This window comes from Streptomyces sp. NPDC007983 (assembly GCF_042958345.1).
In the GTDB taxonomy this organism is placed as follows: domain Bacteria; phylum Actinomycetota; class Actinomycetes; order Streptomycetales; family Streptomycetaceae; genus Streptomyces.
Genome location: NZ_JBIBJI010000010.1, coordinates 227,632 through 284,795, shown reverse-complemented (window position 1 = coordinate 284,795; position 57,164 = coordinate 227,632). Strand labels below are relative to the sequence as shown.

Sequence of the window (57,164 nt, the reverse complement as noted above, 5' to 3'; positions counted from 1 at the left end):
CGGCCTGGACCGCATGGCCGACGCCTGCCAGGACCTCTGGCGCGCGGGCGCCCTGGGCGAAACGCTGAGCTTCCGCCGGGCCTGACGCCATCCCCCGCCGGGGCTCCGCCCCGGCGGGGGCGCGGGGCGGAGCCCCCGCATCACACCACCGGCGCCGGCACCGCCTCCGCGACCCCGGCCCCGTACAACGCGTGCGCCACCCGCAGAACCACCGGATCCGCGTGCCGCGCCCCCACCACCTGCACCCCGATCGGCAACCCGGCCGCCGACATCCCGCACGGCACCGACGCCGCCGGCTGCTGCGTCATGTTGAACGGGTACGTGAACGGCGTCCACCCCGTCCACCGCGTGTGCCCCGACCCGTCGGGCACCTCCACCCCCGCCTCGAAGGCGGTGATCGGCAGGGTCGGCGTGACCAGCAGGTCGTACGCGGAGTGGAAGCGCCCCATGGCGTGCCCCAGGGCCATCCGTACGTCCACCGCCGCCAGATAGTCCAGCGCGCTGTACGCGGCCCCCTGGGCGCAGATCTCCCGCAGCCCCGGGTCGAGCAGTTCCCACTGCTCCTGGCCGAGCGGCTGCACCACCCGCGCCGCGCCGCTGAACCACAGCGTGTGGAAGGCCTCCACGGGGTCCTCGATGCCCGGGTCGATCTCTTCCACCACCGCGCCCAGCCCGGCCAGCAGATCCACGGCCCGCCGCACCGCCGCGGCCACCTCGGGGTCGACGGTGGCCGAGCCGCCGAGCGTCGGGCTGTAGGCGATCCGCAGCCCGTCGACCGAGCCGCCATCCGCGGTGATCGCCTCCCGGAAGCTGCTCCCGGCGGGGCCGAGCTGCGACCAGTCGCGCCAGTCCGGCCCGGTGATGACGTCCATCAGCAGGGCGGCGTCGGCCGCGTCCCGGGTCATGGGCCCCACATGGGCGAGGGTTCCGAAGGCGCTGGCCGGGTAGATCGGCACCCTCCCGTAGGTGGGTTTGAGCGCGAAGACGCCGCAGAAGGACGCGGGGATGCGGACGGACCCGCCGCCGTCCGTCCCGAGGCTGAGCGGACCGGCGCCCAGCGCGACGGCGGCCGCGCTGCCGCCGCTGGAGCCGCCAGCGGTGCGCCCGGGGTCGTACGGGTTGCCCGTCACCCCGTACACGGGGCTGTCCGTGACACCTTTCCAGCCAAATTCCGGGGTGGTCGTCTTGCCGAGAAACACCGCACCGTGGTCCCGCATCCGCGCCACCGCGGGCGCGTCCTCGTCCCACGGCCCGTCCGTGCGCACCGTGCGCGACCCGCGCAGCGTGGGGCCGCCGCGCATCAGCAGGATGTCCTTCACCGACACCGGGACGCCGTCCAGGAGCCCGGCGGGCTCGCCGCGCCGCCACCGTTCGGCGGATTCCTCCGCCTGGCGCAGCGCTTCCTCGCCGTCCACCCGGCTGTAGGCGTTGACCTTCGGCTGGATCTGCTCGATCCGGTCGAGGGCTGCTCGGGTGGCCTCGACGGGGGAGAGGTCGCCGGAGCCGTACCGCTCGAGGAGTTGAACCGCTGTCAGGTCGTGCAGGTCGGTCATCCAGCTCTCCGTTCAGATCGTTCAGATCATTCAGGCCGTGCGATCAGTCCACCGGTACGTAGCCGAGGCGCTTGTCGACGATGTTGAGCAGGGGCTCGCCGGCGCTCCAGCGGTCGTAGTTGTCCTGGAACTGTTCGGCGAGGTGGTCGCGCCAGCCGACCGTGTCGCCGCTCATGTGGGGCGAGACGAAGAGTCCGGGCACGTCCCACAGGGGGTCCTCGGGGGACAGCGGCTCGTTCTCGAAGACGTCCAGCGCGGCGCCCGCGATGTGCCGTCCGAGGAGGGCGGCCTTGAGGTCGTCCTCGACGACGAGGGGGCCGCGCCCGACGTTGATGAACCGGGCGGTGGGCTTCATACGGGCGAACGCGGTCCGGTCGAACATGCCGCGTGTGGCGTCGGTGAGCGGGGCGACGGAGATCACCCAGTCGGCCTGCCGCAGCAGCTCGGGCAGCTCGTCGTTGCCGCGTACGCCCGGGCGGGCCGTGCGTCCGACCAGGTCGACCTTGATGCCGAGCGCGGACAGGGTGGTGCCGATGGCCCGGCCGATGGGCCCGGCGCCGATGACGGCCGCGCGCGTCCCGGCCAGGCGCATCGTCTCGCGGTGCTGCCAGCGCCGCTGCCGCTGCAGCTCCCAACTCCCGAAGAAGTCCTTGCCCATGGCGATGACCAGGCCCGCGACATACTCGGCGATCGGCTGTTCGAAGACGCCGCGGGCGTTGGTCAACACGGTGTCGGAGGCGGTCAGTTCGGGGCTGAGCAGCCGGTCAACGCCCGCGCTGGCGGTGTGGACCCACGCCGGACGGGGGCCGTCGCCGGGCCAGGCGTCACGGACCGCGTCGGAGGTGAAATCCCAGACCAGGAGGACGTCGGCGGAGGGCAGGGCGTCGGGCAGGGTCTTCTCGTCGCACACCACGACCTGGGCCCGGCCGGCCAGCCGGTCCAGCCGGACCGGGGGCTGCTCGCCGAAGACGACAACAGTGCTTTCGGACATAGGCGGGAAACCGTTTCGAAACGTGGGTTTGTTTGGCTGACGATAGTTGGGGCAGGCGCCAAGGTTTGCGGGGATTGACCACGCTAGGCAGCGGAAACTACCGTCGTCAACAACGGCATCTGTCCCGACGTCCCGGCATCAGGCCGGTGCTCTCTCTTATATCTCTGGCCAATGGTCCAGCCCTCTCCTTTCTGTATTGGGGCTCGATATATGGACGTCTCCTTTCTGGGTGGCCCGCAGCCGCAGCGTGGTGTGGGCGTCGTAGCACCGTTCGACTTCGCGCTTGATCGCGAACTGTGGCGCTGGGTGCCGGACGAGGTCTCCTTGCACCTCACCCGCACCCCCTTCGTCCCGGTCGAGGTCAGCCTCGACCTGGCACGGCTCGTGAGCGAGCACGAAACCCTGCAGGACGCGGTGCGGGCGCTGAGCGCGGTCGCACCGGAAGTGGCGGCGTACGCCTGCACGTCGGGCAGCTTCGTCGGCGGTGTGGCCGGTGAGCGGGCGATGTGCGCGGCGATGACGCAGGCGGGCGAGCTGCCCTCGCTCACCACCTCGGGCGCCCTGCTGGAGGCGCTGCGGGAGATCGGCGCCCGGCGGGTCGCCGTGGTGACCCCGTACACCCGGTCGGTGACCGACTCGCTGGAGGACTACCTGGGCGAGGCCGGTATCACCGTGACGGGCCGGGCCTATCTCGGACTGACCCGGCACATCTGGAAGGTGCCCTACCGCGATGTGGTCGACATGGCGCGGCAGGCGGTGGTCGGGTCGCCCGACGCGCTCTTCATCAGCTGCACCAACTTGCCGACGTACGACGTGATTCCGCAGCTGGAGGCGGAGCTGCGGATGCCCGTGCTGTCGGCCAACCAGGTGACGGTCTGGGCGGCGCTGCGGGAGATCGGTGCCCAGGCGGTCGGCCCGTATCAGGCGCTGCTGGACCCGGCCGCGCGGCGGGGCCCGGCGGGGATGGCGTCGTCGTCGCAGCTGAGCGGCCCGATGGCGGCGATGGCCGGACCGGTGGCGGGCTCCGAGCCGGAGCCGGAGGCGGCACTGGCCGGGGCCGCGTCGCCCGGGTCGGACATCGATCCGGCGGACGGGCTCGACCCGGGGTTCGGGCCGGGGATCGGCGAGGGCCCGTTCCTCGATGACTCGGGAGGTCCGTCCGTGATGTGAGGGAACCCGCCGGGCGGCTGCGGTGTATCACAAGTGACAGTGCAGGGGCGGCGCTCACGGGGGCCGCAGGTAAGGAGGCAGTCATGACGGACGCGACGCGAGCGACGCCGGACACGGTGGGCTTTCTCTACCCGGGCTATTCCGCCGAGGACGACTATCCGCGTCTGGAAGGGCTGCTCGGTGACAGCGTGCGGCTTCCGCTCGTCCACACCGACATCGGTGAGGACGCGCACCGGGTGGACGCCCTGCTGGAAATGGGGTCGGGGGCCCGTCTCGCGGCCGGGGTCGCCGAGCTGAAGGAGCGCGGCGCCCAGGCGGTGATCTGGGCCTGTACCAGCGCGAGCTTCGTCTTCGGCTGGGAGGGCGCCCGGGAGCAGGTGCGCGAGCTGGAGGAGACGGCCCAGCTGCCCGCCTCCAGCACCTCCTTCGCCTTCGCTCACGCGGTGCAGGAGCTGGGCGTCGAGAGGCTGGCCATCGCCGCGACCTATCCGGAGGATGTCGCGGAGTATTTCAGGACGTTCCTGAAGGCGGCGGGCGCCGAGGTGGTCTCCACCCAGGGCAGCGGCATCATCACCGCCGCCGAGGTCGGCACCTGGGGGCGGGACGAGGTGCTGCGGATGGCCCGCGCCGGTGACCACCCGGACGCCCAGGCGGTGCTGCTGCCGGACACCGCCCTGCACACCGCCGCCTGGCTGTCCGATCTGGAGGCGGACCTCGGCAAGCCCGTGCTCACGGCGAACCAGGTCACGGTCTGGGAGGGGCTGCGGCTGCTGGGCCGCAGGCCGGTCCATGACCGGCTGGGCAGGCTGTTCGCCGCGAGCGGCTGAGCGGGGCGGAGGAGCAGGGCAGCGGGCAGCGGGCGGCGACGGCGACGGGGGAGCGGGCGGTGACGGACCGGTGAACCGGGCGGGAATTCCCTCTCTCCGGGCATACCCGGCACGGTTCCGCTTCCCGGAATCCGCTTAGCATGCAGCCGTGCGCCGCCTTCCTCCCTTCCTGCCCGGGTCGCAACGCCCGCTGCTGATCGCCGGTGCGGTGGCAGTGGCCGCCGCGGTGGCCGCCGGCACGCTGGCCACGGCCGGAGGGTCGTCGGGTGGCCGGGCGCCGCGGGGCCCGGCCACCGCGGCCGATGGGCTGCGGCACACCTCGGTCGAGGTGTCGGAGGGCGGCTGCGGCAAGGGCTGGACCCATCCGCACCGCGGTAAGCAGGTCTTCGACCTCACGAACACCTCCAGCCGGGCGGCCGAGGTCTATCTGACCAACCCGGTGAACGGCTCGGTGTACGGGGAGGTCGAGGGGCTGGGCCCGGGCACCACCCGCCCGCTGCGGGTCATCCTCGGCGGAGGCTCCTATGCCTTCCGGTGCCTGCCCGACGACACGGACGCGGTCACCGGACCCACGGTGACCGTGGCCGGACCGGCGCGCGGCGGCGGCCCGGCCGCCGTTCCGGTCACCCAGCAGGACCTGATCCCGCCGGCCATCGCCTACCAGAGTTACGTCCAGGACCGGATGGACGAGCTGGTGCGGCGCACCGACGCGCTGCGCTCGGCCGTCCGCGAGGGCGACCTGGCAGCCGCCCGCGCGGCCTGGCTTCCGGCCCACCTGGTGTACGAGCGGATGGGCGCCGCCTACGGCGCCTTCGGCGACGCGGACGGTGCGATCAACGGCACCACGGCGGGGCTGTCCGGCGGTGTCCGCGATCCGGGCTTCACCGGCTTCCACCGCATCGAGTACGGGCTGTGGCACGACGCGTCCGCGAGCGGTCTGCGCGGCGCCGCCGACCGGCTCGACAAGGACGTCCGCGCGCTGCGGGACGGCTGGCCGCAGCAGCGGATGGATCCCGCGGACCTGGGCCTGCGGGCGCACGAGATCATGGAGAACACCGTGCAGTTCGAGCTGACCGGCCGCACCGACTACGGCAGCGGCACCAACCTGGCCACCGCGCGGGCCAACCTCGACGGTACCCGGGCCGTGCTGGACCGGCTGCGCCCGCTGCTGACGTCCCGTGACCCCGGGCTGCCGGAGGTCGACTCCTGGCTCGACCGCACCCGGAAGGCCCTGGACGCCGCCCGTCAGGGGGACCACTGGACCCCGGTGGACCGGCTCGACCGCGGGCGCCGGGAGAAGATCAACGCCACCGCGGGGGCGCTGGTGGAGCGGCTGGCCGATGTGGCGGCACTGACGGATGTGCGGAGGGCCCGGTGAGCGAGGTGCGGCGGCGGGGTTTTCTGTGGAGCGCCGCGGCGGGCACGGTCGGCGCGGTGGCGGGCGCCTCGGCCGCCCCGGCCGCCGCGCGGGCGGGCGACGCGGGGGCGGACGGCGGGTCGGCGGGCGGCGCGCTGCCGGACGGGGCCTTGGCGGATGGCGCGCATCCGGGCGGCGCGTATCCGGGCGGCGTGGGAGGGGCGCCCGCGCGGGTTCCGTTTCACGGCGGGCATCAGGCCGGGATCCTCACCCCGCCGCAGCGCGCCACCGCGTTCGTCGCCTTCGACGCCACCGCCGAGGGGCGCACCGAGCTGACCGAGGTGTTCCGTACCCTCACCGCGCGCTGCCGCTTCCTCACCACCGGCGGCACCCCGGATCCGGTGGGGATCACCGCCCCGCCCGCCGACTCCGGCACCCTGGGCCCCCTGGTCACCGCCGACCGGCTGACCGCGACGGTCGGCGTGGGCGCCTCGCTCTTCGACGGGCGCTATGGGCTGAAGGACCGTAAGCCCCGGCGGCTGCGCGCCATGCCGTCCTTTCCCGACGACGACCTCGACCCCGACTGGTGTCACGGCGATCTGAGCCTCCAGCTCTGCGCGGAGAACACGGACACCGTGCTGCACGCGCTGCGCGACATAGCCCGGCACACCCGGGGCGCGCTCCAGGTGCGCTGGCGCATGGACGGCTTCATCAGCCCGCCCCGCCCCTCCGGCACCCCGCGCAACCACCTGGGCTTCAAGGACGGCACCGCCAACCCCGACACCGGTGACGCCCGGCTGATGGACCGCCTGGTGTGGGCGGGTGAGCGCTCCGGGGAGCCGGGCTGGGCGGCCGGCGGCAGCTATCAGGTGGTCCGGCTGATCCGGATGCTGGTGGAGTTCTGGGACCGGGTGTCGATCACCGAGCAGGAGCGGATGTTCGGCCGCAGCCGCGAGTCCGGCGCACCGCTGGACGGGCGGCACGAGTTCGACACCCCGCGCTTCGCCCAGGACCCCAAGGGTGACGTCATCCCGCTGGACAGCCATATCAGGATGGCCAATCCCCGTACGGCGCGGACCGACGACCAGCGCATCCTGCGCCGTGCCTACAACTACGACCGGGGCATGGACGGGAACGGGAACCTGGACATGGGCCTGCTGTTCTGCTGCTATCAGCAAGATCTGGACCGGCAGTTCGAGACGGTGCAAAAGCGTCTCGCGGGCGAGCCGCTGGTCGACTACGTCACCCCGTTCGGCGGCGGTTATTTCTACGCGCTGCCCGGGGTGCGGGACCACGCGGATTGGCTGGGCCGGGCCTTGCTGTCCTGAGCGTCCGGTGCTGTCCGGCCACCCGCCGGTCAAGAACACCTCAAGAATCCCTTGTGTTTTCCTGACTCTCTATTCATTCACCCTCTTCCATGGATTCCATCGGAATGTCCTGCCCGCGGCCCAGGATTCTGGCGCAGGCGTGAAACACGAACATGTGGAGGCACGGCATGGGCGGTAGAGGACGAGCGAAGCGCTGGAGTGCCCTGGTGGGCGCCGCGGTGCTGGCGACCGCGGGCGGGGCGGGGTCGGCATGGGCAGCGCCGGCCGAGGGGGCGGCGCAGCGGACCGCGACGCCCGTGAAGCATGTGGTGGTGATCTTCGACGAGAACATTTCGTTCGACCACTACTTCGGCACCTATCCCCAGGCCGCCAACACCGACGGCACGAAGTTCACCCCCGCCAAGGACACCCCGAAGGACATCGACACCCTCGCACACGCGGGGCTGCTGGAGAAGAACCCCAATCTCTACAAGCCCAAGCGGCTCGCGTCCTCGCAGGCGATGACCTGCGACCAGAACCATTCCTACGGACCCGAGCAGTACGCGGCCAATGGCGGCAAGGCCGATAAGTTCGTCGAGAACACCGAGGTCAGCAAGTGCACCGGGCTGTTCGGCGAGCCCGGTCTGGTGATGGACTACTACGACGGCAACACGGTCACCGGGCTGTGGAACTACGCCCAGCACTACGCGCTGAGCGACCGTTCCTTCAGCTCCGGCTACGGCCCGTCCAGCCCGGGCGCCATCGAGCTGGTCTCCGGCCAGACCCATGGCATCGTCTCCACCGACCCGAAGTCCTCCACCGAGGACCCGAAGCAGACCGACAAGCCGGACCCGGCCACCGTGGCGTCGCCGGACGCCCAGGGCGTCGGCACGATGATCAACGACCCGGACCCGGCCTTCGACGACTGCTCGGACAAGGACCACACCAGCAGCAGCGCCCTGGGCATGCTCAAGGGCAAGAACATCGGTGATCTGCTCAACGCCAAGGACGTCAGCTGGGGCTGGTTCCAGGGCGGCTTCCGGCCCAGCACGGCCTGGGACGGCAAGCAGGGCAGCTACGCGAAATGCTCGGGCACCACGCACGCCAACGTCGGCGGCGCGTCCTCGGTGGACTACAGCCCGCACCATGCCCCGTTCCAGTACTACAAGTCCACGGCCAACCCCCACCATCTGCCGCCCAAGAACGTGGGGGAGATCGGCCACAGCGGTCAGGCCAACCACAACTACGACCTGACGGACTTCGACGCCGCCCTCAAGACGGGCCATCTGCCCGCGGTCAGCTTCCTGAAGGCCGCCGAGTACCAGGACGGCCACGCGGGCTACTCGGACCCGATCGACGAGCAGCACTTCCTCGTCAAGCAGATCAACGCGATCCAGAAGTCGCCGCAGTGGAAGGACACCGCGGTCGTCGTCGCCTACGACGACAGCGACGGCTGGTACGACCACGCGTACGCCAAGCCCACCAACGGCTCCCGTGACACCACGACCGGCTCGAACGGCAAGGCGACCGACAGCCCCGCCTGCCAGTCCGCGCCCCGGCCCGCGGGCGGCTACCAGGACCGATGCGGCCCCGGCCCGCGCCAGCCGCTGCTGGTGATCTCCCCGTACAGCAAGTCCAACAAGGTCGACCACACCCCCACCGAGCAGACGTCGATCACCCGCTTCATCGAGGACAACTGGCACACCGGCCGGATCGGTGACGCCTCCTTCGACGCCCGGGCGACGTCGCTGTCCGGCATGTTCGACTTCCGGCACCCGAACAACACCCAGGTGCTGCTGAAGCAGGACGGTTCGGTGGACTCGGTGCACCGGTCCGGGCACTACACGACCAGCGCCCTGGCCGCCGGCGCCCCGATCGCCGACGCCCTCACCCCGCACCGCCTCGCCGGGACCGCCGGGACGGCGGGGGCGGGCGGCTCGGCCGTCCTGCCGATCGGCCTCGCCGCCGGTGCGCTGGTATTCGGCACCGCGGCCACCGTCCTGGTGCTCCGCCGCCGCCGTACCGCCTGACGCCACCCGGCCCCGGGACTCACGGGACTCACAGGACTCACGGGACCCAGGATTCCCCCAGGTCCCGGGGCCGGGAATAAGCGGAGCCTTCATCCGGTTGACTGTGCGCGGTGGACGAATGTGCACCGCAGTGCGATCAGGGAGGCGGGCCACCGTGGCCGATGAGCGGGACCGGCGGGACGAAGAGCGAGACGCAGAGCGCGACACCATCCGGGCCAGGCCCCGGGGCAGTGCGCCCGTACCGCTGTCGGTGCTGGACCTGGCGACCGTCGGCAGCGGGCTGACCGCCACCCGGGCGCTGCGCACCACCACCGAGCTGGCCGAGCTCGCCGAGCGCCGCGGCTTCCACCGCTTCTGGGTGGCCGAGCACCACTCCATGCCGGGCGTCGCCAGCTCCTCCCCGGCCGTCATCCTCGCCCATGTGGCCGCGCACACCGAGCGCATCCGGCTCGGCTCCGGCGGGGTGATGCTGCCCAACCACGCCCCGCTCGTCATCGCCGAGCAGTTCGGCACGCTGGAGGCGCTCGCCCCCGGCCGGGTGGACCTCGGCCTCGGCCGCGCCCCCGGCACGGACGGGGCGACCGCGGCGGCGCTGCGCCGCACCGACCGGCTGCGCGAGGGCGCCGACGAGTTCCCGCAGCAGCTCGCCGAGCTGGTCCGGTTCCTGGACGACGACTTCCCCGACGGCCACCGGTACGCCCGTATCCACGCGGTGCCCGGGCCCGTCCAGGGGACGGTCCCCGGCGGGGTGCAGTCCGCCGACCGGCCCTCGGTGTGGCTGCTGGGGTCCAGCGGCTTCAGCGCCCGGCTCGCGGGCCAGCTGGGCCTGCCGTTCTCCTTCGCACACCACTTCTCCGCGGCCAACACGATCCCCGCGCTCGACCTCTACCGCGAGTCGTTCCGCCCGTCCGCGGTGCTGGACCGGCCGTACGCGTCGATCGGCGTCTCGGCGTTCGCGGCCGAGGACGAGAAGCAGGCCCACCGGCAGGTGCTCACCGGCGCCCTCTCCATGATCCGTCTGCGCACCGGCCGCCCGGGCCTGGTGCCCTCGCCGGAGGAGGCCGAGGCACACGAATTCAGCGAGATGGAGCGCGACTTCGTGAACAGCTGGCTGGCCAACGTGGTGTACGGGACACCCGACGAGGTACGCGAGGGGCTGGACGACCTGGTCAAGCGCACCGGGGCGGACGAACTCAAGATCACGACGACGGCGCACGGGCCGGAGGCCAAGCTCCGTTCGTACGGCCTGATCGCGGACGCGTACGGCCTGCCGGACGCGCCCGCGTAACCCCCTATGTGACGGCCGGGCAGGCGGGAAGCATGGGAGGGATGCGGTCCGGCGGGACCGGGCGGGAGTAGAACCAGCCCTGACCCGTATCGCAGCCGATCCGCCCCAGCCGCTCCGCCTGCTCCGCGCTCTCCACGCACTCCGCCACCACGGTGAGCCCCAGCCGGTGCGCCAGCTCCACCAGCGCCCGGACGATCGTCTCGTCCGCCGGATTGGGGTGCTCCTCGGCCCGGAAGCCCTGGACGAAGGAGCCGTCCAGCTTGAGCGTGGAGACCGGCAGCCGGCTCAGATAGGCGAGGTTGGAGTAGCCGGTGCCGAAGTCGTCGATCGCGATGGCCACCCCCATGTCGCTCAGCTGCTGGAGCGCCTGCAGCGGACGGCCCGCCGAGCCCATGACCGCCGACTCGGTCAGCTCCAGCTGGAGCAGCCGCGGCGGCAGCCCCGTCTCGGCGAGGATCGTGCCCACGTCGGCGACCAGGTCGGAGTCCCACACCTGACGCACGGCCACATTGACGCTGACCACCAGCGGATGCCGCGGATGGGCCTGCTGCCAGGCGCGGGCCTGGCGGCAGGCGGTACGCAGCACCCAGCGCCCGAGCGGCACGATCGCGCCGTTCTCCTCGGCCAGCGAGACGAACCGATTCGGCGAGAGCCGGCCGAACTGCGGATGGTCCCAGCGCACCAGCGCCTCCACACCCCGTACGACCCCGTCGACCAGGCCGACCAGCGGCTGGTAGTCCAGCACGAACTCCTCCCGCTCGACCGCCGGTCGCAGCGTGCTGGACAGCGCCTGGCGGGTCATGCGGTGGGCGTTGCGCTCGGGGTCGAAGAGGGTCCAGCGTGCCTTGCCGTCCTCCTTGGCCCAGTAGAGCGTGGTGTCCGCCGCCTGCATCAGCCAGGTGGTGTGGGTGCCCGCAGCGGGCCGCTCCACGACGCCGATGCTCGCCGACACCGACAGCCGCTGCCCGCCCACGTCGAACGGCCGCTGGAGCGCGGCCAGCACCGAGCGGGCCAGCTCGCACACCTGCTCGGTGCCGCTGGACTCCCGCACCAGCAGGGCGAACTCGTCACCGCCGAGCCGCGCCACCAGATGGTCGCCGGGCGCCGCGCATTCGCTCAGCCGCTGGGCGACCGCGCGCAGCAGCCGGTCGCCGACCCGGTGGCCGAGGGTGTCGTTGATCGCCTTGAAGCCGTCCAGGTCGAGGTAGCACAGCCCGATCCGGCCGGTGCCCGCGCGGTCGTACGCTCCCGCCTCCAGCGCGGCGGCCAGCCGCTCGAAGAACAGGTTCCGGTTGGGCAGCCGGGTCACCGGGTCGTGCATCTGCAGATGACGCAGCCTGCCCTGGAGGTCCCGGCGGTCGCTGATGTCGGCCATCGACAGCAGCAGGCTGCAGCTGTCCGGCGCCGGTTCGACCGTGATCTCGGCCCAGAGGGCATGGCCGTCGGAGTGATGGAGCCGACGGGTGCACGTCATCCGCTCGCGGCGGCCGAGCAGCACATCCCGGTAGTCGCTCCAGGCGCGCGCGTCCTCCCGCAGCTCCGCCAGCTCGGCGGCGCCGCGCGTGGCCAGCTGGGCGGGGTCGGCGCCCAGCAGGGTGCCCAGCGCGGGGTTGGCGTCCAGGACGTTGCCCTCGCGGTCGATGACCGCCATGGCGAGCCGCGCGGCGTTGAAGGCGGCGCGGTAGTCGCTGGGCGCGGCGCCCGGCGGGGTGCCCGGTGGGGTGCCCGGTGGCGCACCCAGCGGGGCGCCCGGCGGCGCGCCCAACGGGGTGCCGGGTGCGCCCCGTGGTGCGCCCGGGGGCGCGCACGCGGGGGCAGCCGGGGTGGGGGGTGCGCCGGCGCTCACCTCGATGGGTGGAGCGCTGGGGTGCGTACTACGCTCAGTGATCGTCGGCAGCGTCGCGCCGGGCGCGCGGCCCTGCCCGTCGGGGGTTCCGCTCACCGCTCGCTCCCGCGTGGCGTTTGTCTTGTCCAGGTATGTCATCTGTGTTGTACACGTCTCGTGCATCTCTCACACCGGGTGCCGGGCAGACGTCGAGAGCCTGCCTGAATAGGTAATCCCCGCTGGAAATGTGCCGATCATAGAGGCTCGTACTCCGCGCGTTCCATCCACGCCATCGCGATCACCGCCGCCTTGACAAGGTGTTTGGTCGTATCTGTTCGACTCTGCGCGGGCGCACTGCCCGCTTGACCGGATGTGACCGTCTGTTACGTACCCGGATCCCGGCCGGTTCACTCGACCGGTCCAGCTGAACAGGGCGTACCGCGCCAATCCGACCCAGGGTGGAGTGGGTGTTCCGTCTACGCCCGGGAGGTCGGCATGGCGCGTCCTCAAGCGTTCGCGGGGGCGTCGCGGCCGACCCGGTTGCGCCGGGCCCAGGCCGTGCTGACCTCGCTGAGCGCCGTGGTCGCCACCACCGTGGTGGCGGGCCCCGCCACGGCCGTGGGCGCGGGCGGCCCGTGCACCCTGGAGCGCACCGGCGCCCACCACTCCGAGGGCCTGGACACCTGGAACGGCGACTACCCCCGCCCGGTCCGCTCGCTCCGCGCGGCCATGGTCTTCCTGTCCTTCCCGGACGCCGCGCCCAGGGTCACCCCCGCCCGGCTGGCCGCCGACCACACCCCCACGACCGGCGACTTCTTCCGGCGCGCCTCCTACGGACGCTTCTCGCTGCGCGTCCACCCGCTGCGGCGCTGGATCGCCATGCCGAAGGCGTCCACCGCGTACGCCATACAGCGCGACTGGAACTCCTCGCGCCGCGCCGCGTATCTGCGCGACGCCATTCGCGCCGCCGATCCGCACCTGGACTTCGGCCGCTACGACATCGTCTATCTCGTCGCCGACCCCGACGCCCCGGGCGTCGACGCCGACGCGACCAAAGTGGTCAACTTCGAACGGCCACTGCGCGCCGACGGTAAGGATCTGCGCCGCCTGGTGACCGTCTTCGAGCACCATCCGCCCGATCGCAACGTCCTCGCCCATGAGACCGGGCACGTCTTCGACCTGCCCGACCTCTACCACCGGCCCAGCACCGCCGACAACAGCGGCGACTGGGACACCTACGTCGGCGACTGGGACCTGATGGGCAGCCAGTTCGGGCTTTCCCCGGACCCCTTCGGCTGGCACAAGTGGAAACTCGGCTGGCTCACCGGCCGCCAGGTGGCCTGCGTCCGGTCCCTCGGCCCGAAGATGTACACCCTCCAGCCCCTCAGCGCCCCCATGGAAGGCCGCCCCGGCGCCGACACCCGCACCCGGCTGGTGGTGGTCCGCACCGGCCCCACCACCGCGCTGGCCATCGAGGCGCGCGGCGCGTACGGCAACGACGCGGGCACCTGCACCGAAGGCGTCCTGGTCTACCGGGTGCGCAACGACGCCGCCTCGGGCGACGGCCCGGTCCGGGTCCTGGACGGCCACCCCGCCACCTCCGCCTGCTGGAACGAGTCCGTCTACCCCGAGCTGGCCGACGCCCCGCTCGGCGTCGGCGACTCCCTCCTGGCCAAGGAGGAAGCGGTCCGCGTGACCGTCACCGGCCGTGCCGACGGCGGCTCCTGGGCCGTGCGGGTCACCCGCGGCGCGCGCTCCTAGACCGGTCCTGCCGACGGCGCCGCGCCCGCGCTCGAATGCTGATCAAGCAGCGTTCGAGGTGACGCTCCGACACTGTGGCGCGCCGCCTGGCTGCGCGGACGCGACGCCGCCGGGCGCCGGGTGCTGGTCGTCATGGACCCCGGCCCGCACATCGCGGCCGCCCTGCTCGGCTGCCTGTACGCGGGCGCCGTCGCCGTCCCCGTACCCGCGCCCACGCCGCTACGAAGCCGCCGGGCTGCGCCCCGGAACCCTGGCCGCCGGATACGCCCCCGCCGAAGGCGCGCCCCTGCTGATCGCCGAGGGCCGCACCCCGGTGCCCGGCGCGGAGTTCGGCGTCGTCGACCCGCTGACCTGCCGCCGACTGCCCGAGGGGGCGGCCGGGGAGATCTGGGCGCGCGGCGCCGCCGTCGCCGCCGGCCACTGGGGGAGGCCCCTGGACACCGTGCCGCTCTTCGCCGCCCGGGCCGCCGACGGCCCGGGCGGCTTCCTGCGCACCGGCGACCTCGGCCTCGCGGCGGACGGCGGTATCCGCATGACCGGCCGGGTCCACGACGGGCTCCTGGTGGACGGGGTCACCGTGCACCCCCAGGACGTCGAGCGCGAACTGCTCGGCTGCGGGCGGGCCCTGGGGTCGGCCCGGGTGTTCTGCGCGGGGCCCGGCGCCGGGCCGCTGATCGTCGTCCAGGAGGTCCGTACGGCGAGCGCCGCCCGCACCGGGCTGCCCCGGCTCGCCGCCCGGATCCGCGCCCGGGTGGCGGAGGAGTTCGGCGTCACCACCGGCGCGGTGCTCCTCGTCCGCCCCGGTACGGTGCGCCGGGACGGCGCGGTGAAGGTACGCCGTGGGGTGCTGCGTGAGTGGTATCTGCGCGGTGAATTGCGCGCCCTGCACGCGGAGTACGCGCCGGGGCCCACCGAACCGTGCCGGGGCGGCGCGGCCTGAACGGCGGCCGCGGACTAATACCTCTGTTCGACAAGGGGAATCGGGCGGAAAAGGCTGCGAGGTCCGGAAACGCTTGGGAATAATCATCATGCGGGGGCCGGTGGGGAAGGGGCGGGGCGACATGGTCAGGGTGCTCATCGCCGAAGACATGCATATGCTGCGTAAAGCACTGGTCGCCCTGCTGGAATTCGAACCCGATATCGAGGTCGTGGCCGAATTCTCCAGCGGCGCCGATATTCTGCCGCGGGCCCGTCAGCTCCGCCCGGATGTCGCGATTCTCGACATCGATCTGCCCGGAATGGACGGCCTGACCGCCGCCGCCGAGTTGCACACCGCCGTTCCCGAATGCCGGACCATGATGCTCACCAGCCTCGGCCGGCCCGGAAACCTGCGGCGCGCGCTCGCGGCGCATGTCGCCGGATTTCTGCTGAAGGACAGCAGCCCGGCCACCCTGTGCGATGCCATTCGCGCGGTCGCGCGGGGCGAGCGGGTCGTCGATCCACAACTCGCCCTGGCCGCCCTGGACGACGGCCCGCAGCCGCTGACCCCGCGCGAACTGGAGGTGCTGCGGATGGCCTCCGAGGGTGAGGAGACCGCCCGTATCGCGGCCCGGCTCTTTCTGTCGGCGGGGACGGTGCGCAATTACCTGACCTCCGCCGTCACCAAGCTCAATGCGCGCAACCGGGTCGACGCCATCCGGATCGCCCGCGAGGCGGGCTGGCTGTAGCGGGGGCTACGAAAAACGGCCCGGCGTCACGCCGTCACCGCGGGGCCGAACTCCTCCTCCGTACCGCGCCCCCGCCCGTTCCGCGGCGCCTCCGCGGACACCTCCAACTCGGCTCGCAGCTCGAACCAGCCGTCGGGCCGTACGTCCGCGTGCAGCCGCCCGCCGAGCCCCGCCAGCCGCACCCGGAGGTTGCCGATCCCGCTGCCGCCCGCCGTACCGGCGGTTCCGGCGACGCCGTCGGCACGCAGGATGGTGGACGGCTTGCCCACCCCGTCGTTCACCAGGGTCAGCCGCACCGTGGGCCCGGCTCGCCGGGCCGTGATCGCGCAGTGCTCGGCCTTGCTGTGCCGCAGCACATTGGTCAGCCCCTCGCGCAACACGCTCGCCAGCACCGTGTCCACCCGCTCGGGCAGCGGCCCGCAGTCGATGTCCGCGGTGGCCCGGATGCCCGCCGCGGCCAGCATGGACCGGGCCGTCTCCGCCTCCGCGGACAGCGACATCTTGCGGTACCCCCGGGCCACCGCCCGGACGTCGGCCAGCGCCTGACGGGACGTCTGCAGGATCTCGGCCAGCTCCTGCCGCACCCGGTCGTTCTGCCGGGGCACCAGCCGGTGCACCAGCTCGCATTTGAGGGTGATGGTGGACAGGCTGAGGCCGAGCAGATCGTGTACGTCCCGGGAGAACCGCAGCCGCTCCTGCGCGACTGCCAGCCGGGCCAGCTCCGCGCGCGACCGGGAGACCTCGGCGACCAGCCCCGAGAGCCGGGAGAGCCCGAAGACCACCAGCCCGGTGATCGTGGTGGACACCGTGGTGTACGCGACCTTGTCCCAGCCGAACCCCACCTGGAACAGCAGCATATCGGTGATCACCAGGATCGCGGCGAACGTCGGCCAGGCCACCGCCGGGACCAGCACCAGCAGCGCGGATCCCGCCAGGAAGCCGGGCATGCCCAGCCACGCCTGCTCGAAGACGGCGAACGGCAGAAACGTCAGCGTCGCCTGAAGCAGCAGCGTCCAGTGCCGGGCGGCGGCCATCCGGGGCACCAGCCCGGGGAAGGAGTGCGTCAGCTGGATGCCCAGCAGCGCGGCCAGCACCGGCAGGATCTCCAGCATCCGCACCACCGCGTCCACCGCGCTCCCCGGCGGGAGCCCTTCGACCACATACGTCACGGCGACGGAGAAGTAGCCCAGGAGCACCACGACCGTGATCACCACGGCCAGGCGCGGCGCCAGGTCGTCGTGGTCGCGCGGCGGCTTTTTCCCGGCATCGTCGGGCAAGAGGCTCCCCTGCACTCGTCCTCCGGATGGTCGGGCCGGATTGGGCGGCTTGCCCGAGAGTATCCGATCTTTTGCGGGGGAGGAGGGGGTGCGGCGAAGGCTCATGGTGTACACAGAGTTACGGGTTGTCACCGGCGATCACAGGAAGAATCACAGGAAAAGGGGAACGGGATTCAGGTCGCGGTACGCGGTCGGCCGCCGCAGCCGTCCCAGGGCCACCGGGACGTCGTAGAGCCGGCCGGGCGCGAACCGGGGCCAGTGCGGGCGCAGTCCGGGCACCAGCACCTTGGCCACGGGCAGCCCCACATCCGGCCGGGTCTGGTCCAGCACCAGCAGCTCCATCCCGCGCGCGCGGACCGCCTCCCGTACGGCGGCCAGCGCGTCACCGTCCGGGGGAGCGGCCACCACGGGCGGCGGCGCGTCCCGGGCGGGCGTCAGATAGGGCCGGCCGGCGGTGGTCGCGGTACGGAACCAGCGCAGCGCCACCGGGTCGGCCGCGCCGTACCCGCCGCCGTCCGCGCGGGCCTCGACCACCGCGGGCAGCATCTGGTTCAGCTCCGCGAAGGCGTGGCATAGCGCGGTGTGCAGGTCGAAGTGGGCTCCGAAGCCCAGCGTGATGTCCTCGGCGGGCTTGTCGGTGCGGCGCGAGAGCGCGGCGACCACCGGGATGCCGAAGTCGGTGGTGAGGTCCAGCGCCCACACCTCGCGCCGCAGTCCGCCGTGGGCGCGGCGCACTTCGGCCAGCCACGGGTCGTCGAAGGCGTCCAGGGCTACCGCGGGCTGACGGGTGCGGTTGTACCACCACAGGGCGACCGCGTCCCGCTCCACCAGCTCCAGGAAGCCCCGTACGACGGCGTCGGCCAGGGTGGACCCGGCCGCCGCGCCGTTGGAGTCCGCCCGGCAGCAGCGCCGTCCCGGGGGCTGCGGGGCGCCGTAGTACAGCAGCGCGGTGGGCAGCAGCCGGTGCCGCTCGGCGGTGAGCGACCACACCGGCGTCCAGTCGAGTTCGGCGTCCTCGTCGAACGGGTCGGGAGGCCGGTGGCGCGCGGGCATGGTCCGGTCCGTGAACGGCCGCGCGAACTGCCGTGGATGCACGAGCTGCACGGTGTCCGGATGCACCGCGTCCGCCGGATCCAGCGCGCGGTAGCGGGCGCGCTGGCGCGGCTCGTCCCCCTGGAAGTGGCCGCTGTAGTGCTCGAGCGCCTCGCACAGTGCGCTCGCCCGGGCCTGTTCGGCGGTCCGCCCCTTGCCGTGGGCGGCGGCCCGCAGCCCGGCCCGCACCGCGTCCAGCCCGCTCGGCGGCACGGGGGCGGTATGCGGACCGTAGGCGGCGTACGAAGGGTGGCGGGCGTGGTAGCAGTTGAGGAAGGCCGGGCCGCGCGGATCGCGGCGGATCTCGGTGACCAGCCCGGTGACGGGGTCGACGAGATGGCCGTACCGCTCCATGACGTCGCGCGGTGAGGCGGCGTCCACGGAGTCGTCGTGTGGCTCACGTGGCTCACGTGGCTCACGTGGCTTCCACGGCGACGGCAGGGCCAGCGGCGCCCGTATCCGCTCCGCGACCAGCGCCGGATTCCCGCATCCGGCGCACTGCGGGCGGCGGGAGAGCGGATGGCGGTCCACGGTGGCGGTGAGGCTGTCCAGGGTGCACAGCGCCCGCTGCCCCGGATGCCGGTGCCCGGCCAGCCACTTGGCGGCCTCCAGCGCGGCCAGCTGGAGCGCGGCCGCGCGGCTCGCGGGCAGCGAGGCGGGGGGCCGGGGCACCGGCCCCGGGCGGCCCAGCCTGCGCTGGAGGTACGCCTCGGCCTGCCGCCCCCGCCAGAGCCGGTCGGCCAGACACGCCCAGCACGGGTCGTCGGGGGCGCCGAGGAACGGGCCGAGCCACGCCTGGGTGCCCACCGGTTTGACGGGCAGCCAGCGGCGGCCCGCGGCGCGATGGGCGGCGTCGACCGCGGCGAGCCGCGGATCGAGGTAGTCGTCGCACACCACAAGGGTGAGTTCGGCGGCGCCGTGTTGACGGGGGCCGACTTGACGTACGGCCCATCGGCACTCCCGGCCCTGCGCGGCCGGGGCCGCCGCCCGGTCGTCCGGCTCCCCGTCCGCCGAGGCCGCCGACCGCAGCCCCGCCGCCCGCAGCGCCCGGACGACCTCGGCGGGGTCGGCCGAACCCAGGATCACCGATGCCACGGAGGCCGGGGCCGGGCGGCCGGCCGGGCGTATGGAGCGGCTGTCGCCGCCGCCCAGCCCGGCCAGCTCCCAGTACGCCTCCTCGGGCCCGGGGGCGTGCGTGGGCTCCCGCTCGGACACCAGCCCGGCCGCCCGCAGCCGCGCGATGACCCGCTCGGCCTGCCCGGCGGGCACGGCGCCCGGCCGCCCGGGCGCGCGGGCTGCCTCGGTGAGGATGTGCGCGAGGTCCCGCGACCCGTCCAGCAGCGGCGCGAGCGCCGCGATCGCCCGTCCGTGCAGCGCGGTGACGCCGTGCTCGGAGACCAGGTAGACGGCCTCGCCCGGCACCGGTTCGACCCGCAGATGCGGGGTGAAGCCCAGTTCGCCCGTCATGTGTCCCCGTCCCTCATTCCCCGCTGAACGTGCAGATGCAGATGCGCGGCGCGACGGTCGGCCACGCGGCGTCGGTCAGGTCCTCGATGACCAGGTCGTCCGGGTCGGAGTCCGGAACGGCCGGGGGGCCGCCACCGGCCGCCTCCCCGCCGTCCGGGAGCGATCCGGCGGTGTCGGGCAGGGACCGCGTGGGTTGCGGGGGGATGGAGGCTTCCGTCATCACAGGCTCTCCTCGGGGTGGGAGGCGGTCGTGGACCGGGGGCCGCGGCGGGGCCGCCGCCGCGGGCCAGTGCCGCCGTCATCGCCAGGGTGTGAATTTGTCATGGGTCGAACTCCCAGGACTCATACCGACTTCGGTATTCCGGCACTGGTCGGATGCACCGCTCACCCGCGAGTCTTTTCTGTGCCTCGATGGCACGGCCGCGCGGCCAGGAGGCACCTGACGGACCGTTGACGGAGGTACAGGACCATGGACATCAAGGTGTTGGGGCCGCTGAGCGTCGAGGCGTGCGGTCAGTCGATCGTGCCCAGCGCGGGCAAGCCGCGGCAGATCCTTGCACTGCTTTCCGTCTACGCCAACCAGATGCTGCCGGTGCCCACTCTTATGGAGGAAATCTGGGGCACGCAGATGCCGCGCAGTGCGCCCACCACCTTGCAGACCTACATCCTTCAGCTCCGCCGCAGGCTGGCCGCCGCTTACGGCCCCCAGGCGCCGCAGGCTTCGAAGGACGTGCTGGCCACCCGGTACGGCGGCTACGTCCTGGAGGCGCAGCCGGGCGCGGTCGACATCCATGAGTACGACCGGCTGGTGGCCGCGGGGCGCGACGCGCTCGACGCCGGGGACGACGTCGAGGCGTCCCTGCTGCTGCGCGAGGCGCTCGCGGTCTGGCGCGGTCCGGCGCTGGTGGATGTGCGGGTCGGCCCGGTCCTGGAGATCGAGCTGGCCCGGCTGGAGGAGAGCCGCCTCGGCGTCCTGGAGCGCCGGATCGAGGCAGACCTGCGGCTCGGCCGCCATGCCGAGCTGCTGACCGAGCTGACCGAGCTGACCGCCCGCCATCCGCTGCACGAGGGGCTGCACGCCCAGTGCATGGCCGCGCTGTACCGGGCGGGCCGCCCCTGGCAGGCGCTGGAGGTCTACCAGGGGCTGCGCGCCCGGCTCGTCGAGGACCTGGGGCTTGAACCGTCGCCGCGGCTGCAGAAGCTCCAGCAGGCGGTGCTCGCCTCCGACCCGGCGCTCGACCTCGACCTGGAGGGGCACTGGCGCCGGCCGGTGCTGGACCTGTTCGCCGCCTGACCCGCCGCCCCGAGACGGTCCGTCCGACGCCCTGCCCCGCTTGACCGCTCGACCCGCCGCACAGGCCCCGTCACCTCCCCAGGGCCCGCCCGGTGCTCCTCCCCCCAACGCCCGGCGCCGCCCTTCAGCCGGGTCTGCTACGGCTCCGCTGCCCGATCCCCCCGCGCGGGCAAGCGGAGCCGTAGTGCATTTCCCCCAGGCCGGTCCGATACGCCGCCGGTCCCATGCCCCGCCTTGTCCCGTACGCCGTCCGTCCCGTGCCCCGCCTTGTCCCGTACGCCGTCCGTCCCGTGCCCCGCCTTGTCCCGTACGCCGTCCGTCCCGTGCCCCGCCTGTCCCGTACGCCGCCCGTCCCATACCCGCCCGTCCGACACCAGCCGAGGGGGCGCCTTGCGCATCGTCGACCTGTCCACACCGGTGGACGCCCCCGTGCCCTGCGGCGCCACCGGTGCGTACGGAGCGTCGCGCGTCATCGACCGGATGCCGCGCGAGTGGTTCCCGCGCCCGGCGCACGTCCTGGACATCACCGGCGCCGACCCGGACACCCGCACCGCCGGGGTCGAGGACATCGAGAAGGCGCTCGCCCGGACCGGCTGCCGCCCTCGCCCGAGGGACATCGTCCTGCTGTACACCGGCGCCGCCTGCTGGGCCGGTACGCCCCGCTACTTCACCGACTTCACCGGCCTCGACGGCCCCGCCACCGACTACCTCCTCGACCTGGGGGTCCGGGTGATCGGCACCGACGCGTTCAGCCTCGACGCCCCCTTCCACGACATGATCCGCCGCTACCACGCCACCGGCGACCGGTCGGCGCTGTGGCCCGCGCACTTCGCGGGCCGCCGCCGGGAGTACCGCCAGATCGAGCGGCTGGCGCGGCTGGACACCCTGCCGCCCACCGGGTTCCGGGTCGCCTGCTTCCCCGTGCGGACCGCGGGTGCGGGCGCGGGCTGGACCCGCGCGGTGGCCCTGCTCGACGAGGTGTGAGTCCGGTGGTGACGGCGCATCAGGAGGTCGACACCGAGGTCTGCGTGGTCGGCGGCGGCCCGGCCGGCCTCGTCCTGGCGCTGCTGATGCTGCGCTCGGGGGCGCGGGTGACGGTGCTGGAGCGCGCCCGCGCGCACGAGCGGGAGTCCCGCGGCGAGATCCTGCAGCCCGGCGCGCTGGCGCTGCTGGACGAGCTGGGGGTGCTCGCCGGGGCGCGGGCGCGCGGCGCCCAGGAGCACGACCGGTTCCGGCTGTTCGAGGGCGACCGGATGCTGCTGGAGGCCGACTACCGGCTGCTGCCCGCCCCGTACGACCATCTGCTGTCCCTGCCCCGGACGCATCTGCTGGACGAACTCCTCGCCCACTGCCGCCGCCGGCCCGGCTTCCGCTATCTGCCCGGCCGGAGGGTCGGCGGTCTGGTGTGGCGGGACGGGCGGATCGCCGGGGTCACCGCCGACGGCCCGGTGGGCCGCTGCACCGTGCGGGCCCGCGCCGTGGTCGGCGCGGACGGCCGCTACTCCCGGGTGCGGCGGCTGGCCGGAATCGGCGCGGGCCGCACCGAGGCGCTTCACCAGGTGCTGCTGTGGTGCACCCTCAGGGCGGGCGGCGCGGACGCCCCGCCGCTCCGCGAGGTGCGGGTGTTCCGCACCGGGGACGGCCCGGTGGTGGTCTACGGGTCCTGGCCGGACCGCGTCCACCTGGGCTGGACGCTGCCGCAGCACGGCCACCGCGCCCTCACCGCGCTCGGCCCGGACCGGGTCAGGGAGCGGCTCGCGCATGCCGTGCCGCCGTACGCCACGGCCATCCGCGAACAGGTCCGCGCACTCGGCGACCTCGGGCTGCTGGACGTCTTCTCGGCCCGCGCCCGGCGCTGGGTGGACGACGGGCTGGTGCTGATCGGCGACGCCGCCCACACCCACGGCCCGATCGCCGCCCAGGGCATCACCCTCGCCATCCAGGACGCGGTGGTGCTGCACCCCGTGCTGGTCGGCGCGCTGGCCGCGGGCGACCTCGGCGCGGATCGCCTCGCCGCCTTCGAGGGGCGCCGGGGGCCCGACGTCGCGGCCGTCATACGGATGCAGACCCGGCAGAGCCGGGCCCTGCTCTCGGGCGGCGCGTTCGCCACCCGTGTGCGCCCCTATCTCGCGCGGGCGCTGCGCCACACCCCACTGCACCGCGTGATGCTCCAACGCATCGCGTTCGGCGGCCCGTCGATCCGCGTCATGGACGCCAGGGTGTGCGGACGTCCATGAGCGGGCGGCGCGCGCGTCGGCCACCGGTGGCGGGTCGAGGCGGCCTCAAGTCACGGCGGCGACCATGGCGTTCTCACAAGAAACACCGCCTGGTACGACCGCGAGGAGGCGCCGATGGTGCCGAGGGTGTCAGACGCAGCCGGGCTGTCCGTCGTGGTGCTGGGCGGCACCGGCGCCCTGGGCGGCGCGGTCCGGCGCGCGTTCGAGGCCGTGGGCGCCCGGGTGCTGGTGGTCTCCCGCCGGGAGCCCGAGCCCGGTGAGGCCGTCTCCTGGGCCGGGCTGGACCTCACCCGCGCTCCGTCCGGACAGCTGGCCGCCGTCCTCGCCGGGGCCGCCGCCGACGTCGTGGTGAACGCGGCCGGGCTCACCCACGGCGGCACCGAGGAGGAGCTGGCCGCGGTCAACGCCGGGGTGGTGCGCACCCTGGTGGAGGCCGCCGCGGCGCTGCCGTACCGGCCCCGGCTGGTGCAGCTGGGCACCGTCCACGAGTACGGTCCGGTGTGCCGCGGCGTCGGCATCACCGAGGACCTGCCGCCCGCGCCGGTCAGCGCGTACGGCCGCACCAAGCTGCTCGGCGCGCAGACCCTGCTGCGTGCCACCCGGTCCGGTCCGGTGGACGGCACGGTGCTGCGGATCGCCCATGTCTTCGGCCCCGGCGCGCCCCGCGCCGGCCTCCTGGGCACCGTCGCCCGCCATCTGGCCTCCCACTGCCCCGGCCCGCTGCGACTGGAACCGCTGGAGGGGCGCTGGGACTTCGTGGACATCCGTGATGTCGCCGCCGCGGCCCTCGCGGCGGCGACGGCGCCCCGGGCGAGCGGACAGGTGGTCAACATCGGCTGCGGCCAGGCGCTGGGCGTGCGGCGGCTGGTGGAGCGGATGATCGTCCTCAGCGGGCTCGGCGTGCAGCTGGTGGAGGAGCCGGGCGCCGGTGATCATTCCGCGGGCCCCGCCTGGCAGCGGGTGGACATCTCCCGGGCCCGGCTGCTGCTGGGCTGGCGGCCGCGGTTCGGCACGGTCCGGTCGCTGCGCGACCAGCTGGCCGAGGCGGGGGCGCCGGACCGCGCGGTGGTGGCGCGCCCATGATGGACCTCGGCCTGGACGGGCGCACGGTCCTGGTCACCGGCGCCACCGGTGTCGTCGGCCGGGCCGCCGCCCGTGCCTTCGCGGCGCAGGGCGCGCGGGTGGCGCTGGCCTTCCGGAACCGCCGCGAGGCCGCCGAGGAGCTGGCCGCCGAGCTGGCGGGCCCGGACGGCAACCAGGCCTTCGCCGTGCCGTACGCACTGGAGGACTCCGCGTCGCCGCGCTGGGTCGTGGCCGCCGTCGAGGAGCGCTGGGGCGCGCTCGACGTCCTGGTGGCGAACGCCTGGCGGCGGGGCGCGCGATGCGATCCGCGCGCCCGTTTCGAGGACATCCCCGAGGGGGACTGGCTGCCGGTCGTCGCGGACAGCCTGGCCCCGGTGATCCGTACGGTGCAGTGCGCCGTCGTCGGGATGCGGGAGCGCGGCTGGGGCCGGATCGCGCTGGTGTCCTCGCGCCGGGTGCCCGACGAGTTCCACGGCGCGGCCGAGGCCGGGCTGCAGGGCTTGGCCCGCGGCCTGAGCGGGCAGGTGGCGACGGACGGCGTGCTGGTCAACGCGGTGTGCCCGGAGGGCGCGCCCTCGGTGGCCGGGGCCGCCGCCCGGACCCTGCTGTTCCTCTGCTCGGCGGCCAACACCCAGCTCACCGGCCACGCCCTCACGCTCACAGGCGGCTGACCGGGGAGGGATCGTGCGCGTCCTGTTCACGACCTGGGCCCCGGGCGGGCATCTGGTCGCGCTGGTGCCGCTCGCACGGGCCTTCCTCGCGGCGGGGCACCAGGTGCGGGTCGCGGTCCCGGGCGGCTGCGCGGCGGCGGTCGCCCGGGCCGGGCTGATGCCGGTGCCCGCCGGGGTGCTGCCCCGCGCGCTCGGCACGCCCCCGCCCGTGGCGCGCGGCGCGCGCGGCATCTGGCCCGCGGACTGGCCGGTGCGGCCCGGGGTGCTCGGCCCGGAGCAGCACGGGGCGCTGCGCGCCCTCGGGGACCGGTGGGTGGCCATCGCCGAGGCGATGGCCCAGGGTCTGGTGGCCTACGCCCGCTGCTGGCAGCCGGAGCTGGTGGTGCACGACGCGAGCACGTACGCGGGCACGGTGGCCGCGGCGGCGCTGGGCGTGCCCGCGGTCGGCCAGCTGTGGGGGAGCACGGCGCTGCTTCGCCTGGACCGGCAGCGACTGGCCGGGCCGCCGCTGCCCGGCCTGGCCCGCTTGATGCGGCGTTACGGCGCGGATCCGGCGCGCGAGCCGGAGCTGTGGCTCGATCCCTGCCCGCCGAGCCTGGCGCTGCCCTCGCCGGAGCGGCGGCTTCCGGTGCGGTTCGTCCCGTACGAGTCGCCGTACGACGCGGCGGGCGAGCCCTCGTACGGTCCGGTCCGCCCGGGGCCGGGCCCCGGGCGGATCCGGATCTGCGCCGTGTGGGAGGACGCCGCGGGCCCGCCCGAAGCCGTCCGGGTGGCGCTGCGGGCGGCCGAGGCGCGCGGGGTGGAGGTCGTCCGGCTGGGCAGCGCGGCCGAGGGGCGGCCGCCCGCCGGACCGCTGCACCGGATGCTGCCGGGCTGCCGCGCGGTGCTCCACCAGGGCGGCGGGGCCGCCGTGCTGGCCGCGGCCGTGGCCGGGGTGCCGCAGCTGATCGTCGCGCCCCGCCCCGAGCAGCGGCTCAACGGCGCGCGGGTGGCCCTCACGGGCGCCGGGGCGCACACCTCCGCCGACCTTCTCGACGGTTCGCCCCGCACCGCCCGGGCGGCCGGTGCCCAGCTGGCCCGGGACCTCTTCGCGCTGCTGGAGCAGCCCTCGTACGTGGTCGCGGCCCGTGCTCTGCGGGAGGAGGCCCGGTCGATGCCCGGCCCGGAGGCGGCGGTGGCGCGGCTGACCACCCGTCCCGAGGACATACGAAAGGCCCCTCACGCGTGGTGAGAGGCCTTCCGTATGTCGGTGCGCCGCCAGGGACTCGAACCCCGGACCCGCTGATTAAGAGTCAGCTGCTCTAACCAACTGAGCTAGCGGCGCCTGCTGACGTAGAAGACCTTAGCACCCGGGTCAGGCGAAGTGAAAATCGATATCTTTCGGCCCGCTTTCCGCCCGGATTCCGCCCGCCCTCAGCCCGGAAACAGGGCGGGTGCGCTGGTCACAGCCGTGTCGTCGGCGTCCGTACCGGCCGGGGCGGGCAGCGTGCGGGCCGCCCGCACACAGGCCCACAGCAGCACCTCGGGGCCGGGCAGCCAGGGGCTGCGGACGTCGGGGGCGACGAGCCAGCGGGGCGAGGGGGCGTCGTACGAGGCGATCTCCGCCGGGGGCTCGGGCTCCGCCGGGCCGGGGTCCAGGGGGTACAGGGGCGGCACGGTGACCGTGTCCCCCCAGCCGTAGCAGAGCAGCGGTGGTGCCGTGCCGCCCCACTCTTCCCAGCCGAGCAGCGCGGGCAGCCGCTGGGCCGCGCCCGGGGTGGCGAACAGCATGACCCGGCCGCCCTGGGCGGCCACCGGACCCGTGCCGGGGCCGTCGGTCCATAACCGGCTGACCACCCGGCGCCCGAAGAGCGCGTCCATGCTGACGACGTCGAACGCGGTGCCGCACGGCAGCGGGACCGAGATCGCCGGATGCTCCGCCCAGAGCGCGTGGACGCCGCGGGGGGACCGGCTGGCGGAGGCGAGCCAGTCGGCACCGGCCGGGGTGACGTAGGCGGCGGTGTGAAGTGAGTCCCGAGGCGTTCTGCTCATGTTTCTACAATTACCGTCAGCGGGGGAGGTGTCGGGGGATGCGGCAAAACCGGGACATGGCGCGGGGTGATGGGGTACCTTCCGCTCGCATATGCCCCCGGCGCGTGATCGCGGCAGGACGCCGCCCGTTCGTGGGGGTTTCTCGCACGGAGTACGCCCATCAGTCCGGCAGCTCGCCGCTTTGTATCAGTTCGCGACCGAACTCGATCATCTTTTTGGCGTAGTCCTCGGTCCACTCCGCCCGCTCGGCGATCACGGCGGGGGTCAGCCGGTCGAACCGTCTGGGGTCGGCGAGCTGCGCGGCCGCCATCGCCTGGAACTCCATGGCCCGGTCCGTCGCCGCGCGGAAGGCGAGCACCAGCTCGGTCGAGCGGGTGAGCAGTTCGCGGGGGTCCTCGATCGACTCCAGGTCGAAGAAGTGTGCCTCGTCCTTGACGGCGGCGGCCGGTTCGAAGAGCAGCGCGGCCGGTTTCATTCGCCGTGGCGCGGCGCTGTGCGGGCCTTGAGCCGCATCCGGCTCGGGCATGTGATCTCTCCTCCTGGGTCGTGAGACACGTTCGGTTCGCGGTGCGTCCTGCTCCCATTGTCGCGCGAGGGGCAAGACCGCCGCCCCCACCAGGGGTGTCTCCCCACCGGCCCCTCCTCCGAACCCAGCGCCGGGGCCCCGGCTCCGGCTCACGGCCAAGAGATCCCTAGGGGCGCCAGGAGACGCGGTGTTCGGCCAGGTGCGACAGGACCGCGTGGTTCGCCTCCCAGCCGTCCGGGAACTTCACCGTCACCCCCAGCTGCACCGGCTCCGTCGACGGATGCTCGTCCAGCAGCTCCGCCACCCCCGCCCGGCACACCACCACGCACGCATGCCGGTGGCGCGAGGCCAGCACGCACAGCCGGCCCGTCTCCAGGTGGAAGGCCGTCGCGTCGGGGCGGCCGGACAGCGGGTGGAGCACCACCGTCAGATCGAACTCGCGTCCCTGGAGTCGGTTCGCCGTATCCACGGTGACGCCCGACACCCCCAGCCCCGCCAGCGCCGCCCGCACGGCCGCCGCCTGGTCGCGGTGCGCGGTGCCGACGGCGATCCGGTCGGCCGTCAGCGGCACCGGCTCGTCGGCGCGCTCGCTGACCGCCGCGCCGCCCCGGTCCAGCGTCCGCCGGACCACCTGGGCCACGGCAGCCACCGCCTCCGGGTCGGTGCGCGGCGTACGGCGGGCCGGGAGCTCCAGCAGCCCCCACCCCGCGACGGCGGCCTCGTCCAGCACCCGGTCCGGCCCCGAACCGTCCGAGGGCACCCCGAAGCTCAGCCGCCGGTCGCCGTGGCCCGTGCCGCTGCGGAACGGCGTGTACGGATAGAACGCGTCCGAGACCAGCGGCGCGGCCGACGCGGGCAGCCGCCAGGACACCGGCAGCCGGTGCTGGGGAAGCCGCGGGTTGTGCGCCAGGAGCGTGGTCACCGCGCTCGCCGACGGGTCGTACGACAGCCCCGCCCACTGATCGGCGCCCACCACGCTGAACGGGTCGAGCTGCCCGGGGTCGCCGACGAACAGCGCCCGCTCGAAGAGCCCAGCGACGGCCAGCAGCGCGTCCGAGCGCATCTGGTACGCCTCATCCACGATCGCGTGGCTCCACGGCTCGACGTTCTTGACGTGCGCCCATTTCGCGGCCGTGGACACCACGATGCCGAGCCCGGCCAGATCGGCGACCTTCGAGGAGCAGCGCACCGCGGGATGGTCGTCGAGTACGGGGTCGTACGGATGCGGATCGCTGCTGTGCAACCGGCCGACCGGAAGGTCCGGGTCCGCCGTGGCGAGCCGGTCCACCAGGTCGTCCACCTGCGCGTTGGTCTGCGCGACCACCATCAGCGGCCGCCCGGCGGCGGCCAGCTCCCGGGCCGCCCGGACGACCAGCGTCGACTTGCCCGCACCGGGCGGGGAGTCCACGACGACACCGCGGTGCGTGCCGTGCAGCGTGTCGTGCAGGATCGCGTCGGTCGCGCGCGCGGCCGCGGCCGACGGGTCGAACGGCTCGCCCCTCCCCGTACGGGCCGCCCGGTCCGTGGCGATCACAGATAGTCCTCCTCGGTCACGGGGTCGGGGGCCTGATCGGGAGCGGCGGCGTCCGGCGGGCCGCCGTGGGTCCAGGGCGTGCTCTCGGGGTCGGGCAGGTCCGGGCCGCCGCGCGGGGCGTGCTCGAACAGCGTCCAGCACACCCGGTCGCCCGGCTCGGGCACCGAACCCGGCTCCGGCTCCTTGCCACGCCCCATCCCACCGGTCAGCCGGACCACCAGAACCCCCGGGGCGTCCTCCCCGGCGAACTCCCCGGTCTGCGTCCGGCCGTCGTCCATCAGCCGGTACAGCTTCATCCGCTCGGCCAGATGCGGACGGTCCTCGGTGCGCACGGTGACCAGCGGCCTCGGCCGCGGCACCTTCGCCTCCGACCAGGCCATCTCCACCTCGGTGACCTCGCCCGCGAACGCCTCCCCGGACAGCCGCCGCCCCGCCATGACCAGCGGATCGTCCAGCGCCTCCTGCGCGTCCAGCTGGGCCTGCGCCGTCTCGCGCGCCGCGAGCTTCTGCGCAGCCGTCACCGCGTCGTCCCGCTTCGGCTGGGGCGGTTCACCGGCCCGCAGCCGGTCCCGGTGGGCCGTGTACGACCAGCGGTCCCGCTTCCAGCGGTCCGCCACCCGCGCCCCCTCCGGCAGCTCCCGCAGCAGATCCACGCCCCGCCACAGCGCGTCCCAGGTGGGCCGCAGCTGGGAGGCGATCAGCTCGCGCAGCTCCGCCTCGGCCGCCCGCAGCCGCGCCTCCCCTCCGGCCACGCCGCCGGTCACCTCGGACCGCGCCGCGTCGTACCGGGACATCGCCGGGGCCAGCAGCTTGTTGTCGAACGCCGGATCGGTGGCGGGGCCCGCTGGCGGGTGGAGCAGCTGCCCGTCCTCGTCCCGCGCCGACTCGGTGTGCAGCGCCGCCTCCGCGCCCGGGATGCCCTCCGGCGGGTCGATCCAGGCCAGTAGCGACCCCAGGTGCTGATCTTCCAGGTTGCTCTGCCCGGTCGCCCAGTGGCGGCCCAGCAGCTCGGTCAGCGACAGCAGCAGCGAGGAGCCGGGCACCCGGGACCGCTCCCCGTAGTGCGTCAGCCACCGGCCGAGCAGCGGTACGCGCGAGGGCGCCGGGAACGGCGTCTCCGGGTCCTGCTCGGCGGTGCGCCGGAACCGCATCGACCGCCCCAGCAGCCGTACGAACGCCACGCCCGCACCGCTGGGCACCAGCAGCTGCGGCGCGTCCGAACACAGCTCGACCTGGACCGGCACCTTCTTCCCGGTCTCCGGATCGGTCTCCTTGCGCTCCTCCAGCTCGACGTCGTCCGCGTACCCCTCCAGGTACGGAAGCATCTCCTCCGCCAGCTCGGAGAGGAACGCGAACCGCAGATCGCGGTTGCGCGGCTGCGAGACGACCAGCAGCCGCGGCGCGTCCCGGTCGGTGCCCACCAGCGCCCCGAGCGGCGCGCCCGTCTCGCCCGCGGTGGTCAGCGGGACGAACGCCAGCGGCCGCCGCGACAGATGCCGGTGCCGCACCGTGGCGACGGGCCGCGCCCGGCCCTCCCGGACGGCCTCCATCCGGGCCAGCGTGGTGATCAGCGACATACCGCCTCCGCAGGCCGCGGGGCGAGGGCCAGGGCCTCGGCGCGCAGGGCCGCCGCGCGCCGCAGGGTGTCCACGGCCGGGTCGCCGGTCGGCGCCGGGTCGTCCCCGCCCTCCAGGGCGGCAGCGAGCACGGCCTCCACCGTGGTCAGCCCGCCCAGCTCGCCCCGGACGCCGCGACCCAGCGACTCGACGGCGCCGGTCGCCCGGGCCCGCGCCCGGCAGTGGAGGGCCAGCTCACAGGTGGACAGGCACTCGGGCGCGTACGCCGCGTCCACCGACTCGACCGCGGCGGTCAGCTCCTCGACGGGCCGGGTCGGGGTCCGGCCGTCCTCGGTGAGCCGCAGGTCGAAGGTGGTGCCCTCGGGGAGGGCGGCGGCGATCTCCTCGATCCGGGTGAGCCGGCCCAGCTGCCGCCGGGTCACGGCCAGCTGCTTGCGCACATCGACGAGTTCGGCGGTCGGCAGGTTGGAGAAGTCCTTGGGGCAGACGAGCAGCACCTCGTGCCGCACCCGGGCCGGGACACCGTCCTCCTTGCCCTCCGGGCCCTCCGTGACCTCTCCGAGGTGCGCCGCGACCCGCTCGAGGGCCAGGGCGTAGACGGCCGACTGCCGGGCCGCCGCGCCGACCTTGGCCGGGTCGGCGGCGCCGTCCACCATGGGGAAGGACTTGATCTCGATGACCGTCCAGGAGCCGTCGGGGTGCACCACGACCGCGTCCGGCTCCAGGAAGGCGGGGGAGCCCGCGACGTCCAGGCTCACCATCGGATGGTCGAGCAGCGCCCACCGCCCCGCCGCCGTGGCCTCCCGCAGCGCCAGCGCCGTACGGGCCGTGCGCCCCTGGGGACCGGCCGCGGTCAGATCGGGGGTAGCGGTGGTGTCCGGGTCGGGCGCGGCCGAACCGTCGGCCAGCCGCTCGTGCAGCAGCCGCATGAGCAGCGCGCCGCGGTCGGTCTTGACCCGTGCCTCGAAGGTGTTGCCGCGCTGGTGCGCGAACTGGGACTGGCCGAAGGGCGCGGGCGCCCCGAGCGCCCGCGCGAGCGCGCCCTTGTCGACCCCGGCGCCGTCGAGCAAAGCGCGGCGGCGGCAGCCGGGGTTGGCCGCCAGCGCGGCCAGCGCGCGGGCGTCCATCGGATGCGGAACGGCGGACGGGCCGCGCAGCTCAGCGAGCCGGTGCCGCAGCGCTGTCGGAGCCGCTGCCGCCCGCACCGGTGCCCCGGGCGCGGCCGGCAGCGGCACCGGCTTGCCGTCCGACGCCGTCGCCGCCATCCGTACGTTGCCTGTCCGCGCCCCTGCCCTGCTGTCGGGGGATCCGTTCCCGTTCACGGGCCGAAGTCTCGCACTTGTCACTGACATTCGCGGCCGCGCCGGGGTTTCCGACCGGGTTTCCGGCGGTGCCGGCATCGGTGGGGGCGTCGGCCGTACGGGCCGCGGCACCGGTCGCGGTGGCGGCGCGGGCCGGGCGGAAGCGCTCGCGGACGGTGTCCGCGAGCCGCAGCGCGGGCCGGGTCAGCAGCGCTCCGACCCCCACGGCGGCGGCACCGGCGGCCGCGTCGAGGAAGTAGTGGTTCGCCGTGCCCATCACCACGAGGGCGATGACCAGCGGATAGACCACGGCGACGATCTTCGACCACACCGAGCGCCCCTGCCACCACAGCGCTATGCCGCACCACAGCGCCCAGCCCACATGGAGGCTCGGCATCGCCGCGTACTGGTTGGTGAGCCCGCCCATGCCGCGCGGCGCGCTCGCCTCACCGCCCCACCAGCCGTACGAGCTGTACTGGGCCATCGTGTCGACGAAGCCCTGGCTCGCCTCCAGCAGCCGCGGCGGGCAGGTCGGCACCACGACGAATCCGATCAGTCCGATCATCGTGGTGATCAGCAGCCAGGTGCGGGCGAAGCGGTAGTCCGCGGACCGGCCGCGCTTCCACAGCCACACCAGGACCGCCGGGGTGGCCGCGTAGTGCAGCGACGCGTACACGAAGTCGGCCGGTATGCCTATCCAGGCGTGGCTGGTGAACACGTCGTTGAGCGGCGACTCGAAGTCGATGTTGAACCGCCGCTCGAAACGGAGGATTCCCAGGCCGTGTTCGACGGCCGTGGACACATCGCCTCGGCCCAGAAGCCGACCGCCCGCGTACGCGAGGTACACCACCGCGATCAGCGGCAGCTCGGTCCACCAACGGGGCCGGCTGCCCAGTGTCACTCCGGCACGGGGCGCGGTTTGGGGCATCCGGACGCTCTCCCAGTTAAAAGTCAGGCGGCCACAATATGGCGCGCGATCAACCGTACGGTGTCGTCGAGGCGGTCCCCGCACCGCCCCCGGGGACCCACGGCCCATGACCGCGCGAGGGAGAAGACGCCGGGAGTCCCCCCGAGGTTGCCTCTCGATCACGTGCGCGATGATGGATGGACGGCGGACGGACAGAGTTTTGTTCCCCAGGGCGCGCACAGCGCAGGTATCCGCGGGCGGCCGCGTGTCACGGCGCGCGGGGCGCGCGGCAGGCACGTATCCGGTGAAAGGCGACCCCCATGGCACCACGCATCCTCCTGGCCCGGCACGGACAGACGCGGTGGTCGCTCTCCGGCAAGCACACCGGCCGTACGGACATTCCGCTGCTGGACGAGGGGCGGCGCGGCGCGAAACTGCTCGGTGAGCGGCTGCACCAGGACCCGTGGGCGGGCCTGCCGGACGTCGAGGTGCGCACCAGCCCGCTCGTACGCGCCAAGGAGACCTGCGAACTGGCGGGCTTCGGGGACCGGGCGCAGGAGTGGGACGCCCTGCTGGAGTGGGACTACGGCGCCTACGAGGGGATGACCCCGGACGAGATCAAGGCGGCCCGCCCGGGCTGGCTCATCTGGCGCGACGGCGTCCCCGAGGGCGAGTCCCTGGCCGCGATCACCGCCCGGGCGGACGCGGTGGTGGAGTGGGCGCGCTCCGCCGACCGCGATGTGCTGGTCTTCGCGCACGGTCACATCCTGCGCACCCTGGGGGCCCGCTGGCTCGGCTACGACGCCTCCTTCGCGGCCCGCATACGCCTCGACCCCACGTCCCTGTCGATCCTGGGCTGGGCGTACGGCGAACCGGCCATCGAGCGCTGGAACGACACCGGGCACCTGGCCTGACGTCCAGCCACCACACCGGCCACGGCTGCTGGTCAGGCCGGGCTCTCCCGGCCGGTCTGCTGATAGCGGGCGAGGAAGTCGGCGACCACCGCGTTGCGGCCGTGCGGGCGCAGCAGGCGGGCGGTGTCCTCCAGCATGCGGCGGATCCGGGAGGACGTGACCTGGTTCAGCAGGCCCAGGGCGCGGTCCGCCGCCGCGGCGGCCGCCTCCGGCTCGCCGTCCGCGACCAGGTCGCTCGCCAGCTCCGTGGTGAACAGGGCGATGTTGCGGGTGAAGTGGGGCTTCTGGAGGGAGACCGCGCGGCGCGCGTGCTCCGCCGCACGCCCCCAGTCGCCCAGTGCCGACCAGCACTGCGCCTCCAGCCCCTCCAGTTCGGCCTCGCCGAAGAAGGTCATCCACTCCGGGTCGTCGTCGCAGGGGCCGCGGCCGAAGAGCGCCTGGGCGCGCAGCAGGGCCCGTTCGCAGCCGCCGCGGTCCGCCAGCCAGGCCCGGCCGCCCGCCTCGCGCAGCGCGATGAGCGACAGCAGCCGGGGCGAGGCGAGCCGCCGCGCGGCCCGCTGCGCGGCCTGGGCGGCACGCACGGCCTCGCGGGGGCGGCCCGCGTCGCGGGCCAGGAAGGCGGTGTTGCAGAACGCGTGGGCCTCCAGGGCCGGATCACCCGTGACACGCGCGGTGGCCAGCGCCTCCGCGTAGTGCGAGCGGGCGTCGGTGAGCCGCCCGGAGTCATGGGCGAGCCAGCCCACCGAGATGGCCAGCTCACCCGCGCCCGCGTACAGCCGCTCCGCGACGGAGCGGCTGTGGCCGCCCGCGTCGAGCAGCGTGTACGCGGCGCTCAGCGGGCGGGCGGTGTGGACGTAGAGGCTGTCCGCGCCGTGCCGGTCGTCCAGCAGCCGGATCCGGCGCACGGCCTCCTCCACGGCGGCCGCCTCGGCCTGCCCGGCCCGCCGGGGGGTCCGCACGGCCTCGGCGGCGGCCGCCGCCCCGCCGGCCATGAACGCACGCCGTAGCAGTTCGCTCTCCTCGAAGACGTCGATGCCGGCCGGGGCGCGGGGTTCGGGCTCCGGGCGGGGCGCCGGTACGGCGGCGGGCCCGACCGGGCGGCCCCGGACCGCCTCGCGCGGGGTGAACCCCAGGTCGGTGAGGGTGCGGCCGGGGAACATATGGCGGAAGACGCGCTCGTAGGCATAGTTGGGGCAGCGGATCGCCCCCGACTCGACGCGGCCGACATAGCGCGCGTCACAGGAGACCTGTTCGCCGATCTCGCGGGCCGCGCGCCGTACGGACGCCGCGAACTCGGCCGGTGAGAGCTGCCCGCGTAACAGCCGGAACGCGGTGTTCGGCCGGGGAGACGGAGAAGGCGACGATTCCGGAAGCGGCCTCATGGTGACCCTCCCTACGGTGCTGCCGTGTCGGCGGGGGAGAACCGTACCGGTTAAGGCGTTCCTGACATTGGGATGTTTCCGGCAATAAAGACAAGTCGCCTGCGATCTGCCATGAACTGCCATCCTTTACGGCGGCATTCGGCCGTAGCCGTTGACACTGCCGAGCGTTGAACCCTGTGCAACCCGATGAAGAGGGAGGCCGGAGTGGATATCAGCCGCTCGCGGACGACTGCCCAACATCACCCGCGCCAGGACTGCGATCTGGTCACCGTGCCCGCCCGCCAAGGGCTGGAGGCGGTGGACATCCTGCGCCGCGGCTGCGACGGCCTCGGCCCCGTGATGCACGACAACGCCTGCGACACCCTCGGCTTCCTGGTGCCGCCCGGCACCGCGGACGGCTGGGACATGCCGGGCAGCGCCTGCATGCAGACGGCCGGGCGCGGCATGCGGATAAGCGACGGCGGCGCCCCGGGACAGGCCGCTACCCACTGGCTGGTGCCGCCGGACGCCGCGTACACCGGGGCCACCGACCCCGCGGAGCTGCGGGCCGCGCTCGGTGAGGCGGCCCGCACGATCGAGGCCGTCGACCGCTGCCAGTAATCGCTGCTCAGGAGGGTGGCGGACCGGCTGTCGGTGGCCCGGCCCATACTGGGGCCCATGGCGAAAGGCACGAAGAAGCGAGCGGCGGCGCGCGGGCGCGCGGCGGGCCGGGGCCGCACCCCCGAGCCGATCACCGCACCCGTCGACGGGGGCCTCGCCGAGCTGGTGCCGGACCGTGACCGCCCGCGCGGCTGGACGCTGCTGCTGGACGGCAAACCGCAGTCCCATGTGGACCTCGACGACCCCGCCCACCTGGACTTCGAGTATCAGCGGCGGCTCGGCCACGCCGCCGATCTCGCCGCCCCGCCGGGGCGCCCGCTGCACGCCGTCCATCTGGGCGGCGGCGCCTTCACTCTCGCCCGCTACATCGCGGCCACCCGGCCCCGCTCCACCCAGCAGATCGTCGAGATCGATGCCGCGCTCGTCCAGTTCGTACGGCGTGAGCTGCCGCTCGACCCCGGCGACCGGATACGGGTGCGGGGCGCCGACGCCCGGGCCGGGCTCGCCAAGCTGCCCGAGGGCTGGGCCGATCTGGTCATCGCGGACGTCTTCAGCGGGGCCCGCACCCCCGCGCACCTGACCAGCGCGGAGTTCCTGGCCGAGGTCCGCCGGGTGCTGCGCCCCGGCGGGCTGTACGCGGCGAACGTCGCCGACGGACCGCCGCTGGCCCATCTGCGCGCCCAGATCGCCACCGCCCGCGCCGCGTTCGCCGAGGTGTGCCTGACCGCCGACCCCGCCGTGCTCCGCGGCCGCCGCTTCGGCAACGCCGTCCTGCTGGCCGCCGACCACGAGCTGCCGGTGGCCGAGCTGACCCGCCGCGCCGCCGTGGACCCGCACCCCGCCCGGGTCGAACACGGCCGCGCGCTCGCGGACTTCACCGGCGGCGCGGCCCCGGTCACCGACGCGACCGCCACACGGTCTCCGGCACCTCCGGCGGCCGTTTTCGACTGACCCGCGAAAATCTGTCGCATTCCACAGATCCGGTCGTGAGCCCCGGATCCGCTCGCTAGCGTGCCCCCCGTACACCACCCCCGACTACGTACGCAGGGCAGGCAGATGATGAGCCGCAGGAGCCGCCGCCGCACCGTGGGCCGGAGCACGATGGCGATCGGAGCGACCGCCGCCGTCCTCGTGGCGGGCGGGGCGGCGTTCGCGCTGAGCAGCGCGGTCGGCGGCGGGGAAGCGGTGGACGAGGCACCACCGGACATGGGGGCGGGCACGGGCACAGGACCGGGCACAGGTACGGGCCCGGGCACGGGACCGGGAGCCGCGCCGGGGACGACACCGGGCACGGCGCCGGGGACGGGATCGGAGAAGCCCCCCGTGGAGGCCGCGGACGCCCGCTTCGCCCCGTACATCGACACCTCGCTCCACGTCCCCTACGACATGGTCGCCACCGCGAAGAGGACCGGCGTGAAGGAGTTCACGCTCGGTTTCGTCTCCCCCGGCGGCGGCTGCACCCCCAAGTGGGGCGGCAGGACCGCCCTCGGCGGCGACAAGGTGGCCCCGCAGGCCGAGGCGCTGCGGGCGGAGGGCGGCGACATCCGTATCTCCTTCGGCGGCCAGGCCGGTTCCGAACTGGCCCTCGCCTGCTCCTCGGTGGAGGAGCTGACGGCGGCGTACGGCGAGGTCGTGGACCGGTTCAAGCTGACCAAGGTCGACTTCGACATCGAGGGCAAGGCGCTGAAGAACGCCGAGGCCAGCACCCGCCGGGCTCAGGCCATCACGGCGCTGCAGAAGCGGAACCCCGGTCTGGACGTCTCCTTCACCCTGCCCGTGATGCCCACCGGCCTCACCCGGGACGGCGCCGAGCTGGTCGCCGACGCCAGGGAGAACGGGGTGAAGGTCTCCGCGGTCAACATCATGGCCATGGACTACGGCACCTTCTTCGACGGCGACATGGGCCAGTACGCGATCGACGCGGCCACCGCGACCCAGAAGCAGCTCAAGCGCGCCCTGGGGCTGAGCGACGAGGCGGCGTGGAAGACCGTCGCCGTCACCCCGATGATCGGCGTCAACGACGTCAAGAACGAGATATTCACGGTCGACGACGCCGCACAGCTGGTGAAGTTCGCCAGGGCCAAGGGGCTGGCCCGGCTGTCCATGTGGTCCGCGACCCGCGACCAGCAGTGCGCGGGCGGCGTCCGGAAGTCGGCGTCGGCGATCTGCAGCTCGATCGAGCAGGACGCGCTCGCGTTCACCAAGGCGCTGGGCGGCTACCAGGGCTGAGCCGACACGCCCCGGCTAGTGGTGTGGGGTCTCCTGGTGCTCCCGGTACTCCTCGGCCGTCGGCTTGGCGATCTGGCCGCGGTCGCCGAAGTAGAAGCGGGACAGCCGCGTCCGCAGCCGCACCGAGCGGGACAGCTTCCGTTCGACCCCGGCCGCGTCCACGGCCGGTGGCAGCTCCAGGGGCTCGTACTGCTCGTCGGCCATCAGCGTGTACCGCTCGCCCGGTGACAGCGGCTCGTGCACCTCGATGTACTCGCCGTGCGGCAGCCGCTGGATGATGCCGGACTCGCGGCCGTGCAGCACCGTGTCCCGGTCGCGCCGCTGCAGCCCGAGACAGATCCGCCGGGTGGCGGCGAACACCACGGCCGGCACCAAGAAGAAGCCGATCCGGCAGGCCCAGGTGATCGCGTTGATCGACAGGTGGAAGTGGGTCGCGACGAGGTCGTTGCCGCCGCCGATCAGCAGGACCGTGTACAGGCCGATCCAGGCGGCGCCGAAGGCGGTGCGGGTGGGGGCGTTGCGCGGGCGCTGGTTCAGATGGTGTTCGCGCTTGTCGCCGGTGATCCACGCTTCGAGGAACGGGTAGAGCCAGATGATCAGCAGCACCGTCGGGAAGATCACGAGGGGGATGAAGACGCCGAGCACCAGGGTGTGGCCCCACAGATGGATCTCCCAGCCCGGCATCAGCCGGATCAGCCCTTCGGAGTAGCCCATGTACCAGTCGGGCTGGGCGTCGGTGGAGACCTGGTCGGGCCGGTAGGGGCCGTACATCCAGATCGGATTGATCTGGGCGATGCCCGCCATCAGGGTGGTGATTCCGAAGACGAGGAAGAAGAACCCGCCGGATTTGGCGACATAGACCGGCCACAGCGGCGGACCCACGATATTCATGTTCTTCTTGCCGGGGCCCGGGTGATGGGTGTGCTTGTGATACACGAGCAGAATCATATGGACGGCCAGCAGGCCGAGCATGATACCGGGGATGAGCAGCACATGGAGGGTGAAGAGGCGGGAGACGACGATCGTCCCGGGGAACTGTCCGCCGAAGAAGAAGAACGACAGATACGTGCCGACGATCGGAACCGACAGGATCGCGCCCTCCATGAAGCGCAGTCCGGTGCCGGACAGCAGGTCATCGGGGAGCGAATAGCCCATGAAGCCGTCGAACATGCCGAGAATCAGCAGTCCGGCGCCGGAGAGCCAGTTGATTTCGCGCGGCTTGCGGAAGACGCCGTTGAAGAACGTGCGCATCATGTGGGCGAGCATGCTCGCGATGAAGACCACGGCCGCCCAGTGGTGGATCTGCCGGATCAGCAGGCCGCCGCGCACGTCGAAGCTGATGTCCATCGTGGACGCGAACGCCTGGGACATGCGGATGCCGTTGAGCGGCGCGTACGAACCGCGGTAGACGACCTCGTTCATGGCGGGCTCGAAGAACAAGGTCAGATAGACGCCCGTCAGAATGATGATGACGAACGTGTACAGGGCGATCTCGCCGATCAGGAAGGACCAGTGGTCGGGGAAGACCTTCCGCAGATTGGCCTTGGCCATCTTGAAGAGGCCGACCCGCCCGTCGAACCACCCGGCGAGTGCCTCGCCCTTTGTGTCGCTCATATCTCATGCATTTACCAGCCCCGTCCGCCGTCCGCTCCGCCGGCCGGGCGTGTGGACCATGCCGTGATCCGTTCGGGGGAATTCCGGTTGCGAACGGGGCAGAAAGCGCGGCTCCGCCCACCCCCCAGGTTGGGCGGAGCCGCGGTCTTTTCCCCGGCCGAATCGATTACGCCTCCGGCAGTTCTCCGGTGCGGGCGACATCCGCGTACCAGCGCGCGCTGGCCTTGGGGATGCGGGCCTGGGTCGGGTAGTCGACGTAGACCGCGCCGAAGCGCTTGCTGTAGCCGTACGCCCATTCGAAGTTGTCCATCAGCGACCACAGGAAGTAGCCGCGCAGATCGACGCCGTCCGCGATGGCCCGGTGGGCGGTGGCCAGGTGGGCGCGCAGGTAGTCGATCCGCTCCGGGTCGTGGACCTGGCCGTCCGCGTCCGGCTTGTCGTCGTACGCGGCGCCGTTCTCGGTGATGTACAGCGGTACGCCCGGCGCCTCCCGCGTGTAGCGCATCAGCAGGTCGTACAGTCCGGTCGGGTCGACGGTCCAGCCCATCTCGGTGCGCTCGCCCGGCGTCTGGTGGAAGGCGACCCGCTCCGAGCCCGGCCAGGGGGAGTGGGCGCTGGCCCCGTGGCCGTCGTGCCGGGCGGGCCGGTCCCCGTTGTCGGTGGCGGCTGATACCAATGAGGGCGTGTAGTAGTTGATGCCGAGCGCGTCGAGGGGGTGCTTGATGACGGCCAGGTCGCCATCGCGGACGAAGGACCAGTCGGTGATAGCCGCCGTGTCCTCGATCAGGTCGCTCGGATACGCGCCGCGCAGCAGCGGCCCGCTGAACACCCGGTTGGCCAGCGCGTCGATACGGCGCTGAGCGTCCAGGTCGGCGGGGTCCTGGGTGAGCGGGCGGATCACGGCCGGGTTGAGGCTGATGGCGATCTGGGCGCGGGCCGGGAGGGCGGCCCGCAGCGCCTGGGCGCCGAGGCCATGGGCCAGGTTGAGGTGGTGGGCGGCGCGCAGCGGGGCGAGCCGCTCGGTGCGGCCCGGGGCGTGCACCCCGGAGCCGTAGCCGAGGAAGGCGCTGCACCACGGCTCGTTGAGAGTGGTCCAGTACTCGACGCGGTCGCCCAGCGCCTCCGCGACGATCCCGGCGTACTCGGCGAACCGCTCGGCCGTCTCGCGTTCCGGCCAGCCCCCGGTGTTCTCCAGCTCCTGGGGGAGGTCCCAGTGGTAGAGGGTCAGCACGGGCTGGATCCCGGCGGACAGCAGCTCGTCGACCAGGCCGCGGTAGAAGTCCAGCCCCCGCTGTACGGCGGGCCCGCGGCCGGTGGGCTGGACGCGTGACCAGGAGACGGAGAAGCGGTAGGCCGCGAGGTTGAGGTCGGCCATGAGCCGGATGTCCTCGCGGAAGCGGTGGTAGTGGTCGACCGCGACATCGCCGGTGTCGCCGCCGAGCACCTTGCCGGGGGTGTGGCTGAAGGTGTCCCAGATGGACGGGGTGCGGCCGTCCTCCTGCGCGGCGCCCTCGACCTGATAGGCGGCGGCGGCCGCGCCCCACAGGAATCCGGGCGGGAAGGAAAGGGTCATGGAAGCGCTCCCATGCGAGGTCGTGGTGCGGGGAGGGACGAGGGAGAGGGAGACGAATGCGGTACGGGCGGAGTGGCGGTGCGGGCGGGCGGCCCGGGCTCAGCCCTTGACCGCGCCCTGCATGATGCCTCCCACGATCTGCTTGCCGAAGAGCACGAACGCGATCAGCAGCGGCAGGGTGCCGAGCAGCGCCCCGGCCATGATCAGTGATTGATCGGGGGTATACCCACGGCTCAGACCGGTCAACGCCACCTGCATGGTCGGGTTGCCGTTCTGCGTGAGCGCGATGAACGGCCAGAAGAAGTCGTTCCACGACTGGACGAAGGTGAGCATCCCCAGCACCGCCATCGCCGGACGCGCGGCCGGGAAGACGATGTGCCAGATGATCCGCAAGCTGCTCGCGCCGTCCATCCGCCCCGCCTCGATCAGCTCGGTCGGCAGCGCCTGGGAGAGGTACTGCCGCATGAAGAAGACCCCGAAGGCACTGACGAGCGTCGGCACGATGACCGCCTGGAGCTGGTCGGTCCACTCCAGCTTGGCCACCATCATGTACAGCGGCACCACGCTGAGCTGGGGCGGCACCATCATCGTCCCGATGGTGAGCATCAGCAGGACGTTCTTGAAGCGGAAGCGCAGCTTGGCGAAGGCGAAGCCCGCGATGGTCGAGAACAGCACGGTTGACGCCGCGACCGTGCCCGCCACCACCGTCGTGTTGAGCAGCGCGGTGCCCATGTTGGCGCCGTTCCACGCCTTGTCCAGGTTGTTGAAGAGGTTGCCGCCGAACCACAGCGGAGGGGGTGTCTGGGCCAGCCGGGTGTTGGTGCGGGAGGCGGCGATGGCGGTCCACACCAGCGGGAAGAGCGAGCCGATGGTGAGCAGGGTCAGCACGGCGTAGGTGATCTTGCCGCCGTGCAGCTGTCTGCCCGCTCGGCCGCGGCCCCTTCCGCCCCGCGGAGCGGTGCGCGCGGGAGCTGCCGGATCGCGTGTCTGCCGGGAAGAGACAGTGGCGCTCATGGTTCTCCTCGTCTCCCTCACTGGCTCTTCCGCAGCCGTCGCGCGAACAGCGCGTTGGCCGCGGCGATCAGCAGCAGGATCAGGAACATCGTCCAGGCGATGGCGGAGGCCCGGCCCAGGTGCAGGTTCACCCAGCCCTGCTCGTACATGTACAGGCCGAGTGTCTGGTACTGGTGATCGGCGCCGCCGGTGGCCGTCCCGGCGGTGTTGAACAGCAGCGGCTCACCGAAGAGCTGGGTGGCCCCGATCGTGGAGACGACGACCGTGAAGAGGATGGTGGGCCGCAGCGACGGGACGGTGACATGCAGGAACTGCTCCCAGCGCGACGCCCCGTCCAGCGCCGCCGACTCGTACAGATCGTTCGGCACGGCCTGCATGGCGGCCAGGTAGATCAGCGCGTTGTAGCCGGTCCACCGCCAGATGACGATCGTGGAGACCGCGATCTGCGAGGTCCAGGTGCCGTTCTGCCAGTCGATGCCGTCCAGTCCGACCAGCCCCAGAGACCAGTTGACCATGCCGTAGTCACGCCCGAAGAGCAGCGCGAACACCAGCGTGGCGGCAGCGACGGAGGTGGCGTACGGGGTGAGGATCGCCACCCGGAAGAACATCGAGGCGCGCAGCCGGTAGTTGAGCAGATGCGCGATCCCGAGGGCCATCAGCAGCTGGGGAACGGTGGAGATCACCCCGATGGTGAAGGTGTTCCGCAGCGCTTTCCAGAAGAACTCGTCGTCCCACAGTCGGGAGTAGTTGTGCCACCCCGCCCACTCCATATGGGTGGGGCTGGTGAGCTCCACTTGGTGCAGCGAGGCCCACCCCGTGTAGAGCAGGGGGAAGAGGCCGAAGGCGGCGAAGAAGACGAAGAAGGGTGCGACGAAGGCGTACGGGCTCCATCGCAGATCCCAGCGGTAGCGGCGGCTGCGCCGGTCGCGACGCCGCTGCTCGGCCGGGTCGGGCGCCGGCGTGGTCGCGGCGCGCGGGGCCGCGCCCCCCTGCCCTGCGGGGGGCGCGGCCGTATCAGGGGTGAAACCGGAAGGTGCGGTCATGTCCGGGTCACTGGTCCAGCGCGTTGTCGTTCGTCTTGATCGCGGCCTTCCAGCCTTCGTCGGCGGACTTGCCCTGCTGCTCGACCTGGAGCAGGCCGACATCGGTGAAGTTCTGCTTGATGACGGCGTCCTTCGGGCCCAGGACCTGCGTCGGGCTTTGCTTCGCCGCCTCGGAGAAGATCTTGCCGATGGGCGCGTTGCCGAAGTACGGGAGCTTGGCGCCGGCCACCTGGGGCAGGTTGTACGCGGCCTGGGCGCTGGGGAAGCTCGCCTGCTTCTCGAAGAGCGTGGCCTGCTGCTCGGGCGCGGTCAGCCAGGTGGCGAGCTTGACCGCCTCGTCCTTGTTCTTCGCCGCCTGCGGCACCGAGAGGAAGGAGCCGCCCCAGTTGGCGGGCTTGGGGGCGGCGGCGACGTCCCACTTGCCGTTGTACTTGTCCCCGGCGTACTCCTTGATCTGGCCGAGCATCCAGGCCGGGCAGGAGACGGTGGCGAACTTGCCGTTGGCGAGCGCCTGCTGCCAGGGCTTGGTGAACTCCTGGAGCTTGGCGGAGAGTTTGGAGGCAGACGCGTCGGTCGCCAGCTTCCACGCCTCCTTGACGGCCGGGCTGTCCTTGTAGATGGGCTTCCCGCTCTTGTCGTAATAGACCTCCGAACTGCCGGAGACCGCCGCGTTGAACAGTCCGCCGGCCGAGTCCAGGAACGCGGCTCCGCCCGGCGCCTTCTTCGCGTAGTCCTTGCCGGCGTCGAGGTACTTCTGCCAGTCGCCCGCCCAGAGCTTGGAGACCGCGTCACGCTCGGTCGGGAGTCCGGCCTGCTGGAAGAGGTCCTTGCGGTAGCAGATCGCCATCGGGCCCACGTCCGTGCCGAGGCCGATCGTCTTTCCGTCCTTGGCGGTGGCCTGCGCCCACTTCCAGTCGAGGAAGTTCTCCTTTTTGACGCCTTCTGCCTTCGAAAGATCAACGAACTTGTCGGCCTGGGTGGTGGCGACCTCATTGATGTTGCCCACCTCGACCGCCTGGATGTCGGCGAGTCCACTGCCCGACCCGAGATGGGTGAGCAGCTGCGGGTAGTAGTTCGAGGCCGGGTCGATCACGTTCTCTTCGATCTTGATTTTCGGGTGCTGCTTCATGTACTCGGCATAGAGCCCGGCCTGTTTGAAACCCATGACGCCGTACGCGCCGACGGTGACGACCGTCTTGCCCTTGCTGTCTCCGCCGCCGGACGGGTTGTCGGCTCCGTCGTCGCCGTCGTCGGCGCATCCGCTGAGCAGTCCGGCCCCTAACGTGGCGATGGCCGCGAGGGCCACCGCTCTGCTGCGGTACGTACCAGTGATCCTGCGCATTCCGTCCTCCTAGCGCCCTGACGTACCGCTCCCGGCCAAAATGGGGGAATCCATGGGACTTTGAGATGCATCGGCACGGGCGGGCAGCGTGCGGGTTGTGTATGACTCAGGTACTGTGGGAGCGCTCCCAGGTTGATGTGTTGAAGGGTCGCGGGTCCCCGCTGGGGTGTCAAGGGACAGCGCGGGACAACTTCCGGAAACCGCACTGCTGTTGAATGTCCACCGCAGCCGCCCACGTGGGTGGATCTGCTGGGTACGGAGGCTGGAGGCGCGAGATGGCAGGAACCCGGCGGCATGGTGCGGGGCGCGGCAGGCCCACGCTCGAGGAGGTCGCGGCCCGCGCCGGCGTCGGCCGCGGCACCGTCTCCCGGGTGATCAACGGCTCGCCGAGGGTCAGCGACCGCACCCGTACGGCCGTCGAGCAGGCCGTCGCCGAACTCGGCTACGTACCCAACCGGGTGGCCCGCGCGCTGGCCGCCAACCGGGCCGACGCCGTCGCGCTCGTCATACCCGAGCCCGAGACCCGGCTGTTCGCCGAGCCGTACTTCTCGGACATCATCCGCGGCGTCGGCGCCGAGCTGGCCGACACCGACCTGCAGCTGCTGCTGACCCTCATCCGCACCCCCAAGGAGCGCCAGCGCTTCGCCGATTACCTCTCCGCACACCGGGTCGACGGCGTCCTGCTGGTGTCCGTCCACGCGGACGACCCGCTTCCGGACCTGCTGGAGCGCATAGAGATGCCCGCGGTGCTCAGCGGGCGCCGCTCGGCGCACGAGTCGGTGCCGTACGTCGACTCGGACAACACCGGCGGCGCGCAGTCCGCCGTGGAGCACCTCATCGGGCGCGGCCGCACCACCGTCGCCACCATCACCGGACCGCTGGACATGTACGTCGCCCAGTGCCGCCTGGACGGCTACCGCGCCGCGGTCCGGGCGGCGGGCCGGGAGCCGGAACCGGAGCTGATGGCGTCCGCCGACTTCACCGAGGAGGGCGGCCGCCGGGCGATGCGCCAGCTGCTGGAGCTGCGGCCGGGCCTGGACGCCGTCTTCGCCGCCTCGGACGTCATGGCCGCGGGCGCCCGCCAGGTGCTGCGCGAGTCCGGGCGGCGCGTCCCGGACGACGTCGCGCTGGTCGGCTTCGAGGACTCCGCCGTCGCCCGCCACATGGACCCGCCGCTCACCAGCGTCCGGCAGGCGACCGAGGAGATGGGCCGGGCGATGGTGCGGGTTCTGCTGGAGGAGATCGAAGGCCCCGCGGAACGCCCCTCCAAGCGCCCGCAGGTGGTGCTGCCGACCCAGCTGGTGCGCCGCGCGTCGTCGTGAGCACAAAGGGTCCCGCTCGCGTTCGCCTCGAACACGAGCGGGACCGGGCGGCGATGGGTTACAGCGCCGGGTAGGCGTTCTTCAGGAGCTGCTGGAACTGGGCCGAGAACCAGTGGCCCGACAGCGGCGCGTTCGGGAGCGCGCCGGACATGTTGTTGCCGTTGCGGGCGTTGCCCGTGTACGTCGGGTCGCACATCCGGTCGAAGCCCTTGCCCTCGTCGTTCGGGATCGAGGAGCTGGCGCCGTCCGACTCGCCCGGGGGCTTCATCCACACGTACGCGTCGATCCCGGCGGCGGGCGATGCCTTGGGCCGCTCACCGAGCCCGGCTCCGGACTGGTTGCACCAGTTGCCGACGTGGATGCGGCGGTCGTAGCGGCCGCCGTTGACATACGTGTCGACGTCGGACCTGGCGCCCGGGCCGGACGGTCGGGCGGCGCCGCCCCAGCCGTTGCGGGAGGTGTCGATGAGCGCGCCGACGTTCGACGGGAAGCCGACGTTCACCAGCTCCTGGCGGAAGGCCTGGGCGAAGGACAGCTCGTCGACGTAGCGGTTCCAGTCCACCCACTTGGACTGGCGGACCGTCGTCCCGTTGATGTTGTCGTTGATGGTGAAGTTGTTTTCCTTCAGGGCGCTGTAGTTGGCGGTGTTGACGATGATGCCGGCCACCTTGTCGACCGTGCTGCCCTCGGCGGTCGCGGCCTGCTTGATGATCTGGGCGGTGGGGTTGAAGTTGTCGTCCCAGCCGATCCAGCCGTGGTGGCCGGCGTCGACATAGTTGTAGACGTTTCCGACGGCGCCCAGCTTGTTGAGCGCGTAGCCGACGCCCTTGACGTAGTTGCCGTTGGCCTTCATGGTGTCGCACTCGGGGGTGGCGGTCGGGCGGCCGCTGGTGTTGGTGACCAGGTTCGGCAGCGAGTCGATCTCGACGGTGGTGACGATCCGCAGGTTGGAGTTGGCGTACTTCGACTCGCCCAGGATCGACGCGATCGGGTCGATGAACTGCGTCTTGTACTTGTCGATCTCCGTGGGGCCGAGTTCGCCGTTGGACGCGAGCGCCGAGCAGTCACGGCCGGGCAGGTCGTAGATGACGAGCTGGACCACGGTCGGCGAGCCGCCCGACTGCGACAGGGCGCGGTCGAGGTGGGCGCGCAGGCCCATCTTGCCGTTCGCTCCGTTGATCGCGGCGATGCGGTCCAGCCAGATGCCGGTGGGCTGGTTGGAGACCTTGGAGCCGCCGGGCTCGGCGGCCGCGTTGGCGGACCACTCCGGGTTGACGTACACCTTGGCGCCCGCGTACGGGTTGTCGACCTTCGCGGCGGCCTTGGTGGCCCCGTCGGTCTGGGCCGAGGCGGTGCCCGCGAGGGATCCGACGGTCAGGGCGGTGGCGGCCAGCAGCGCGCCGCCCGCGAACGCGGCGGCACGGGTGCGGGTACCGGGCTTACGGGAGGGTGGGGGAGGTGAGGTGATGCGGCTCATGACTGTCCTTTCAGGTGATCGCGGAGTCCGATGCCGAAAGCGGTCGGGGTGCCGTTGAAATCGCTGATGAGGGAGGGGCCGGAGGAACAGTCCCAGGTGTTCCAGGTCCAGCCGAGGTACGAGGCGCGCTTGGCGTCCAGCCAGGCCATGACGCGGTCGATGTAGCCGTGTGAGCAGGTGTTCTCGCCGATCTCGCCCGCCACGAACGGCACTTGGGCGATCACCGGGGCCAGCTGCTCGTTGAAGCAGCTCTCGCTGGAGCAGGTGTTGAAGTTGTACGTGTGCCAGGCGGCGGCGAGGTTGCCCGCCGGATCGCTCGGCTTGTACGTCAGCCACTGGCGCATGTCGTTGGAGTAGGCGAGGCCGCCGAGCAGGATCACGTTCCGGGCGCCGGCGTTCCGTATCGCGGTCACCAGGCTCTGCATGCCGGCGACCTGGTAGTCGATGCCGGGGCAGCTGCCGCCGTCCCGCCAGCACTTCCACGCCGCCGTGAGGTCCGAGGTGGCGCGGTCCGGGAACGGCTCGTTGAACAGGTCGAAGACCACGGCCTGGTCGCCCTTGAAGGTCTGGGCGACCGAGGACCAGAACGCCGGGGTGTACTGGGCGTCCGGCATCGGCTTCTGGCAGGTGGCGTACTCGGTGTCCGGGCAGTGGGCATCGCCGCCGCTGTATTTACCGTGGCTCCAGTGGAGTTCGAGGATCGGCGTGATGCCGTTGGCCTCCAGCCGGGTCACGAACTCCTTGACCGCGTTGATGTACGTGGCGCCGCGGTACGCGGAGTCGATGTGCGACAGCCCGAGCCAGCACTCCTCGTTGAGGGGGACGCGGACCGCGTTGGCCTTCCAGCCCGCGATGGCCTTGACGGACGCGTCGTCCACCGGCCCGTCGAAGATGCCCCGGCCCTGGACGCACATGAACTCGGCCCCCGAGCGGTTGACCCCCAGCAGCCGCCGGGTGGCGCCCTTCTCGTCCACGAACGCATTGCCCGAGACGCGCAGCTTCGGCGGTGTGCCGCCCTGGCCCGGCGGGGGGTCGGTCGGGTCGGTGGGGTCCGTCGGGCCGGAGCCGCCGTCGCACGCCACGCCGTTGAGTTTGAACGCGGAGGGCGCCGGGTTGGACCCCGACCGGGAGGCGGTGAATCCGGCGCTGACGCTGCCGCCCGTCGCGAGCTTCCCGTTCCAGGAGGCGTTGACCGCCGTCACCGTCGTGCCGGACTGCGACCAGGTGGCGTTCCACCCCTGGCTCACCTTCTGCCCGCCGGTGAAGTCGAAGGTGAGGGTCCAGCGGTCGAGTGCGGCCCCGTTGTTGGTGATCGTGACGTTGCCCTGGAAGCCGGTGTCCCACTGGTTGGCGGCGGTGTACGCCACGGTGCAGGCCGCGGCAGACGCTCTGGGCATCGTGGGCACCGCGGCGGCAGTGCCCGCCATGCCCGCGACGGTGAGTGACGCGGCGGCCGCCAAGGCGTAAAGGCGCGGTGGTGCTCGCATGGAGCGACTCCTCGGGTGCACGCGCCGTCCCGTGCGGCGCTGACTGCTGGAACCGCTCCCACTGGTTGAGCTGACGGTAGCGCCAGAGGCGTACATGTCAACAGAGGCGTTCACAGATTTATCGGTCGAAGAGTTCGACCGGCCCATCCTGTTCAAAGACTTGACACTTCCTCAGAGGGAACGGACGCTTGGGAGCGCTCCCACTGGTTCGCACACCCCCTCATTTCCGAACCCGCGTGGAGGACCCCCATGCGCGTACAGCGAGGCTCACCCTTGTCAGGAGCGCGTCGGCGGATGAGGCGGCTGGTGACCGCGCTGGCCGCAGCCCTCTCGCTGCCCGTGGCCATGACCGCCGCCGGCGGGGCCGCCCCCGCTCATGCCGACGCCGCCGTGCAGTGCAACGTCGACTACAAGACCAACGACTGGGGCTCCGGCTTCACCGCCGATCTCACCATCTCCAACCCCGGCACCGAGGCCATCAACGGCTGGACCCTGACCTACGACTACGCGGGCAACCAGAAGCTCGGCAACGGCTGGAACGGCACCTGGTCGCAGTCCGGCAAGACCGTCACCGTCAAGAACGCGGCCCACAACGCGAATATCGCGGCCGGCGGCAACGTCACCACCGGCGCCCAGTTCAGCTACAGCGGCACCAACGCCGCGCCCACCGCCTTCGCCGTCAACGGCGTCACCTGCCGCGGCGCCCACCAGCCGCCGATCACCGTCCTCACCAGCCCCTCCCCGGGCGCCGTCTACACGACGGGCGGCACCGTGCCGATGGCGGCCACCGCCGCGGCGGCCGACGGCGCGACCGTCACCAAGGTCGAGTTCTACAGCGACACCAAGCTGCTGGGCACCGACACCACCTCGCCGTACACCTTCGACTACGCGGATGTCCCGGCGGGCGACTTCTCGCTGTACGCCAAGGCCTACGACAGCCAGGGCGCGTCCGCCGAGTCCAGCCCCGTCGGCATCCATGTCGCGGCCGGTCCGGCGCTGGTCGCCAGCCCCACCCAGCTCGGCGTGGAGCAGGGCAAGACCGGCACCTTCGGCCTCCGGCTGTCCACCAAGCCGTCCGCCGACGTCACGGTCACGGTGGCCCGCACCTCCGGCAACACGGGCCTGACCGTCTCCTCCGGTGGCAGCCTCACCTTCACCCCCGCCAACTGGAACACCGCGCAGCAGGTGACGGTTGCCGCCTCGAACTCCGGCACCGGCTCCGCGACCTTCACCGCGACCGCCTCCGGGCACACCAAGGCCGAGGTGACCGTCACCCAGCTGGCCGCGGCGAAGACATACGACGCCCGCTTCCTGGAGCTGTACAACAAGATCACCGCCCCCTCGGCGGGCTACTTCTCGCCCGAGGGCATCCCGTACCACTCCGTGGAGACCCTGATCGTCGAGGCGCCCGACCAGGGCCATGAGACGACGTCCGAGGCGTACAGCTATCTGATCTGGCTCCAGGCGATGTACGGCAAGGTCACCGGCGACTGGGCCAAGTTCAACTCCGCGTGGGACACCATGGAGAAGTACATGATCCCCACCCACGCCGACCAGCCGACCAACAGCTTCTACAACGCCTCCAAGCCCGCCACCTACGCGCCCGAGTGGGACCAGCCCTCGCAGTACCCGTCGAAGCTCGACGGCAACGTCTCCGTGGGCCAGGACCCCATCGCGAGCGAGCTGAAGAGCGCGTACGGCACCGACGACATCTACGGCATGCACTGGATCCAGGACGTCGACAACACCTACGGCTACGGCAACGCGCCCGGCAAGTGCGAGGCGGGCCCGTCCGACACCGGTCCGTCCTACGTCAACACCTTCCAGCGCGGCCCGCAGGAGTCCGTCTGGGAGACCGTGACCCAGCCGACCTGTGACGGCTTCAAGTACGGCGGCAAGAACGGCTACCTGGACCTGTTCACCGGCGACGCCTCGTACTCCAAGCAGTGGAAGTTCACCAACGCCCCCGACGCCGACGCCCGCGTCGTCCAGGCCGCCTACTGGGCCTCGGAGTGGGCCAAGGCGCAGGGCAAGGGCGGCCAGATCTCCGCGAACATCGCCAAGGCCGCCAAGATGGGCGACTATCTGCGCTACGCGATGTACGACAAGTACTTCAAGAAGATCGGCAACTGTGTCGGCGAGACCGCTTGCCCGGCGGGCAGCGGCAAGAACAGCTCCAGCTATCTGCTCTCCTGGTACTACGCCTGGGGCGGCGCCACCGACACCTCCGCGGGCTGGGCATGGCGCATCGGCTCCTCCCACGCCCACGGCGGCTACCAGAACCCCATGGCGGCCTGGGCGCTGAGCAATTACGCCGACCTCAAGCCGAAGTCCGCGACCGGCGCGAGCGACTGGTCCACCAGCCTCAAGCGGCAGCTGGAGTTCTACCGCTGGCTCCAGTCCAGCGAGGGCGCCATCGCGGGCGGCGCCACCAACAGCTGGCAGGGCCGCTACGCCACCCCGCCGGCGGGCAAGTCCACCTTCTACGGCATGTACTACGACGAGGCGCCGGTCTACCACGACCCGCCGTCCAACCAGTGGTTCGGCTTCCAGGCCTGGTCCATGGAGCGCGTCGCCGAGTACTACAACCGGACGGGCGACGCGAGCGCCAAAACGGTGCTCGACAAGTGGGTGAAGTGGGCGCTGTCCAAGACCACCATCAACCCGGACGGCACCTACCAGTTCCCGTCCACCCTCCAGTGGTCCGGCCAGCCCGACACCTGGAACGCCTCCAGCCCCGGCGCCAACACGGGCCTGCACGTCACCGTCGCCGACTACACCAACGACGTGGGCGTGGCCGCCGCGTACGCCAAGACGCTGTCCTACTACGCCGCCAAGTCCGGTGACACCTCGGCGAAGAACACCGCCAAGGCGCTGCTCGACGGCATGTGGGACCACTACCAGGACGCGCTGGGCATCGCGGTCCCCGAGTCCCGCGCCGACTACAACCGCTTCGACGACCCGGTCTACGTCCCGAGCGGCTGGACCGGCACCATGCCCAACGGCGACAAGATCGACTCCGGCTCCACCTTCCTGTCGATCCGCTCCTTCTACAAGAACGACCCGGCCTGGTCCAAGGTCGAGGCGTACCTGAAGGGCGGCGCGGTGCCGAGCTTCACGTACCACCGCTTCTGGGCCCAGGCGGACATCGCCCTGGCGATGGGCTCGTACGCGGAACTCTTCGAATAGCGGCTACGGCACCACGGCGGGGCTCCCGGCGACGGGGGCCCCGCCGCGGTGCCCGGCCAGCGCCGCCTCCAGCCGCTGGATGTAACGGTGCTGGAGGCGGGCGGTGCGCTGGAGCGACAGCACCGCCCGCAGGAAGCCGTCCATGTCGGCGGCCCGGGTGAGGATGTCGTCCGGCATCCGCTCGTCGGCCTGCCCCCGGGGGTCGAGCACCGCGTGCGCCCAGGCGCGGGTGACCGGCTTGAACATCCCCGGGTGGTTGGCCACGATCCGCGCCCGCACCGCCAGGTCGTTCTCGGCCGCCTCCACGTGCAGTCCGTCGTCCTTGTTGCGCGCGCCGAACAGCGGTTCGTGGAGGTGGTGGGCGGTGAAGCCGCGCTCGGCGCAGGCGATCCAGAAGTCCCAGTCCTCGCCGGCGCGCATGGACTCGTCGTAGCCGCCGACCGCCTCCCACACCTCGCGGCGGTAGAGCGAGCAGTAGAACATGATCAGTCGCTGGAGGAGCAGTTCCGGCCGGTACGCGGGCAGCTCCAGCACCTGCGCGGCCAGGTCCTCATCATCGGTGAACGCCGAGACATCGGTGGAGGCGATCGCGATGTCCGGGTCCTGGTCCAGCACGGCGACGGTCTTCTCCAGCATCGTCGGCGCGATCACGTCGTCGGCGTCCAGCGGCAGGACGTAGCGCCCACCGGTGGCCGCGATACCGGCGTTACGGGCGGCCGAGACCCCCGCGTTGGCCTGCCGCAGCAGCCGGATCCGCCGACCGGGATGACGGGCGATCAGGGACCGGGCCACCTCCGCCGTGTCGTCCGGACTGCCGTCGTCCACGATCATCATCTCCCAGTCGTCGTACGTCTGGGCCACCACGCTGGCCACGGCCTGCGGCAGATAGCGGCCGTAGCCGTGGCAGGGGATCACCACCGAGACCGCGGCACCGGGGAGATCCACCTCCCCGGTGCCGCTGCCCGCGTCGGCCGTGGGCAGCGGCATCAGGCTCCGAACGGGCTGGAGGCCGTGCTCGACGGGGTGTCGACGGCGATGTTGGCGCACTGCGGCTGCCGGGCGGTGATCGGGACGACGACCACATTGGCGGCGTGGCCGGCGCTGGAGTCGCACTGGTTCTGCTGCGCCACGCTCTTCAGGTCGCCGAAGATGCGCGCGAAGTTCAGGCAGTCGACGCCGGCGCCGACCCCGGCGAGCGGGGAGCCGGCCGCGGTGTCGCAGTCGTTGAGCTGCCGGATGTCGTTGCCGGGGACGCCGGGAGCGCCGGGAGCGAGCGCCGTGGCGTCGATACCGCCGCCGAAGGCGACCGCGCCGGCGGTCGCCGTCACCAGGGCGGCCGTTTTGCCGATGTTCACCGAAAACCTCCTCGAGGACTCGCCGCGGGGACACCCGCGGGCAGCTGTCCAACGAGCCCGGAGGGAGGAGGCGGCGGAAGCACCTGCGGCTTCACCTGTCCGGAGCAGCGAACGCCGGCGCGGGCTCCGGCTCCGGCCCCCGGTCAGCCCAGCGAGGACAACGGCACCGAGAACAGCACCCGTTCGGGCACCACCCGGTCCTCCCAGCCGCTGGACGCCGGGTCCTGCCACTTCCCGTTCGCGTCGGCGGCCCATTCGGTCACCGACCACACCGTCTTCGTCTGCCACCACAGCGACATGGACTCCGAGTGCTTGGCCCAGCACGCGATGGCCGGACTCGTACCCGAACAGCTCGTCGAGGCGGCCCCGTCCGCGTCCTGGCGCCACATGATGCCGTGCTGGCCGGGCCCGCCGCGTGCGCTGGGCACGTACCAGGTGTTCTGGTACGACAGCGCTCCCTGGACGCCGACCGCCTTCGTCTCGTACGCGTCCGCGGCGGCGGCCTTCTTCGCCCCGCTCACCGCCAGCGGCATGTCGTTCGTCACCGGCGCGAGGTCGTAGCGGAACAGCCGCGCGGGCTCCGTACCGCCCGAGGAGAACCATTCGTTCGCCACGAGGCGGTTCGGGGTGCTGGAGCGGTCCAGCGAGATGGAGGCGAAGCAGGGGATCGCGTCGTCGTTCGCCGACGAGCACTTCCCGTTCAGGCTGTACGAGCCGATGGCGGGCATCAGGTACTGGTAGCCGTGCGCCGAGTACCCGCCGTCGACCTTGCCGATCTCATGGCCGTTCTTCGTGGCCTGCAGGATGTGCTTCATCGAGAAGACGAACAGCGCGTTGTTGTGCGCGTCGCCGTTGGACGCGGTGACGATCAGCTTGTCCCCGTACCAGACCATGCCGCCCAGGTGCGAGCCCAGCTTGGCGAAGTTCGCGCCGCCCTCGGTCGGCACCGCGAGGAGCACCCAGCGGTACTTCAGGGCTGCCGGGTCGCCTGCGTCGATGAAGGCGACCCGGGCGAGGGCCTGGTCCTCGTCGGGCTCGGACGGGTATTCCTCGTTGAGGTGGTCGTTGTGCGTCCAGCCGGACAGGATCACCTTGTTGGTGCCCCACACGCCGTCGTCGTCCGCGTCCCCGGAGGAGGTGACGGACTGCGGCAGCCACTGCTGGGTCAGCGCGTCGCCGTCGTCGAAGCAGTATCCCGAGGCGGCCTGCGGTTTGATCGGCAGCGCGGCCTTCTCCGAGGCGCGGCACCCCGAGTCGGTCCTGGTCATGGGGTGGTTGGCGCTCTTCAGCACCGCGTCGACGCCGATGTTGGGCAGCCGCGAGTCCAGCTCGGCGAGGGTGTCCGGCGACACCGTGTTCTCGGTGAGCGTCAGCTTCGCCAGCTCCGCGGAGGTGGTGAGCCGCTTCAGCGCACCGGGGTTGTCGGCCACGGCGGCCTGTGACGCAGCGCCCGTGAACAGCGTCGCACCGGCCGCGACCACCGCCGCGACGGCCGCCGGCCAGGTCATCCGGCGGCGTAACGCACCGCGCCGGGTCTTCTCTGCTCTCCGCATGGGAGCCTCCCGTTTCGTGTCAGGCCGAGGGCACCGCCCTCACCCGTAGACCTGATCTTCGGCCCTTTCCCGGCCGTACGGAAGATCCGCGCCCCCGGCGATCGTCAGGCCGGGGCCGACGCGCCGTACACGCTGCGCACGTTGTCCCTCGGCCGCGGCCGGGTCTTCCCGCACGGCCCCGCCGCGAAGGCGCGCAGCAGGTTCTCGGTGGTGCGGGTGACGAAGGCGCGGGTGCGGGCGTCCATGCCATGGTTGCGACCGTTCTCCCGGGTCCCCGCCATCAGCGCCTCGACCCAGCGCATCGTCCCGCTCGCGAAGACGCCCGCCCCGCTGTCCACGGTGTAGTACGCGGAGTCGGAGTGGCTGTGCCTGCCCCGGCAGACCAGCGGCGAGTGGGCGATGATCTCCAGCGGCTCCGGGGTGGGGTCGCCCGGGGTGACCCGGTCGTACTCCACGCCCACCAGATGGTCGAAGGCGGTCCCGCGCTCCACCCCCGTCCCCTCGAACAGCCAGTGGCCGTCCTCCAGGACGACATAGGGCGCGTCCGTCGGGTAGCCCTCGTACATCACGCCGAGCAGCGACGACTCCGGAGCGGGCGCCGGGGGCAGCCGGAAGTCGGTGGTCGCCATGTCGCGGTGGGCGACCAGATAAGGGTCGTCGCGATAGGCGGTCTTGTAGCAGACCACGGTGCGCCCGGCCGCCCCGGTCGGCCCCGGCGCGAGCCTGATGCGGCGGAAGCAGGCGTTCGCGCCGAGGAAGGCCAGATTGGTCCCGGCGTCGCGCGCCCGCGTGACGTGCGCCCGCTGCTCCGGCGTCCAGTACTCGTCATGGCCGAGGGAGAGCACGGCCGTCGCCCCGTCGAGCACGCCCGGGTCCAGGGCGACATCCACCCCGGTGGTGTACGCCAGCGGAATCCCCAGCCGCTCGGCGAGCACCACGGCCGCCCGCTCGTACACCAGGAACTTCTCGGCCCCGTTGCCCGCGTACGGCCGGTCGAAGCTCACCGCCAGCGAACGCGTCCCGTACGCGCCGTCCTGTCCCTGGTAGAGGCTGAACCCTCCCCAGGTGTTGTACGCCTGCCACGTCGCCGCCGCATGCATCAGCAGCGTCCGGCCGCGCGCCCGGCGGGAGCGGACGACGATCGGCACGTACCGCTGATGGCCGTGGTCCGAGTCCAGCCGCAGCAGATACGCGCCCTCGGGCCAGCCGGTGGTGCCGATGGTGAGGGACCGTCTCCAGCCCGCCACGACCGTACGGGTGCCGGTGATGAACTCCGAGGGGCCCTGCCGCACTCCGCCGACCCGCCCCGAGCGCCACACCAGCCGCGCCTGCGCCCCGCCGTACCAGCCGACCCGGTAGGCCGAGACCCGGAAGCCGGGCGCCGTCGTCGATACGTACAGCCCGAACTCCTCGCCCGGCACCACGCTCACCCGGTCCGCGTATCCCTGGACCGCGGCGGCCGGTCCGAGGGACCGGACGCGCCAGTCGGGGCTGCCGGGCCGGGCCCGTTCGGCCGCCTCGCGCGCGCGGCGCGAGGCACGGGCCCTGGGCGCGGGCCGTTCCTTCCGGTCCGCGTCACAGCCCGCCGCCGTGGCCCCGGCCGCCACGGCGGCGGCTCCGAGGAAGTGCCTTCGGTCCACGGCCCCATCGTCCGGGGACGCCCGCCGGCGGGCGAGCCGGAGTCGCCCGTCCGGGGCCTCGCGGGGTGCGCTGACGCTCCCCGGGCCGCAGCGTGGAGCCATGACCGAGAGCGAGAGCCCGCGCGTCACCCGGCCGACGATGGTGGTGCTCGGCGTCCAGGAGGGCGATCCCCCCTACCGTCTGGTGGAGGTGGCGGGGGAGCTGGTCGGCAAGGCGCACTCGGTCCTGGACATCATCGGACTCGCCCGTCAGCTCGGCTTCGACGACATCGACCTGGACGACCCGGATGTGGTCCGCTGGGTCGGCGGCGACAAGTTCACCTGGACCCCCTGGTGGCCCCGCCACCCCCCGAAGCGGGAGCATCCCGCCTGAGCGCGGCGGCCGGCTCCGGATCGCTCCTCGACGCGCGGCCCGGCAGGGCGGCGGTGAGCAGCGCCCCGAGCGCCGCGACCGCCGCGAGGACGGCCAGGGCGGGCCCCATCGCGGAGGCGAAGGCCCCGCCGCCCGGCAGGCGCAGCAGCATCGTCGCGGCGGCCACCCCCAGCGTCGGCCCGATGTTCATGGCGGTCTGCTGGAGCCCGCCCGCCACCCCCGCCTGCTCCAGGGACGCGTGGTGCACGATGACGGCCGTCGCGGTGACCATCACGGTGCCGAAG

47 protein-coding genes, 1 tRNA gene and 1 pseudogene (2 of these 49 only partly in view) are annotated in these 57,164 nt (G+C 72.6%); 23 read left to right on the top strand and 26 right to left on the bottom strand.

The annotated features are described in order from the left end of the window. Nucleotides 1–85, top strand: the 3' portion of a protein-coding gene (locus ACFZCY_RS29370; RefSeq protein WP_055552548.1) for a DUF3830 family protein. It extends 425 nt beyond the left edge of the window; the window shows 85 of its 510 coding nt (coding positions 426–510); its start codon lies off the left edge, out of view; the stop codon is at nt 83–85. A 55-nt stretch (nt 86–140) separates the two neighbouring features. On the opposite strand, the gene ACFZCY_RS29365 is transcribed toward ACFZCY_RS29370, so the two are convergent. Together ACFZCY_RS29365 and ACFZCY_RS29360 are read right to left on the bottom strand one after the other, a co-directional pair. Continuing rightward, the gene (locus ACFZCY_RS29365; protein WP_391179718.1) at nt 141–1,553 is read right to left on the bottom strand and encodes an amidase; all 1,413 of its coding nucleotides are present in this window, start codon (nt 1,551–1,553) and stop codon (nt 141–143) included. A 43-nt stretch (nt 1,554–1,596) separates the two neighbouring features. Continuing rightward, nucleotides 1,597–2,544, bottom strand: coding sequence for an NAD(P)-dependent oxidoreductase (locus ACFZCY_RS29360; RefSeq protein ID WP_391179716.1), 948 nt, complete (start codon nt 2,542–2,544; stop codon nt 1,597–1,599). A 210-nt stretch (nt 2,545–2,754) separates the two neighbouring features. Here ACFZCY_RS29360 and ACFZCY_RS29355 point away from each other — a divergent pair, with 210 nt between their 5' ends. From ACFZCY_RS29355 to ACFZCY_RS29330, 6 genes are all read left to right on the top strand, one after another. After that, a complete protein-coding gene (locus ACFZCY_RS29355) occupies nt 2,755–3,714 on the top strand; it encodes a decarboxylase (protein WP_391179713.1) in 960 nt (319 codons plus the stop codon). A gap of 83 nt (nt 3,715–3,797) precedes the next feature. Further along, complete coding sequence (locus ACFZCY_RS29350; RefSeq protein WP_391179710.1) at nt 3,798–4,541, top strand: decarboxylase; 744 nt, start codon at nt 3,798–3,800, stop codon at nt 4,539–4,541. Nucleotides 4,542–4,689: 148 nt separating this feature from the next. After that, nucleotides 4,690–5,919: an imelysin family protein gene (locus ACFZCY_RS29345; protein WP_391179707.1), complete on the top strand. Its 1,230-nt coding sequence runs from the start codon at nt 4,690–4,692 to the stop codon at nt 5,917–5,919. Further along, a complete protein-coding gene (gene efeB / locus ACFZCY_RS29340) occupies nt 5,916–7,226 on the top strand; it encodes an iron uptake transporter deferrochelatase/peroxidase subunit (RefSeq protein WP_391179704.1) in 1,311 nt (436 codons plus the stop codon). Before ACFZCY_RS29345 ends, efeB begins: the two co-directional genes overlap by 4 nt. A gap of 167 nt (nt 7,227–7,393) precedes the next feature. Further along, a complete protein-coding gene (locus tag ACFZCY_RS29335) occupies nt 7,394–9,235 on the top strand; it encodes an alkaline phosphatase family protein (RefSeq protein WP_391179701.1) in 1,842 nt (613 codons plus the stop codon). A gap of 154 nt (nt 9,236–9,389) precedes the next feature. Further along, nucleotides 9,390–10,523 (top strand): MsnO8 family LLM class oxidoreductase, encoded by a 1,134-nt coding sequence (locus ACFZCY_RS29330; protein ID WP_391179697.1) that lies wholly within the window; start codon nt 9,390–9,392, stop codon nt 10,521–10,523. 4 nt (nt 10,524–10,527) lie between these two features. Here ACFZCY_RS29330 and ACFZCY_RS29325 read toward each other — a convergent pair whose 3' ends face one another. Beyond that, the gene (locus ACFZCY_RS29325) at nt 10,528–12,465 is read right to left on the bottom strand and encodes an EAL domain-containing protein (RefSeq protein ID WP_391179694.1); all 1,938 of its coding nucleotides are present in this window, start codon (nt 12,463–12,465) and stop codon (nt 10,528–10,530) included. A 378-nt stretch (nt 12,466–12,843) separates the two neighbouring features. Between ACFZCY_RS29325 and ACFZCY_RS29320 the strand changes: the two genes are divergently transcribed. The 3 genes from ACFZCY_RS29320 to ACFZCY_RS29310 all read left to right on the top strand — a co-directional run bounded on the left by ACFZCY_RS29320 (nt 12,844) and on the right by ACFZCY_RS29310 (nt 15,776). Then, on the top strand, nt 12,844–14,109 hold the full coding sequence (locus tag ACFZCY_RS29320) for a M6 family metalloprotease domain-containing protein (RefSeq protein WP_391179692.1): 1,266 nt from the start codon (nt 12,844–12,846) through the stop codon (nt 14,107–14,109). 58 nt (nt 14,110–14,167) lie between these two features. Beyond that, entirely contained in the window at nt 14,168–15,049 is an 882-nt protein-coding gene (locus ACFZCY_RS29315) for a hypothetical protein (protein WP_391179689.1), read from the top strand. Between the two features lie 121 nt (nt 15,050–15,170). After that, nucleotides 15,171–15,776 carry a response regulator gene (locus ACFZCY_RS29310; RefSeq protein WP_391179687.1) on the top strand — a complete coding sequence of 202 codons (606 nt, stop codon included), beginning with the start codon at nt 15,171–15,173 and terminating at the stop codon, nt 15,774–15,776. A gap of 26 nt (nt 15,777–15,802) precedes the next feature. On the opposite strand, the gene ACFZCY_RS29305 is transcribed toward ACFZCY_RS29310, so the two are convergent. The 3 genes from ACFZCY_RS29305 to ACFZCY_RS29295 form a co-directional block, all read right to left on the bottom strand. After that, the gene (locus ACFZCY_RS29305; protein WP_391179684.1) at nt 15,803–17,053 is read right to left on the bottom strand and encodes a histidine kinase; all 1,251 of its coding nucleotides are present in this window, start codon (nt 17,051–17,053) and stop codon (nt 15,803–15,805) included. Between the two features lie 150 nt (nt 17,054–17,203). Then, a complete protein-coding gene (locus ACFZCY_RS29300) occupies nt 17,204–19,612 on the bottom strand; it encodes a TOMM precursor leader peptide-binding protein (RefSeq protein WP_391179682.1) in 2,409 nt (802 codons plus the stop codon). Between the two features lie 13 nt (nt 19,613–19,625). Then, nucleotides 19,626–19,832, bottom strand: a complete 207-nt coding sequence (locus ACFZCY_RS29295) for a hypothetical protein (RefSeq protein WP_391179679.1) — start codon at nt 19,830–19,832, stop codon at nt 19,626–19,628. 249 nt (nt 19,833–20,081) lie between these two features. Here ACFZCY_RS29295 and ACFZCY_RS29290 point away from each other — a divergent pair, with 249 nt between their 5' ends. From ACFZCY_RS29290 to ACFZCY_RS29265, 6 genes and pseudogenes are all read left to right on the top strand, one after another. Next, on the top strand, nt 20,082–20,906 hold the full coding sequence (locus tag ACFZCY_RS29290) for an AfsR/SARP family transcriptional regulator (RefSeq protein WP_009717667.1): 825 nt from the start codon (nt 20,082–20,084) through the stop codon (nt 20,904–20,906). A 411-nt stretch (nt 20,907–21,317) separates the two neighbouring features. After that, nucleotides 21,318–21,890: pseudogene (locus ACFZCY_RS29285) on the top strand (cyclase family protein); the annotation flags it as partial. A gap of 8 nt (nt 21,891–21,898) precedes the next feature. Then, nucleotides 21,899–23,143 (top strand): FAD-dependent monooxygenase, encoded by a 1,245-nt coding sequence (locus ACFZCY_RS29280; RefSeq protein WP_391179675.1) that lies wholly within the window; start codon nt 21,899–21,901, stop codon nt 23,141–23,143. Nucleotides 23,144–23,269: 126 nt separating this feature from the next. Beyond that, nucleotides 23,270–24,226, top strand: a complete 957-nt coding sequence (locus tag ACFZCY_RS29275; protein ID WP_391179672.1) for an NAD-dependent epimerase/dehydratase family protein — start codon at nt 23,270–23,272, stop codon at nt 24,224–24,226. After that, a complete protein-coding gene (locus ACFZCY_RS29270) occupies nt 24,223–24,897 on the top strand; it encodes an SDR family NAD(P)-dependent oxidoreductase (RefSeq protein WP_391179669.1) in 675 nt (224 codons plus the stop codon). The genes ACFZCY_RS29275 and ACFZCY_RS29270 overlap by 4 nt, the downstream gene beginning before the upstream one ends. A 13-nt stretch (nt 24,898–24,910) precedes the next feature. Beyond that, a complete protein-coding gene (locus ACFZCY_RS29265; protein ID WP_391179665.1) occupies nt 24,911–26,128 on the top strand; it encodes a nucleotide disphospho-sugar-binding domain-containing protein in 1,218 nt (405 codons plus the stop codon). A gap of 19 nt (nt 26,129–26,147) precedes the next feature. Here ACFZCY_RS29265 and ACFZCY_RS29260 read toward each other — a convergent pair. The 7 genes from ACFZCY_RS29260 to ACFZCY_RS29230 form a co-directional block, all read right to left on the bottom strand. After that, nucleotides 26,148–26,221: transfer RNA gene (locus ACFZCY_RS29260), tRNA-Lys, on the bottom strand. Nucleotides 26,222–26,310: 89 nt separating this feature from the next. Then, a complete protein-coding gene (locus ACFZCY_RS29255) occupies nt 26,311–26,928 on the bottom strand; it encodes a bifunctional DNA primase/polymerase (RefSeq protein WP_391179663.1) in 618 nt (205 codons plus the stop codon). A gap of 160 nt (nt 26,929–27,088) precedes the next feature. Further along, nucleotides 27,089–27,454 (bottom strand): hypothetical protein, encoded by a 366-nt coding sequence (locus ACFZCY_RS29250; RefSeq protein ID WP_361474706.1) that lies wholly within the window; start codon nt 27,452–27,454, stop codon nt 27,089–27,091. A gap of 166 nt (nt 27,455–27,620) precedes the next feature. Beyond that, complete coding sequence (locus tag ACFZCY_RS29245) at nt 27,621–28,988, bottom strand: AAA family ATPase (RefSeq protein WP_391179660.1); 1,368 nt, start codon at nt 28,986–28,988, stop codon at nt 27,621–27,623. Further along, on the bottom strand, nt 28,985–30,565 hold the full coding sequence (locus tag ACFZCY_RS29240) for a hypothetical protein (protein ID WP_391179657.1): 1,581 nt from the start codon (nt 30,563–30,565) through the stop codon (nt 28,985–28,987). The genes ACFZCY_RS29245 and ACFZCY_RS29240 overlap by 4 nt, the downstream gene beginning before the upstream one ends. Next, complete coding sequence (locus tag ACFZCY_RS29235) at nt 30,556–31,830, bottom strand: hypothetical protein (RefSeq protein WP_391179653.1); 1,275 nt, start codon at nt 31,828–31,830, stop codon at nt 30,556–30,558. Before ACFZCY_RS29235 ends, ACFZCY_RS29240 begins: the two co-directional genes overlap by 10 nt. After that, nucleotides 31,724–32,794, bottom strand: coding sequence for a phosphatase PAP2 family protein (locus ACFZCY_RS29230; RefSeq protein ID WP_391179650.1), 1,071 nt, complete (start codon nt 32,792–32,794; stop codon nt 31,724–31,726). Before ACFZCY_RS29230 ends, ACFZCY_RS29235 begins: the two co-directional genes overlap by 107 nt. Nucleotides 32,795–33,093: 299 nt before the next feature. Between ACFZCY_RS29230 and ACFZCY_RS29225 the strand changes: the two genes are divergently transcribed. Continuing rightward, a complete protein-coding gene (locus tag ACFZCY_RS29225; protein ID WP_391179647.1) occupies nt 33,094–33,687 on the top strand; it encodes a histidine phosphatase family protein in 594 nt (197 codons plus the stop codon). Between the two features lie 32 nt (nt 33,688–33,719). Here the strand turns inward: ACFZCY_RS29225 and ACFZCY_RS29220 are convergent, their stop codons facing one another. Beyond that, entirely contained in the window at nt 33,720–35,069 is a 1,350-nt protein-coding gene (locus ACFZCY_RS29220) for a tetratricopeptide repeat protein (protein ID WP_391179645.1), read from the bottom strand. A 186-nt stretch (nt 35,070–35,255) separates the two neighbouring features. Between ACFZCY_RS29220 and ACFZCY_RS29215 the strand changes: the two genes are divergently transcribed. The 3 genes from ACFZCY_RS29215 to ACFZCY_RS29205 all read left to right on the top strand — a co-directional run bounded on the left by ACFZCY_RS29215 (nt 35,256) and on the right by ACFZCY_RS29205 (nt 37,898). Continuing rightward, a complete protein-coding gene (locus ACFZCY_RS29215) occupies nt 35,256–35,669 on the top strand; it encodes a hypothetical protein (protein WP_391179642.1) in 414 nt (137 codons plus the stop codon). Nucleotides 35,670–35,726: 57 nt separating this feature from the next. Further along, nucleotides 35,727–36,620 (top strand): fused MFS/spermidine synthase, encoded by an 894-nt coding sequence (locus ACFZCY_RS29210; protein WP_391179639.1) that lies wholly within the window; start codon nt 35,727–35,729, stop codon nt 36,618–36,620. A 105-nt stretch (nt 36,621–36,725) separates the two neighbouring features. Further along, complete coding sequence (locus ACFZCY_RS29205) at nt 36,726–37,898, top strand: chitinase (RefSeq protein ID WP_391179637.1); 1,173 nt, start codon at nt 36,726–36,728, stop codon at nt 37,896–37,898. A gap of 15 nt (nt 37,899–37,913) precedes the next feature. Here ACFZCY_RS29205 and ACFZCY_RS29200 read toward each other — a convergent pair whose 3' ends face one another. From ACFZCY_RS29200 to ACFZCY_RS29180, 5 genes are all read right to left on the bottom strand, one after another. Then, complete coding sequence (locus tag ACFZCY_RS29200; RefSeq protein WP_391179635.1) at nt 37,914–39,512, bottom strand: cytochrome b N-terminal domain-containing protein; 1,599 nt, start codon at nt 39,510–39,512, stop codon at nt 37,914–37,916. Nucleotides 39,513–39,678: 166 nt separating this feature from the next. Next, complete coding sequence (locus ACFZCY_RS29195; protein ID WP_391179631.1) at nt 39,679–41,085, bottom strand: GH1 family beta-glucosidase; 1,407 nt, start codon at nt 41,083–41,085, stop codon at nt 39,679–39,681. 99 nt (nt 41,086–41,184) lie between these two features. Then, entirely contained in the window at nt 41,185–42,099 is a 915-nt protein-coding gene (locus ACFZCY_RS29190; protein WP_391179628.1) for an ABC transporter permease subunit, read from the bottom strand. A 17-nt stretch (nt 42,100–42,116) separates the two neighbouring features. Then, on the bottom strand, nt 42,117–43,142 hold the full coding sequence (locus tag ACFZCY_RS29185) for an ABC transporter permease subunit (protein WP_391179625.1): 1,026 nt from the start codon (nt 43,140–43,142) through the stop codon (nt 42,117–42,119). Nucleotides 43,143–43,149: 7 nt separating this feature from the next. Further along, a complete protein-coding gene (locus tag ACFZCY_RS29180; RefSeq protein WP_391179622.1) occupies nt 43,150–44,484 on the bottom strand; it encodes an extracellular solute-binding protein in 1,335 nt (444 codons plus the stop codon). 275 nt (nt 44,485–44,759) lie between these two features. On the opposite strand from ACFZCY_RS29180, the gene ACFZCY_RS29175 reads away from it, so the two are divergent. Further along, the gene (locus ACFZCY_RS29175) at nt 44,760–45,806 is read left to right on the top strand and encodes a substrate-binding domain-containing protein (RefSeq protein ID WP_391179619.1); all 1,047 of its coding nucleotides are present in this window, start codon (nt 44,760–44,762) and stop codon (nt 45,804–45,806) included. A 58-nt stretch (nt 45,807–45,864) separates the two neighbouring features. Here the strand turns inward: ACFZCY_RS29175 and ACFZCY_RS29170 are convergent, their stop codons facing one another. Continuing rightward, nucleotides 45,865–47,283: a glycoside hydrolase family 6 protein gene (locus ACFZCY_RS29170; protein WP_391179616.1), complete on the bottom strand. Its 1,419-nt coding sequence runs from the start codon at nt 47,281–47,283 to the stop codon at nt 45,865–45,867. After that, entirely contained in the window at nt 47,280–48,770 is a 1,491-nt protein-coding gene (locus ACFZCY_RS29165) for a cellulose binding domain-containing protein (RefSeq protein WP_391179614.1), read from the bottom strand. Before ACFZCY_RS29165 ends, ACFZCY_RS29170 begins: the two co-directional genes overlap by 4 nt. Nucleotides 48,771–49,064: 294 nt before the next feature. Between ACFZCY_RS29165 and ACFZCY_RS29160 the strand changes: the two genes are divergently transcribed. Further along, nucleotides 49,065–51,959: a glycoside hydrolase family 48 protein gene (locus ACFZCY_RS29160; protein WP_391179612.1), complete on the top strand. Its 2,895-nt coding sequence runs from the start codon at nt 49,065–49,067 to the stop codon at nt 51,957–51,959. A 3-nt stretch (nt 51,960–51,962) separates the two neighbouring features. Here the strand turns inward: ACFZCY_RS29160 and ACFZCY_RS29155 are convergent, their stop codons facing one another. From ACFZCY_RS29155 to ACFZCY_RS29140, 4 genes are all read right to left on the bottom strand, one after another. Next, nucleotides 51,963–52,946: a glycosyltransferase gene (locus ACFZCY_RS29155; protein WP_391179610.1), complete on the bottom strand. Its 984-nt coding sequence runs from the start codon at nt 52,944–52,946 to the stop codon at nt 51,963–51,965. Then, nucleotides 52,946–53,314, bottom strand: a complete 369-nt coding sequence (locus tag ACFZCY_RS29150) for a hypothetical protein (RefSeq protein WP_391179607.1) — start codon at nt 53,312–53,314, stop codon at nt 52,946–52,948. The genes ACFZCY_RS29155 and ACFZCY_RS29150 overlap by 1 nt, the downstream gene beginning before the upstream one ends. A gap of 143 nt (nt 53,315–53,457) precedes the next feature. Then, a complete protein-coding gene (locus ACFZCY_RS29145; RefSeq protein ID WP_391179604.1) occupies nt 53,458–54,867 on the bottom strand; it encodes a hypothetical protein in 1,410 nt (469 codons plus the stop codon). Between the two features lie 104 nt (nt 54,868–54,971). After that, on the bottom strand, nt 54,972–56,609 hold the full coding sequence (locus tag ACFZCY_RS29140) for a N,N-dimethylformamidase beta subunit family domain-containing protein (protein WP_391179602.1): 1,638 nt from the start codon (nt 56,607–56,609) through the stop codon (nt 54,972–54,974). On the opposite strand from ACFZCY_RS29140, the gene ACFZCY_RS29135 reads away from it, so the two are divergent. After that, on the top strand, nt 56,608–56,880 hold the full coding sequence (locus ACFZCY_RS29135) for a hypothetical protein (protein ID WP_391179599.1): 273 nt from the start codon (nt 56,608–56,610) through the stop codon (nt 56,878–56,880). The genes ACFZCY_RS29140 and ACFZCY_RS29135 overlap by 2 nt on opposite strands. On the opposite strand, the gene ACFZCY_RS29130 is transcribed toward ACFZCY_RS29135, so the two are convergent. Then, nucleotides 56,825–57,164, bottom strand: the final stretch of a protein-coding gene (locus ACFZCY_RS29130) for an MFS transporter (RefSeq protein ID WP_391179596.1). Its footprint extends 1,091 nt past the window's final position; only the last 340 of its 1,431 coding nucleotides appear in the window; its start codon lies off the right edge, out of view; it ends in the stop codon at nt 56,825–56,827. The two genes, ACFZCY_RS29135 and ACFZCY_RS29130, sit on opposite strands and share 56 nt — an antisense overlap.

Coding starts and splice junctions, on each gene's coding strand:
- ACFZCY_RS29365 (WP_391179718.1), bottom strand. CDS start 1,553: ATGACCGACCTGCACGACCTGACAGCGGTTCAACTCCTCGAGCGGTAC.
- ACFZCY_RS29360 (WP_391179716.1), bottom strand. CDS start 2,544: ATGTCCGAAAGCACTGTTGTCGTCTTCGGCGAGCAGCCCCCGGTCCGG.
- ACFZCY_RS29355 (WP_391179713.1), top strand. CDS start 2,755: ATGGACGTCTCCTTTCTGGGTGGCCCGCAGCCGCAGCGTGGTGTGGGC.
- ACFZCY_RS29350 (WP_391179710.1), top strand. CDS start 3,798: ATGACGGACGCGACGCGAGCGACGCCGGACACGGTGGGCTTTCTCTAC.
- ACFZCY_RS29335 (WP_391179701.1), top strand. CDS start 7,394: ATGGGCGGTAGAGGACGAGCGAAGCGCTGGAGTGCCCTGGTGGGCGCC.
- ACFZCY_RS29320 (WP_391179692.1), top strand. CDS start 12,844: ATGGCGCGTCCTCAAGCGTTCGCGGGGGCGTCGCGGCCGACCCGGTTG.
- ACFZCY_RS29310 (WP_391179687.1), top strand. CDS start 15,171: ATGGTCAGGGTGCTCATCGCCGAAGACATGCATATGCTGCGTAAAGCA.
- ACFZCY_RS29300 (WP_391179682.1), bottom strand. CDS start 19,612: ATGACGGGCGAACTGGGCTTCACCCCGCATCTGCGGGTCGAACCGGTG.
- ACFZCY_RS29295 (WP_391179679.1), bottom strand. CDS start 19,832: ATGACGGAAGCCTCCATCCCCCCGCAACCCACGCGGTCCCTGCCCGAC.
- ACFZCY_RS29290 (WP_009717667.1), top strand. CDS start 20,082: ATGGACATCAAGGTGTTGGGGCCGCTGAGCGTCGAGGCGTGCGGTCAG.
- ACFZCY_RS29270 (WP_391179669.1), top strand. CDS start 24,223: ATGATGGACCTCGGCCTGGACGGGCGCACGGTCCTGGTCACCGGCGCC.
- ACFZCY_RS29255 (WP_391179663.1), bottom strand. CDS start 26,928: ATGAGCAGAACGCCTCGGGACTCACTTCACACCGCCGCCTACGTCACC.
- ACFZCY_RS29250 (WP_361474706.1), bottom strand. CDS start 27,454: ATGCCCGAGCCGGATGCGGCTCAAGGCCCGCACAGCGCCGCGCCACGG.
- ACFZCY_RS29240 (WP_391179657.1), bottom strand. CDS start 30,565: ATGTCGCTGATCACCACGCTGGCCCGGATGGAGGCCGTCCGGGAGGGC.
- ACFZCY_RS29235 (WP_391179653.1), bottom strand. CDS start 31,830: ATGGCGGCGACGGCGTCGGACGGCAAGCCGGTGCCGCTGCCGGCCGCG.
- ACFZCY_RS29230 (WP_391179650.1), bottom strand. CDS start 32,794: ATGCCCCAAACCGCGCCCCGTGCCGGAGTGACACTGGGCAGCCGGCCC.
- ACFZCY_RS29225 (WP_391179647.1), top strand. CDS start 33,094: ATGGCACCACGCATCCTCCTGGCCCGGCACGGACAGACGCGGTGGTCG.
- ACFZCY_RS29220 (WP_391179645.1), bottom strand. CDS start 35,069: ATGAGGCCGCTTCCGGAATCGTCGCCTTCTCCGTCTCCCCGGCCGAAC.
- ACFZCY_RS29215 (WP_391179642.1), top strand. CDS start 35,256: ATGAAGAGGGAGGCCGGAGTGGATATCAGCCGCTCGCGGACGACTGCC.
- ACFZCY_RS29210 (WP_391179639.1), top strand. CDS start 35,727: ATGGCGAAAGGCACGAAGAAGCGAGCGGCGGCGCGCGGGCGCGCGGCG.
- ACFZCY_RS29205 (WP_391179637.1), top strand. CDS start 36,726: ATGATGAGCCGCAGGAGCCGCCGCCGCACCGTGGGCCGGAGCACGATG.
- ACFZCY_RS29200 (WP_391179635.1), bottom strand. CDS start 39,512: ATGAGCGACACAAAGGGCGAGGCACTCGCCGGGTGGTTCGACGGGCGG.
- ACFZCY_RS29195 (WP_391179631.1), bottom strand. CDS start 41,085: ATGACCCTTTCCTTCCCGCCCGGATTCCTGTGGGGCGCGGCCGCCGCC.
- ACFZCY_RS29190 (WP_391179628.1), bottom strand. CDS start 42,099: ATGAGCGCCACTGTCTCTTCCCGGCAGACACGCGATCCGGCAGCTCCC.
- ACFZCY_RS29185 (WP_391179625.1), bottom strand. CDS start 43,142: ATGACCGCACCTTCCGGTTTCACCCCTGATACGGCCGCGCCCCCCGCA.
- ACFZCY_RS29180 (WP_391179622.1), bottom strand. CDS start 44,484: ATGCGCAGGATCACTGGTACGTACCGCAGCAGAGCGGTGGCCCTCGCG.
- ACFZCY_RS29175 (WP_391179619.1), top strand. CDS start 44,760: ATGGCAGGAACCCGGCGGCATGGTGCGGGGCGCGGCAGGCCCACGCTC.
- ACFZCY_RS29170 (WP_391179616.1), bottom strand. CDS start 47,283: ATGAGCCGCATCACCTCACCTCCCCCACCCTCCCGTAAGCCCGGTACC.
- ACFZCY_RS29165 (WP_391179614.1), bottom strand. CDS start 48,770: ATGCGAGCACCACCGCGCCTTTACGCCTTGGCGGCCGCCGCGTCACTC.
- ACFZCY_RS29160 (WP_391179612.1), top strand. CDS start 49,065: ATGAGGCGGCTGGTGACCGCGCTGGCCGCAGCCCTCTCGCTGCCCGTG.
- ACFZCY_RS29155 (WP_391179610.1), bottom strand. CDS start 52,946: ATGCCGCTGCCCACGGCCGACGCGGGCAGCGGCACCGGGGAGGTGGAT.
- ACFZCY_RS29145 (WP_391179604.1), bottom strand. CDS start 54,867: ATGCGGAGAGCAGAGAAGACCCGGCGCGGTGCGTTACGCCGCCGGATG.
- ACFZCY_RS29135 (WP_391179599.1), top strand. CDS start 56,608: ATGACCGAGAGCGAGAGCCCGCGCGTCACCCGGCCGACGATGGTGGTG.
- ACFZCY_RS29140 (WP_391179602.1), bottom strand. CDS start 56,609: ATGGCTCCACGCTGCGGCCCGGGGAGCGTCAGCGCACCCCGCGAGGCC.